Source organism: Nocardia kruczakiae NBRC 101016, from assembly GCF_001612965.1.
Classification (GTDB): domain Bacteria; phylum Actinomycetota; class Actinomycetes; order Mycobacteriales; family Mycobacteriaceae; genus Nocardia; species Nocardia kruczakiae.
The window spans coordinates 173015-215107 of sequence record NZ_BDBL01000007.1; the positions used below are offsets into that span (position 1 = coordinate 173015).

Annotated in this window: 40 protein-coding genes (1 of these 40 running past the window's edge); 21 read left to right on the forward strand and 19 right to left on the reverse strand. The window is 68.6% G+C overall.

Going from position 1 to position 42093, the window contains the following annotated elements:
- Positions 1-1168, reverse strand: the 5' portion of a protein-coding gene (locus tag NK1_RS07890; RefSeq protein ID WP_063007869.1) for an acyl-CoA synthetase. Its footprint begins 365 nt before the window's first position; the window shows 1168 of its 1533 coding nt (coding positions 1-1168); the start codon lies at positions 1166-1168; the stop codon falls past the left edge of the window.
- 384 nt (positions 1169-1552) lie between these two features.
- Between NK1_RS07890 and NK1_RS07895 the strand changes: the two genes are divergently transcribed.
- A complete protein-coding gene (locus NK1_RS07895) occupies positions 1553-2581 on the forward strand; it encodes a hypothetical protein (RefSeq protein WP_157104131.1) in 1029 nt (342 codons plus the stop codon).
- 349 nt (positions 2582-2930) lie between these two features.
- Here NK1_RS07895 and infA read toward each other — a convergent pair whose 3' ends face one another.
- From infA to NK1_RS07910, 3 genes are all read right to left on the reverse strand, one after another.
- Complete coding sequence (gene infA / locus NK1_RS07900) at positions 2931-3155, reverse strand: translation initiation factor IF-1 (RefSeq protein WP_223273528.1); 225 nt, start codon at positions 3153-3155, stop codon at positions 2931-2933.
- Positions 3146-3898 carry a GNAT family N-acetyltransferase gene (locus NK1_RS07905; protein WP_063007871.1) on the reverse strand — a complete coding sequence of 251 codons (753 nt, stop codon included), beginning with the start codon at positions 3896-3898 and terminating at the stop codon, positions 3146-3148. Before NK1_RS07905 ends, infA begins: the two co-directional genes overlap by 10 nt.
- A gap of 225 nt (positions 3899-4123) precedes the next feature.
- Entirely contained in the window at positions 4124-5242 is a 1119-nt protein-coding gene (locus tag NK1_RS07910) for a Fic family protein (RefSeq protein ID WP_063007872.1), read from the reverse strand.
- A 108-nt stretch (positions 5243-5350) separates the two neighbouring features.
- Here NK1_RS07910 and argC point away from each other — a divergent pair, with 108 nt between their 5' ends.
- From argC to NK1_RS07940, 6 genes are read left to right on the forward strand one after another with little or no spacing between them, the layout of a single operon-like run.
- Positions 5351-6448 (forward strand): N-acetyl-gamma-glutamyl-phosphate reductase, encoded by a 1098-nt coding sequence (gene argC, locus NK1_RS07915; protein WP_063007873.1) that lies wholly within the window; start codon positions 5351-5353, stop codon positions 6446-6448.
- Positions 6445-7662 (forward strand): bifunctional glutamate N-acetyltransferase/amino-acid acetyltransferase ArgJ, encoded by a 1218-nt coding sequence (gene argJ / locus NK1_RS07920; RefSeq protein ID WP_063007874.1) that lies wholly within the window; start codon positions 6445-6447, stop codon positions 7660-7662. The genes argC and argJ overlap by 4 nt, the downstream gene beginning before the upstream one ends.
- A complete protein-coding gene (argB, locus tag NK1_RS07925; RefSeq protein ID WP_084460676.1) occupies positions 7659-8594 on the forward strand; it encodes an acetylglutamate kinase in 936 nt (311 codons plus the stop codon). The genes argJ and argB overlap by 4 nt, the downstream gene beginning before the upstream one ends.
- Complete coding sequence (locus tag NK1_RS07930; RefSeq protein WP_063007875.1) at positions 8591-9793, forward strand: acetylornithine transaminase; 1203 nt, start codon at positions 8591-8593, stop codon at positions 9791-9793. Before argB ends, NK1_RS07930 begins: the two co-directional genes overlap by 4 nt.
- 2 nt (positions 9794-9795) lie before the next feature.
- The gene (gene argF, locus NK1_RS07935; protein WP_063007876.1) at positions 9796-10734 is read left to right on the forward strand and encodes an ornithine carbamoyltransferase; all 939 of its coding nucleotides are present in this window, start codon (positions 9796-9798) and stop codon (positions 10732-10734) included.
- Between the two features lie 59 nt (positions 10735-10793).
- A complete protein-coding gene (locus NK1_RS07940; protein ID WP_030518235.1) occupies positions 10794-11267 on the forward strand; it encodes an arginine repressor in 474 nt (157 codons plus the stop codon).
- 306 nt (positions 11268-11573) lie between these two features.
- Here the strand turns inward: NK1_RS07940 and NK1_RS07945 are convergent, their stop codons facing one another.
- Positions 11574-12236 (reverse strand): TetR/AcrR family transcriptional regulator, encoded by a 663-nt coding sequence (locus tag NK1_RS07945; protein ID WP_063905933.1) that lies wholly within the window; start codon positions 12234-12236, stop codon positions 11574-11576.
- A 77-nt stretch (positions 12237-12313) separates the two neighbouring features.
- On the opposite strand from NK1_RS07945, the gene NK1_RS07950 reads away from it, so the two are divergent.
- The gene (locus NK1_RS07950; protein WP_063007932.1) at positions 12314-12868 is read left to right on the forward strand and encodes a TIGR03086 family metal-binding protein; all 555 of its coding nucleotides are present in this window, start codon (positions 12314-12316) and stop codon (positions 12866-12868) included.
- A gap of 10 nt (positions 12869-12878) precedes the next feature.
- Here NK1_RS07950 and NK1_RS07955 read toward each other — a convergent pair whose 3' ends face one another.
- Both NK1_RS07955 and NK1_RS07960 read right to left on the reverse strand, forming a co-directional pair.
- On the reverse strand, positions 12879-13685 hold the full coding sequence (locus tag NK1_RS07955) for an SAM-dependent methyltransferase (protein WP_063007877.1): 807 nt from the start codon (positions 13683-13685) through the stop codon (positions 12879-12881).
- 176 nt (positions 13686-13861) lie between these two features.
- The gene (locus NK1_RS07960) at positions 13862-14731 is read right to left on the reverse strand and encodes an NmrA family NAD(P)-binding protein (RefSeq protein WP_063007878.1); all 870 of its coding nucleotides are present in this window, start codon (positions 14729-14731) and stop codon (positions 13862-13864) included.
- Positions 14732-14803: 72 nt separating this feature from the next.
- Between NK1_RS07960 and NK1_RS07965 the strand changes: the two genes are divergently transcribed.
- Complete coding sequence (locus NK1_RS07965; RefSeq protein WP_063007879.1) at positions 14804-15418, forward strand: TetR/AcrR family transcriptional regulator; 615 nt, start codon at positions 14804-14806, stop codon at positions 15416-15418.
- A gap of 47 nt (positions 15419-15465) precedes the next feature.
- Positions 15466-16263 carry a maleylpyruvate isomerase family mycothiol-dependent enzyme gene (locus NK1_RS07970; RefSeq protein WP_063007880.1) on the forward strand — a complete coding sequence of 266 codons (798 nt, stop codon included), beginning with the start codon at positions 15466-15468 and terminating at the stop codon, positions 16261-16263.
- Positions 16264-16314: 51 nt separating this feature from the next.
- Here NK1_RS07970 and NK1_RS34270 read toward each other — a convergent pair whose 3' ends face one another.
- Positions 16315-16473, reverse strand: a complete 159-nt coding sequence (locus NK1_RS34270) for a hypothetical protein (RefSeq protein ID WP_157104132.1) — start codon at positions 16471-16473, stop codon at positions 16315-16317.
- A 225-nt stretch (positions 16474-16698) separates the two neighbouring features.
- On the opposite strand from NK1_RS34270, the gene NK1_RS07975 reads away from it, so the two are divergent.
- From NK1_RS07975 to NK1_RS08000, 6 genes are all read left to right on the forward strand, one after another.
- On the forward strand, positions 16699-17901 hold the full coding sequence (locus NK1_RS07975) for an argininosuccinate synthase (RefSeq protein ID WP_030518242.1): 1203 nt from the start codon (positions 16699-16701) through the stop codon (positions 17899-17901).
- A 204-nt stretch (positions 17902-18105) separates the two neighbouring features.
- Complete coding sequence (locus tag NK1_RS07980; protein ID WP_063007881.1) at positions 18106-19098, forward strand: class I SAM-dependent methyltransferase; 993 nt, start codon at positions 18106-18108, stop codon at positions 19096-19098.
- Complete coding sequence (gene argH / locus NK1_RS07985) at positions 19095-20510, forward strand: argininosuccinate lyase (RefSeq protein WP_063007882.1); 1416 nt, start codon at positions 19095-19097, stop codon at positions 20508-20510. Before NK1_RS07980 ends, argH begins: the two co-directional genes overlap by 4 nt.
- A 64-nt stretch (positions 20511-20574) precedes the next feature.
- Positions 20575-20898, forward strand: coding sequence for a DMT family transporter (locus tag NK1_RS07990; RefSeq protein ID WP_036500715.1), 324 nt, complete (start codon positions 20575-20577; stop codon positions 20896-20898).
- 213 nt (positions 20899-21111) lie between these two features.
- On the forward strand, positions 21112-21594 hold the full coding sequence (locus tag NK1_RS07995; RefSeq protein ID WP_063007883.1) for an RrF2 family transcriptional regulator: 483 nt from the start codon (positions 21112-21114) through the stop codon (positions 21592-21594).
- Between the two features lie 217 nt (positions 21595-21811).
- Positions 21812-23047, forward strand: coding sequence for a globin domain-containing protein (locus tag NK1_RS08000; protein WP_063007884.1), 1236 nt, complete (start codon positions 21812-21814; stop codon positions 23045-23047).
- Positions 23048-23053: 6 nt separating this feature from the next.
- Here the strand turns inward: NK1_RS08000 and idi are convergent, their stop codons facing one another.
- From idi to NK1_RS08020, 4 genes are read right to left on the reverse strand one after another with little or no spacing between them, the layout of a single operon-like run.
- Positions 23054-23617 carry an isopentenyl-diphosphate Delta-isomerase gene (idi, locus tag NK1_RS08005; protein WP_245660389.1) on the reverse strand — a complete coding sequence of 188 codons (564 nt, stop codon included), beginning with the start codon at positions 23615-23617 and terminating at the stop codon, positions 23054-23056.
- Positions 23614-24486 carry a geranyl diphosphate 2-C-methyltransferase gene (locus tag NK1_RS08010; protein ID WP_063007885.1) on the reverse strand — a complete coding sequence of 291 codons (873 nt, stop codon included), beginning with the start codon at positions 24484-24486 and terminating at the stop codon, positions 23614-23616. The genes idi and NK1_RS08010 overlap by 4 nt, the downstream gene beginning before the upstream one ends.
- Positions 24487-24538: 52 nt before the next feature.
- Positions 24539-25846 carry a family 2 encapsulin nanocompartment cargo protein terpene cyclase gene (locus NK1_RS08015; RefSeq protein ID WP_063007886.1) on the reverse strand — a complete coding sequence of 436 codons (1308 nt, stop codon included), beginning with the start codon at positions 25844-25846 and terminating at the stop codon, positions 24539-24541.
- 14 nt (positions 25847-25860) lie between these two features.
- Positions 25861-27267: a family 2B encapsulin nanocompartment shell protein gene (locus tag NK1_RS08020; protein WP_063007887.1), complete on the reverse strand. Its 1407-nt coding sequence runs from the start codon at positions 27265-27267 to the stop codon at positions 25861-25863.
- A gap of 389 nt (positions 27268-27656) precedes the next feature.
- Between NK1_RS08020 and NK1_RS08025 the strand changes: the two genes are divergently transcribed.
- Complete coding sequence (locus NK1_RS08025) at positions 27657-30608, forward strand: AMP-binding protein (protein WP_084460678.1); 2952 nt, start codon at positions 27657-27659, stop codon at positions 30606-30608.
- 99 nt (positions 30609-30707) lie between these two features.
- Here the strand turns inward: NK1_RS08025 and rffA are convergent, their stop codons facing one another.
- Both rffA and NK1_RS08035 read right to left on the reverse strand, forming a co-directional pair.
- Positions 30708-31844, reverse strand: a complete 1137-nt coding sequence (gene rffA, locus NK1_RS08030; protein WP_063007889.1) for a dTDP-4-amino-4,6-dideoxygalactose transaminase — start codon at positions 31842-31844, stop codon at positions 30708-30710.
- The gene (locus tag NK1_RS08035; protein ID WP_063007934.1) at positions 31834-32856 is read right to left on the reverse strand and encodes a glycosyltransferase; all 1023 of its coding nucleotides are present in this window, start codon (positions 32854-32856) and stop codon (positions 31834-31836) included. Before NK1_RS08035 ends, rffA begins: the two co-directional genes overlap by 11 nt.
- Positions 32857-33252: 396 nt before the next feature.
- Here NK1_RS08035 and NK1_RS08040 point away from each other — a divergent pair, with 396 nt between their 5' ends.
- Genes NK1_RS08040 through NK1_RS08050 form a run of 3 tightly spaced genes read left to right on the forward strand, consistent with a single transcriptional unit; the run spans position 33253 to position 36192 of the window.
- Positions 33253-35475, forward strand: coding sequence for a hypothetical protein (locus NK1_RS08040; RefSeq protein WP_063007935.1), 2223 nt, complete (start codon positions 33253-33255; stop codon positions 35473-35475).
- Positions 35472-35960, forward strand: a complete 489-nt coding sequence (locus NK1_RS08045; protein WP_245660390.1) for a GtrA family protein — start codon at positions 35472-35474, stop codon at positions 35958-35960. Before NK1_RS08040 ends, NK1_RS08045 begins: the two co-directional genes overlap by 4 nt.
- Before the next feature lie 10 nt (positions 35961-35970).
- Positions 35971-36192: a Trm112 family protein gene (locus NK1_RS08050; RefSeq protein WP_063007890.1), complete on the forward strand. Its 222-nt coding sequence runs from the start codon at positions 35971-35973 to the stop codon at positions 36190-36192.
- A 25-nt stretch (positions 36193-36217) separates the two neighbouring features.
- Here NK1_RS08050 and NK1_RS08055 read toward each other — a convergent pair whose 3' ends face one another.
- From NK1_RS08055 to NK1_RS08065, 3 genes are read right to left on the reverse strand one after another with little or no spacing between them, the layout of a single operon-like run.
- Positions 36218-36841, reverse strand: a complete 624-nt coding sequence (locus NK1_RS08055; protein ID WP_245660391.1) for a TetR/AcrR family transcriptional regulator — start codon at positions 36839-36841, stop codon at positions 36218-36220.
- Between the two features lie 17 nt (positions 36842-36858).
- Positions 36859-37644 carry an ABC transporter permease gene (locus NK1_RS08060; protein ID WP_063007892.1) on the reverse strand — a complete coding sequence of 262 codons (786 nt, stop codon included), beginning with the start codon at positions 37642-37644 and terminating at the stop codon, positions 36859-36861.
- Positions 37641-38372, reverse strand: a complete 732-nt coding sequence (locus NK1_RS08065; RefSeq protein ID WP_063007893.1) for an ABC transporter ATP-binding protein — start codon at positions 38370-38372, stop codon at positions 37641-37643. The genes NK1_RS08060 and NK1_RS08065 overlap by 4 nt, the downstream gene beginning before the upstream one ends.
- A gap of 315 nt (positions 38373-38687) precedes the next feature.
- Here NK1_RS08065 and NK1_RS08070 point away from each other — a divergent pair, with 315 nt between their 5' ends.
- The gene (locus NK1_RS08070) at positions 38688-40910 is read left to right on the forward strand and encodes a winged helix-turn-helix domain-containing protein (RefSeq protein WP_063007894.1); all 2223 of its coding nucleotides are present in this window, start codon (positions 38688-38690) and stop codon (positions 40908-40910) included.
- 9 nt (positions 40911-40919) lie between these two features.
- On the opposite strand, the gene NK1_RS08075 is transcribed toward NK1_RS08070, so the two are convergent.
- Both NK1_RS08075 and NK1_RS08080 read right to left on the reverse strand, forming a co-directional pair.
- Entirely contained in the window at positions 40920-41480 is a 561-nt protein-coding gene (locus tag NK1_RS08075) for a hypothetical protein (RefSeq protein ID WP_063007895.1), read from the reverse strand.
- On the reverse strand, positions 41477-42093 hold a 617-nt coding region (locus tag NK1_RS08080), incomplete at its 5' end, for a PEP-utilizing enzyme (protein WP_245660392.1). The genes NK1_RS08080 and NK1_RS08075, both read right to left, overlap by 4 nt.

Sequence of the window (42093 nt, forward strand, 5' to 3'; positions counted from 1 at the left end):
CGCCGGTGGTGGTCCAGGTCGGGTGATCCGGGTGAATCGCCTTCGCGGTCTTCTCCGGATCGTTGTGGTAGTCGAACGGGACTTCCTCGCGTTCGAAGTAGATGGTGCCGATCTCGCCCGCGGGCAACTCGCGCCCGTCGTCGTCGCAGATGCGCACCGCGCCCAGGCCCGCCGGCCCGACCGAGCCGGGTTTGCGCAACCACTGCTCGCTGTCGATGAAGGTGGCGCCGTTGCCTTCGGTCGAGGCGTAGTACTCGTACAGCACCGGGCCCCACCAGTCGATCATCGCCTGCTTCACCTCCACCGGACACGGCGCGGCGGCGTGGACGGCGACCCGCATACTCGAGACGTCGTAACGGGCACGCACGCTCTCGTCGAGTTTCAGCATGCGCACGAACATCGTCGGCACCCACTGGCTGTGGGTGACGCGATAACGTTCGATCGCGGCGAGGGCCTGTTCGGCGTCGAAGCGCTCCAGCACCACCACGGTTCCGCCGAGGGCGTGCACCACACCGCCGAACCGCAACGGCGCGGCGTGATACAGCGGAGCCGGCGACAGGTACACGGTGTCGGTGTCGAATCCGTAGAGCGGGCCGAACACCGCGGTGTAGGTGTCGCCCGGCGGATCGCCGACCTGACGATCGGGCAACGGGTGTTTGATGCCCTTCGGGCGGCCGGTGGTGCCCGACGAATAGAGCATGTCGGCGCCGCGCGGCTGATCCGGCAGCGGCTCCGCCGAGGATGCGGCCAGCGCCTTGTCGTACGAGTCGTATCCGGGAACAGGGCCGCCGAAGGCGAGCCGGATCGCGACCTCGGGTGTCTGCTCGACGACCCGCTGGGCCACATCCGCCAGCTCCGCCGACACGATGAGCGCCCGCGCACCGCAGTCGTTGACGATATAGCTGATCTCGTCCGCGGACAGGTGCCGGTTGACGGCCGTGATGTAAAGGCCGGATCGCAACGCCGCCCAGTAGACCTCGTACACCTCGAGCGTATTGCCCGACAGCAGCGCGACGTGATCGCCCTTGCGCAGGCCCGCGTCGTAGAGGTGACGCGCGAGGCGAACCGAGTTGTCCTCGAGTTCGCGGTAGGTCAGCGCCGCACCGCTCTCGGCCAGCACGACCGCCGGTTTATCAGGGAAACGATCGACATGCGCACCGGGGTACATCCTGCTCCTCCACAACACCGCCGACGGCCCGCACACGACCGCCGGTCGAGAGGGACCTGCCTCGCCGCCGCGACACCGGCCCCGCCGAGACACCGTCCCGACGAGCGCGACGATAGCGGAAAGTGAACGACGATTCGTGAGTTATCGCCAAACTTCCGTCCAGGTTCGCGGAGTGTGGACGGGTGGCCGGTAGCCCGTCGGGAGGGTGGGTCGGAGTAGCTGACAGCTGGTCCGGCGGGTGTGCGTTGATCGGCAGCCGGGCGTCCCTTCCGCGGCGGAACGACGGTGGCCCCGAGAAACCGGCGCGTTCATCGTCGAACCCGCGCGGACCTCGGTACTCGCTTAGGCTGAGCCACAAGCGATGTCGACAAGGAGTCCCGACCGATGGCGAACCCGTACCAGCCCGGATATCCCGCACCGCAACCACCGGGCTGGGGTATTCCGCCGAATTACCCTGGCGCTGCGTCGTTCTCGCGTCGTGAAGCTGCGGGTAACCGCGCTGTCGCCGATGTCGTGGCGGGCATCGCGTCGGCGGTCGCGGCCATTCTCGGTGCGGCGCAGTCGATATGGGGATTGATATCCGCGCACGGTTACGGCTTCTGGGAATACGGAAACGGTGTGCACGTCATCGTGTTCTGGGTGTGCTCGCTGACCGCCCTGGTCGGCGGCATTCTGCTGGCCTCCACCGGCTCGCGTCACCGACGAGTCCGCGTCATCGCGTCGCTGGGTTCGGGTGCCGTGTTCATCGCGACCGCGCAGGAGGTCCTCACCGTCTGCTTCGTCCATTACATGCGCCTGTCCGACAGCGGAAACTGGTTGGTCATCCCCACAGCCGTCGCGATCCTCACGGCTGTGGGAGCTCTGATCGTCGGGACGCCGGACACCCCGCCGGCACGTGTCCCCGGTTACCCCGGCGTGGAGCTCCATCCGGGCGCGACGGCTCATCCCGGCACGCATATGTCACCGCCGACTCCCGCGCCGCAGCCCTGGTCAGCGCATCCCGGCGCAGCAACACCTGGCTATCCTGTCGCGTCCACTCCCACGCCTCATGGCTGGCCGTCGTATCCGGGCGCGGCTGCTCCCGGCTATCCGGGTGCCCTCACGCCGGCCTATCCGGGAGCGCCGGACTACCCGCTCGCTCCGTCGGGCGCCCAGGGAGATCCGAACGTCGCTGCCGGTCCGCACCCGAGCGCCGGTCCGTACGCAGCCGGTACGCCGTGGCCCCAAGCCGGGACGCCATCGGCCCAAGCTCACCAGGCCGCCGCACCGGCCGCGGGCGCGGGGGCGGGTCCGCAACCGGGTTACGCATCCGCACCGGAGCAGCCCGGCGGCACCGAATCATCCTCCGACCCCACGGTCCATGCCGGCCCGAGTGGCGCGCCGCCTTCGGAACCGCGTCTGCCTCAACAGTGAGCGGGGCCGCGCATGTGGCGGAGACGACGGCCGTCCCGTGCGAAGCACCGAACGGCCGGCGGATGTTCGGTGCGGACCGAACGGCTGGTGGGTGTCCGGGCCGAGTCGCACTCCACGCACATGGCTCGAGGGGTCGGAATGCCCCGCGGGTCTCGACCCGGCGTAACCGCGCGCGATAGTCGGCGGTGACGGTGAACTAATCGTGCAAACCTCATGGATTTCTGCGGTTTTCCGCCATTGCCGCGGAGGTTTGCACGAAAAGTTCAGCCCTGGACGGCCGACCTTTGCGCAACGGCGCGTGGGCTCGTTGCGCAGAGCGCCGAGTTGAACTTCGCCGCTCTACGCGGCACTAACTCCGATAGCGGAACAGGATTCGCCCCCTGGTCAGGTCGTAGGGGCTCAACTCCACCAGAACCCGGTCGTCCGGGAGGATCTTGATGTAGTTCATCCGGACCTTTCCGGACAGGTGGGCCAGGACCTGGTGGCCGTTGGGCAGTTCCACCGTGAATGTCGCATTGCGCAGGCATTCCACGACGTGCCCCTGAACTTCGATCGCTCCCTTCTTCATCGCCACACCAACTCCAGCGTGCTGTTCGACCGCTCGGCGCCGATGCCTTCGAACAGGGCGGTGGCCGCCGTGTTGGATTCGTCGATTTCGGCCGCCGCCCACGTCTTCCCGGCACGGTGCAGCGTGCTCAGCGCCCGGCCCAGCAGGGCGCGGGCGATGCCGCGCCGGCGTGCGTCGGCACGGACCGCGACCAGTCCGATACGCGGCAGCCGAGTCGGTTGTGCCACCCGGCACAACCCGACGTACCGGCCTGCCTGCGCCGCCACCACGTAGTTCGCCGGATCGATCGGTGGGGATATCACCTCGGCCGGCATGGTGTGCCAACCGGCGGTGGACTCGACTTCGGCGCGTACGGTGCGGTCCAGTTCGCGCAGCGAATGGGCTTCGGCCGCACCGAAATTCAGGATCTCGATGTCCGGCGGCGGTGCCGAATCGAGTCCTGTGATCACCGGATCGGTGGGTACCCGGTATTCCCATTCGCGCCGCCGGGTCGCGAGACCCGCCCGGCGCCATCGCGTGGTCAGTTCGAGATCGGCCTCGTCGACCAGCGTGTACAGCGGTTTCGGCAGTTCGGCCAGCATGGCGCCGGCGAGGCGATCGAAGGCCTCGTCCTGCCAGGAGTCGATGCTGAGAAACAGTCGCCCATCGGGCCGCGGTGACGCCTCACCACTACCGACCATCCGGTCGCCGGTCAGCGCATGCCACTGCCGGTCCGCGATGCGCGTCACCATGAGTTCGGAGGAATGCATTGTCGTCCCCTCTCGGGATCGCTCGGACGAGCACTCCCGATGACGACGTGCGTCACACGTCCGATCGTGAGAACGGGGAGCGCCCAAGGAATGCCGTGAAAATGGGACTCACCCCCTCGCGTGATCAGGTCGGACCGCAAGAGGCTATCAACTCGGCTATCCGCCGCCAACCCATTTTCCGAGCACCCCGCCCGGGTTCCGGAACGGCGCCTCCCGGCCCGTCCCCTACGGCCGCACGAGCTCGTAAGACGTACTGCGGCCGCCGGATTCCGATCTGCGCAATACACCGAGCTCCACCAGTTCGGTGATATCCCGCAACGCGGTATCCGGTGAGGTCTTGGTGATGATTGCCCACTTGCGAGTGTTGAGTTTCCCGTCGAAGCCGTCGAGCAGCCGGTTCAGCATGGCGATCTGACGGACGTTCATCGTCGTCTGACCCCAGTTCCTCCAGAACTGTGCCTTCGCCAGGACGGAGTCGACAGTCTCGGCGGCGCCGGTGATCGCGCGATCCAAGGCGCCGAGGAACCACAGCAGCCACTCGGTCACGTCGAGCGAACCCTTCTGAGTTCTTTCCAGCATCGCGTAATAGTCCTTGCGGTCTCGCTGGATCTGGGCCGACAAGCTGTAGAAACGCCGGGAACTGTGGTCGGCTCGCGCCAGCCAGAGATCGCCGATCGCCCTCGCTATCCGTCCGTTGCCGTCGTCGAAGGGATGGATCGTCACGAACCACAGATGCGCGAGCCCTGCCTTGATCAGTGCCGGCTCGGTCGCATCGCGGTTGACCCACGCCAGGAACCGCTCCATCTCGACGGGAAGACGGTCGGCCGGTGGCGCTTCGAAATGCACACGCCGCCTCCCGAAAGGGCCGGAGATCACCTGCATAGGCCCGGCATCGTCGGTGCGCCACCCTCCGATCCTCACCTTGGAGATGCCGGAATATCCGGTGGGGAAAAGCCCGGCATGCCAGCCGAACAATCGTTCGGCTGTGACCGGGTTCGTATTGTGGACCGTGGCGTCGAGAACCATTTCGACCACACCGTCCACATGCCGGTCTGCCGGAACGACTGCGCCGATATCGACGCCCAGATGACGGGCGATCGACGACCGGACGGAGGCCGCGTCGAGCAGTTCACCTTCGATTTCGCTGGTCTTGACCACGTCGGAGGTGAGGGCGGCCAGGTTGGCCTGATCCTGGACCGCTTCGTCGCTGTCGGCGAGCCGTCCGAGAAGATAGCCCTGCTGGTGCGCAACCTGGGCGAGGGGCCCCGCGAGGCGTGCGACATCGTAGGTCAGCATCGGCCAGTCGCCTCGCTGCCAGATGTATCGCCGCTGCGGAGAGGTCATGCGGCGATCCTATACGTTATTCGCCGCAAAATCTGCGGTGAATAGAGGTACATGCGGTTCCCGCACCCCGCTCGTGAATGAGCTTGCATGATCGTGCATAATCATCACATGGCGGATACCTCGAGTGGGCCCGTGGTGCGGGTCGCGGTAGCTGGTGCGAGCGGATACGCGGGCGGTGAGGTCCTGCGTGTGCTGCTGGGGCATCCGGAGTACCGAGCCGGGCGCCTCGAGATCGGGGCGCTGACCGCGGGATCCAATGCCGGGACCAAGCTGGCGCAGTCGCAGCCGCATCTGCTGCCGCTGGCCGATCGGGTGCTCGAGGCGACCACCCCGGAGGTGCTGGCCGGGCACGACGTGGTGTTCCTCGGGCTGCCGCACGGGCAGTCCGCGGCCATCGCGCAGCAGCTGCCGGAGTCCACGGTGATCATCGACTGCGGCGCCGACTTCCGGCTCACCGATCCGGAGGACTGGGAGACCTACTACGGATCGCCGCATGCCGGCAGCTGGCCCTACGGTCTGCCCGAGCTGCCCGGCGCCCGCGAACAGCTGCGCGGGGCTACCCGGATCGCGGTGCCGGGCTGCTATCCGACGGTGTCGAGTCTGGCCCTGGCACCGGCGGTCGGGGCAGGCATCGTCGAACCGGATGTGACCGTGGTCGCGGTCAGTGGCACCTCGGGCGCGGGCCGCAAACTCGACGTGGGTTTGCTGGGTTCGGAGGTGATGGGCTCGGTCCGCGCCTACAACATCGCCGGCGCGCACCGGCACACCCCGGAGATCGCGCAGAACCTGAAGGCAGCGGCCGCGGCGACGGGCGCCGAGATCGGCGATGTCACAGTCTCTTTCACGCCGGTGCTGGCCCCGATGCCGCGTGGCATCCTGGCCACCTGCACCGCGCGCCTGCGCCCCGACGCCGCGGGTGCGGTGGCCGACCTGGCCGCCGCCCGCGCGGTCTACGACAAGGCCTACGGCGACGAACCGTTCATTCACCTGTTGCCCGAAGGTGTTCTGCCGCAGACCGGTTCGGTGGTCGGCTCCAACGCCATCACCCTGCAGGTCGCCGTCGACACCGCCGCACGCACGCTGGTGGTGATCGGCGCGATCGACAATCTGACCAAGGGCACCGCGGGCGCCGCGGTGCAATCGATGAATCTCGCTCTCGGTCTCGACGAGACCGCCGGACTTTCCACCGTAGGAGTGGCACCGTGACCGACACCGATATCGCCGGCGGCAAACTGGTCCGCACCCAAGGTGTGACCGCACCGCTCGGATACCGGGCCGCCGGCATCGCAGCCGGCATCAAGGCCAACGGAAAGCTCGATCTGGCACTGGTTTTCAACGAGGGGCCCGACTATGCCGCGGCGGGCGTCTTCACCCGCAACAAGGTGAAGGCCGCGCCGGTGCTGTGGTCGCAGCAGGTGCTCACCAGCGGGCGTCTGCGCGCGGTGATCCTGAACTCCGGCGGCGCCAACGCCTGCACCGGGCCGGGCGGATTCCAGGACACCCATGCCACCGCCGAGGAACTGGCGAAAGCGTTGAGCAACTGGGGAACCGAAACCGGGGCGGGCGAAATCGCGGTCTGCTCGACCGGTTTGATCGGTGACCGGCTGCCGATGGACAAACTGCTGCCCGGGGTGACCGAGATCGTGCACGAGATGGCGGGCGGCCTGTCCGGCGGCACCGATGCCGCGCACGCCATCATGACCACCGACACCGTGCCCAAACAGGCCGCGTTCCACCACGCCGACAAATGGAACGTCGGGGCGATGGCCAAGGGGGCGGGCATGCTCGCCCCGTCCCTGGCCACCATGCTCGTGGTGGTCACCACCGACGCCGCCGCCACCCCGCAGCAGCTGGATACCGCGCTGCGCAATGCGACCCGATTGACTTTCGACCGGCTCGACGTCGACGGCTCCTGCTCGACCAACGACACCGTGCTGCTGCTGGCCAACGGCGCCAGCGGCGTCACCCCGAGCCAGGAGGAACTCGACGCCGCGGTGCTGGCGGTCTGCGACGACCTCGCCGCACAGCTGATGGCCGATGCCGAAGGCGTCACCAAACGCGTCGAGATCACCGTCACCGGGGCGATGAGCGAGGACGAGGCGCTGATCGCGGCCCGCGCGGTCGCCCGCGACTCGCTGGTCAAGACCGCGTTCTTCGGCTCCGACCCGAACTGGGGCCGGGTGCTGGCCGCCGTCGGCATCGCCCCGATCGAATTGGATCCCGATCGGGTCACCGTGTCGTTCAACGGAAATCCGGTGTGCGTCAACGGAACCGGCGCTCCCGGCGCGCGCGAGGTGGATCTGTCCGGCCCCGATATCGCGGTGCTGGTGGAACTGGGCCTCGGCGAGGGCACCGCCACCGTGCGCACCACCGACCTCTCGCACGGCTATGTCGAAGAGAATTCGGCCTACAGCTCATGACCACCGAAGCGACACCGGAGATTCCGGTGACCACTCAGGATCTGTCGGCGCTGGACAAGGCCCATGTGCTGGCCGGCGCGCTGCCGTGGCTGCAGAAGTTCCGCGACAAGATCGTGGTCGTCAAATACGGCGGCAACGCCATGATCGACGACACCCTCAAACACGCCTTCGCCGCCGATATGGCGTTCCTGCGCACCGTCGGTGTGCACCCGGTCGTGGTGCACGGGGGTGGCCCGCAGATCAGCGCCATGCTGAAGAAACTGGGGTTGCAGGGCGAATTCCGCGGCGGCTTCCGCGTCACCACCCCCGAGGTGATGGATGTGGTGCGGATGGTGCTGTTCGGTCAGGTCGGCCGCGAACTGGTCGGGCTGATCAACGCGCACGGCCCGTATGCGGTCGGCATCTCCGGTGAGGACGCGCGGCTGTTCACCGCCACCCGCCGCACCGTCACCGTCGACGGCGAGCAGACCGATATCGGCCTGGTCGGCGACGTCACCGCCGTCAATCCGGACGCGGTGCTGGATCTCGTTCGCGCCGGGCGCATTCCGGTGGTGTCGACCATCGCGCCCGATGCCGACGGCGTGGTGCACAACATCAACGCCGACACCGCCGCCGCGGCGCTGGCCCAGGGCATCGGTGCGGAAAAACTCGTGGTGCTCACCGATGTCGAAGGCCTGTACACGAATTGGCCCGACCGCTCGTCGCTGACCACCCATATCGACACCGCCGCCTTGGCCGCACTGCTGCCGAGCCTGGACGCGGGCATGGTGCCGAAGATGGAGGCCTGCCTGCGCGCCGTCGAGGCCGGTGTCCCGACCGCACACGTCATCGACGGCCGGGTGCCGCATGCGGTACTGCTGGAACTGTTCACCGGGGAAGGTATCGGAACGATGGTGACCCCACCCGAGACGGCAGGAACGACGAACTCATGAGCGACAACGTCACGAGCACGGAGCAATTGCAGCAGCGGTGGTCGTCCGCGCTGATGAACAACTACGGCACCCCGAAGGTGGCGCTGGTGCGCGGCTCGGGCGCGGTCGTGTACGACGCCGAGGGCAATCGGTACGTCGACTTCCTCGGCGGTATCGCGGTCAACAGCCTGGGCCACGCCCATCCGGCGATTCTGGAGGCCGTCACCCAGCAGCTCGGCACCCTGGGCCACGTCTCGAATCTGTATGTCAGCGAACCGGTTCTGGAACTGGCCGAGACGTTGCTCGCACATTTCGGTGACGGACACGGCCGGGCGTTCTTCTGCAATTCGGGTACCGAGGCCAACGAGGCGGCGTTCAAGATCGCGCGCCTCACCGGACGGCACAAGATCGTCGCCTGCGACGAGGCCTTCCACGGCCGCACCATGGGCGCGCTCGCGCTGACCGGGCAGCCATCGAAGCGGGCGCCGTTCGAGCCGATGCCCCCCGGTGTCGTGCACGTGCCCTACGGCGACGCCGCGGCGCTGGCCGCCGCGGTGGATTCCGATACCGCCGCGGTCTTCCTCGAGCCGATCATGGGGGAGAGCGGCGTGGTCGTGCCGCCGCTGGACTATCTGGCCGAGGCGCGGCGGATCACCTCCGAGCACGGCGCGCTGCTGATCCTCGACGAGGTGCAGACCGGAATCTGCCGCACCGGACCGTTTTTCGCGCATCACGCCGCGGGCATCGTGCCCGATGTGATGACGCTGGCCAAGGGGCTCGGCGGCGGCCTGCCCATCGGCGCGGTGCTGGCGCAGGGCCCGGCGGCGGAGCTGCTCACTCCCGGCCTGCACGGCACCACCTTCGGCGGGAATCCGGTCAGCGCCGCGGCGGCGCTGGCGGTGCTGCGGACCATCGACGAGCAGGGACTGGCCGCCCATGTCGAATCGGTCGGCAAGACGCTGATCGACGGTATCGAGGACCTCGGCCACCCGCTGATCGACCATGTGCGCGGCGCGGGGCTGCTCATCGGAATTCAACTGACCCAGGATGTTTCGGCGAAAGTCGAGGCGGCCGCGCGCGCCGCCGGCTATCTGATCAATCCGCCGAAGCCGAATGTGATCCGGTTGGCCCCGCCGCTGATCCTGGCCGAGGCACAGGCGCAGGGTTTCCTCGCCGATCTGCCCGGCATCCTCGACGCGGCTTCCCAGGAGAGTGAGTGACCATGGTGCGGCATTTCCTGCGTGACGACGACGTCACGCCCGCCGAACAGGCCGAAATCCTCGCGCTGGCAGCGGAATTGAAGGCGGCGCCGATCTCCCGGCGGCCGCTGGAGGGCCCGCGCGGCGTGGGTGTGATCTTCGAGAAGAACTCCACCCGCACCCGATTCTCCTTCGAGATGGGTATCGCGCAACTGGGCGGGCACGCGGTGGTCGTCGACGGCCGCGACACCCAGCTGGGCCGTGAGGAGACCCTCGCCGATACGGGCCGGGTGCTCTCGCGTTATGTCGACGCCGTCGTCTGGCGGACCTTCGAACAGCACCGGCTCGACGAGATGGCCTCGGCGGCAACGGTTCCGGTGGTGAACGCGCTGTCGAACGAATTCCATCCGTGTCAGGTGCTGGCGGATCTGCTGACGTTGCGGGAGCACAAGGGCGAGCTGGCCGGTCGCAAACTCACCTACTTCGGCGACGGTGCGAACAATATGGCGCATTCGCTGCTGCTGGGTGGCGTCACCGCCGGGCTGGACGTCACCATCGCCGCGCCCGAGGGTTTCCGGCCCTACGACTGGGTGCTCGAGGCCGCCCGCAAGCGGGCCGCCGACACCGGCGCCACGATCACCCTGACCGACGATCCCGTCGCGGCGGCCACCGGCGCCGATGCCCTGGTCACCGACACCTGGACCTCGATGGGGCAGGAGAACGACGGCCTCGACCGGGTCGGCCCGTTCCGCCCGTTCCAGCTGAACGCCGAACTGCTCACCCATGCCGCATCGGATGTGGTTGTGCTGCATTGTCTTCCGGCGCATCGCGGCGAGGAGATCACCGACGAGGTGCTCGACGGACCGCACAGTGTGGTGTGGGACGAGGCCGAGAATCGCTTGCACGCGCAGAAGGCGCTGCTGGTGTGGTTGCTGGAGCGACGATCGGGCGGTGCGGCGTGAGCACGGCGAGAGCGAACGGGTCGGCCGCCGGATCGGAGGGTCCGCGCACCGGCCCGGCCATCGCGCGCACCCGCGCCGGGCGGCAGCAGCGCATCGTGGAACTGTTGTCCGCCAACGCGGTTCGCAGCCAGACCGAGTTGGCGGCCCTGCTCGCCGACGAGGGTATCGAAACGACCCAGGCCACGCTGTCGCGCGATCTGGACGAGCTCGGCGCGGTGAAGCTGCGCGCGGCCGACGGTGGCGCCGGCATCTACGTCGTCCCCGAGGACGGCAGCCCGGTGCGCGGCGTCACCGGTGGTACGTCCCGGCTCTCGAAACTGCTCGGCGACCTGCTGGTCTCCACCGATCACAGCGGTAATCTCGCGGTCCTGCGCACGCCGCCGGGCGCGGCGCACTTCCTGGCGAGCGCGCTCGACCGCGCGGCGCTGCCCGAAGTGGTCGGCACCATCGCGGGCGACGACACCATCGCCGTGATCGCCCGCGAACCCATGACGGGTGCGGAGCTGGCCGCGAAGATCGAACACCTGGCGTAGAGGCCCGATTCCGCGCCGGATCGTTTCCGACGCGAAGGGGTTGGGCCTGCAACGGACTCGCCGGCCGGTCGTTTACCCGCGCGTGGCGAAGGACGCCGACGGGCCGGCAGTCCGGCCGCGACCGGCGCCGGGGCTCGACAGCCGTGATCGCGGGTCATGGGGTTCGCGTCCCGCAGACCGCTCGAGGTCGACCCCGCGCGTGTGATCGTCGTATTCGACGGCGCCGTCGGTCATTGGGGCGGAGCCCGCTCCCGGTCGGGTACGTCCCAGCTTCCCGGTCGGATATGTCCAGCTGAGGGGTGCGGATTACGTTCCGGGCCGACGTTGCGTCCGGCCGGCAGATCGGCCCGGCGAGGACGCCTCCGTCGGCTCGGTCAGTCCGAGGGCCGCTCGAAGTGCCGCCCTCCCGCGTTCGGCGGCGCGGGGATCCTCCAGCAGTTGTATTTCCTGGTTGACCGCCATCGTGATTCCGATGACGGTGGTGACCAGCTCGTCGGCCGGACGATGAGGCCCATCCGATTCCGCCTGGTACGCAAGGATTTCGGATTCCAGCGCTGCGCGGGCGCTTGTCACGTACGCGCGCAGACGCTCGCGCAGTGCTCCGGGGCGGCCGTCGAGTTCGGCGGAGGCCGCGGTGACGAAACAGCCTCCCGGAAACGGGCATTCGGCCAGATAGCCGATCCAGTTGTCGACCAGACGCGTCAGCCGTTCGGTGCCCGGCGGTAACCCGTCCAACGGGGCTGTCACCGCCGCTCGAAAGATCTTCCCGGCCTGCTCCACGGCGCTCAGCTGCAACTGCTCACGCGATCCGAAGGGCCCCACGACCCCGGCCTTGCTCATCTCCAGACTCTCGGCGAGCGATCCGATGGTCACCCCCTCCACGCCGATCAGCGAGGCCTGTTCGACCGCGGCCGAGATGATGCGCTCCCGGGTGTGCGCGGCGTCCGCGGCGGAACGGCGAGGTGACATGAGCCCAGCATAGCGTCCGATCGTTCGCTATAGTAATTTGGCGAACGCTCGTACGCTAAATGATGAAAGGTGTTGTCATGAGCGAACTTCTGCGGATGGACGCGATGGCTCTGGCTCTGATCGGCCACGACGTGGTCACACTCGACGATGCGGATCTCACCGCGCCGACGCCGTGCGCGGGGTGGAATGTCGCCGACCTGATCGCCCATATGAACGAGCGGCACGAGGCGGTCAATGTCTCCGTGCTCGGGACCTCGATCGACGGCGTGGACGATCCGCGTGAGGTGTTCGCGCAGATCACCGCCCGGTGGATCGCCGCGATGGAACGTTGCGGCGAGGTGGTCGTGTTGCCGCGGTCCGGCCCGCTGCCCATCGAACACGTGCTCGGCGTCCATCTGGTGGACATGCTCACCCACCGCTGGGATCTCACCCGGGCCCTGCACCGTCCCTGCCCGGTGCCGGCGCGACTGCTGACCGTGGCCCTGCCCATCGCGCGCTCGATCACCGCGCCCGGCAGTCCGCTCAACGGCCCGGGCGGCGCCTATCGCCCCCGGCTGGCCGAGGACGAATCCCGCCCGCCGCTGGACAATATCGTCGCCCTCCTGGGCCGTGATCCGGACTGGCGCGGATGAGCGTGCGGCACTACGGCTTTCGGGCGACCGCGCCCCAGCAGTTGACCTGCTTGTCGAGCCAGGACGGGGGTTCGATGCCGGGGCGCCAGCGGTTGACGGCGACCACGCCCGGATCGAGCAGTTCGAGACCGTCGAAGAAGGCGGCGAATTCGTCGCGGGTGCGGGCCTGCGCGTAGACGGCGCTGCGGCGATACATCTCGAGCGCCCGGTCCATCCCCTCCGGATCCAGATCGGCGGTGATGTGTGACGCGATGACGAACGAGCCGGGCGCGAGATTGTCGAGCAGGGTCTTCAGCACGCCGGCCGGATTCTGTTCGGCGGACAGGAAATGCAGCACCGCGACCAGACTCAACGCCACCGGACTGGCCAGATCGAGGGTCTCGTGCAATTCCGGGGCGGACAGGATCGCCTCGGGATCGGTGAGGTCGGCCTGAATGAAGGTGGTGCGGCCCTCGGGCGATCCCGCGAGCAGGGCGCGCGCGTGAGCCAGCACCACCGGGTCGTGGTCGACGTACACCACGCGGGCCTCCGGCGCCCGCTCCTGTGCCACTTGATGCAGATTGGGTTCGGTCGGAATTCCCGTGCCGATGTCGAGGAACTGTTTCACTCCGGCGTCGGCGAGGACGCCGACCGCGCGATGCATGAACTGCCGGTTGTGCCGGGCCGCGATCCGTACCGTCGGAAAGCCCTCCATGACCTGCTCGAGGGCGCGGCGGTCGACTTCGTAGTTGTCCTTGCCGCCCAATGCGTAGTCGTAGATGCGGGCACTGCTGGGCGCCTCGGCATCGGAGGTCGCACTGGTGTCGGATGCGGTCATCACAGTCCTGTCGGCGCGGGATCGTCTCGATCGGATGGTATTCGAAACCAAGCGCTCGTGCACGGATTCCGTGCCGACCGGAACGTGTTGGCGATCAATGGGTTTGGCGGATCCGGAGACGCCGGCAGTTCGCCGATTCCGCCGGCATTCCCGACCTGCGGCCCGAATCGGACGAATCAGCCGGCGACCGCCGGGGCGAGCACCTCCTCGCACCACTGCCGGAAACCGGTGGGGGAGTAGGACTCCGATGTGCGCGGCGTGTCGTAGAGCCCGTCCTCGACCGCGGCCGACATATCCACCAGGCCCTGCGCCCAGGCCGGGCTCATCCCGTGTGCCGTCAGCGATGCCGCGTAGTCGGCCGCCGGGACCTGCTGGTAGCCGATCGTGCGGCCGAGCACCTCGGACATGATGCGCGCCATCTCGTTGTGCGACAGATCTTCCGGGCCGCGGATCTCCACGCTGTCCTGTCCGGTCCAGGACTCGTCGAGCAGCAGTCGCGCCGCGACGGCCGCGATATCCCGGGTGGCGCACGTGGGTGCGCGCAGATCGCCGGAGATGGTGCCGAAGAAGGTGCCGAGGTTCCGGATCGGATCGATCTGCCGGAGCATATTGTCCATGAATCCGGGCGGGCACAGCGACCGATAATGCACCCCGCTGCTCTCGATCAGCGCGTCCATGGCGAAGATCGCCGAAATCTGGCCCGCCTTACGGCCGTTGGCCCGGCCGAGGCTCGATACGGCGACGATCCGGCCGACGCTGTCGAGCGCCTCGCACAGCGGCGTCACGAATTCCAGGACGTGCCCGGGCACGCTGGGCGCGGCCGGATTCGGCGGAACCAGCCAGAAGACGGTATCGGCGCCCTTCAGCGCGGCGGCGACGACCTCGCGATCGGAGGTCGAACCCTGCACCACCTCGACCCGCTCGCGGATGTGCGGGGCCAGGCGCGCCGGGTCGCGGGCGATCACCCGGATGGGCTGGTCGCTGCCGGCGACGAGATCGAGGACCTGGTGGCCGATACTGCCTGTGGGTGTGGTGACGACGATCATGAGCTACTCCTGAACGAGTGCGGCGTAAGTAAACTACACCGTACCGTTTACTTTGACGGAAGGGAAGACCGCATGGCGAGGCGTGGCGATCGACTGCACGAACACATCCTGTGGACGGCCAAGAACGTCTTCCTCGAGGTCGGGTTCGAGCGGACGTCGATGGATGTACTGGCCGCGCGCGCCGAAACGTCGAAGCGAACCCTGTACGCGCACTTCGAGAACAAGGACGCGCTGTTCCTCGCCGTCGTCGACTTCGTGCGGGGTCTGCATCTGAACCGGCTGGGGACTCCCGAGGACTACGGTGACGACCGTCTGGACGCGGTGACCCGATATTGCGTCGGATTCCTGTGGTCGGTGGTGTGGGTCCAGTCGGTGCGGACCTGCCGGCTGGTGATCGCCGAGGCGGAGCGGGTGCCGGCTGCCGCCGCCGACTTCTACGACGCCATCTTCGCGACCACGCGGCGCAACCTCACCGCATTCGTCGCGGCGCAGTGGCAGTGGCCCGAATCCGACGCGCTGGCCGCGGTGGACGACATCTTTTCTCGCGCAATCCATCCGCGTTTCACCGCCGTCCTGTTCGGCATCGAGGAAGCATCGGGCGAGTGGCCCGAACGGCGGCCGGGTCCCGCCGATCCCGATTACGAGCGGATTCGCCGGATCGTCACCGGCGTTCTCGGCGAGGCCTGACGCGTCGAGAACGCGAACCTGTCGGTGCCCGTTCCTAGGGTGTGCGCATGGCGCTGACCTTCGAGCGATATTGCGATGAGATCGTGGCCCAGACCGAGTTGCTGCGTGCCGCGCTCGCGGACGCCGACACCGCGGTTCCCGTACCGAGTTGCCCGGGCTGGACCGTGGGGCAGCTGGGGCGTCACCTCGGCGGTGCGCAGCGGTGGGCGCGGGCGGCGGTCGCCGCGCGGGTGCGAGAACCGTTGCCGGAGGACGACTTCGCGTTCCGGGATCTGTCCGGATATCTGGACGAGGACCCCGAGGAACTTCGCGGCTGGCTCGCCGAGGGCGCCGCGGATCTGTCCGCCGAACTTCGCCGGGCCGGGCCCGGCCTCGAGCTCTGGACTCCGGTGCCGGTCGTGCCGACCACCGACTTCTACGCTCGCCGTTTCACCCACGAAACGCTGATCCATCGGGCGGACGCCACGCTCGCCCTCGGTGGGGACTATCACGCCGCGCTGGATGTGGCCGCGGACGCCATCGACGAATGGCTGGAACTGGCCTCGCTGCCGGTGATGTTCGACTACAAACCCGAATCCCGGGAACTGCTCGGCCCCGGCCGCACCCTGCACTTCCATGCCACCGACACGCCCGAGGACCTCCATGCCGAATGGATCGTCGATCTCACCGGTGACGCCATCGGCTGGCGGCGGGCTCACGAGCGCGCCGCGGTCGCGGTTCGAGGACCCCTCACCGAACTCCTGCTGGTGATCTACCGTCGCCGGGCGGTCGAGAACGCCGAGATCGAGATTCTGGGCGATCGGGGACTGTTCGACTTCTGGCTCGAGCGGGTCAGCTTCGGATGAGTGCCGGGCTCGCACCACTCGGAACGCGAGCGCGGCACCACGTCCTCCGGCTCAGGCCAGTGGGTACTGTCCGGGCGGGTAGCTCCCGCCGAGGCCGCCGCCCGGCGTGCCCGCGCCGATCAGGTCGGTGATGAGGGTGATCACCGATTGGCCGATTGCCAGCACATCGGATCCGATCGTGCCGAAATAACCCGCAAACGTGGAGAGCATGGGTCCGCCTTTCCCGGGGCATCCGAGGCCGTTCGCTATCAGGGTGACATATCGGTGATACCCGGTTTCGGCAATGCCCACCCCCGGTTATGAATGGGATTGCATCATCATGCATAATCATTTGCAGTTGATGTGAGCCGTCCGAGGGCGGGTAGCGGCGGCACATCGCACCGGTGACATCGCGCACCCACCTACGCATACGCACGAACCTGAGGAGCATCAGATATGGCCGATCGCGTCGTACTCGCCTATTCCGGCGGGTTGGACACCTCCGTTGCCATCAGCTGGATCGGCAAGGAGACCGGGGCCGAGGTGGTCGCCGTCGCGATCGATCTGGGCCAGGGCGGCGAGGATATGAACGTGGTGCGCCAGCGCGCACTGGACTGCGGCGCGGTCGAGGCCATCGTGGTCGACGCCCGCGACGAATTCGCCGACGAGTACTGCCTGCCGACCGTGCAGGCCAATGCCCTCTACATGGGCCGCTACCCGCTGGTGTCCGCGATCAGCCGCCCGCTGATCGTCAAGCACCTGGTCGAGGCCGCCGAATATCACGGCGCCACCACCGTCGCCCACGGCTGCACCGGTAAGGGCAACGACCAGGTCCGCTTCGAGGTCGGCATCGGCGCGCTCGCGCCCGATCTGAACGTCATCGCCCCGGTGCGCGACTACGCGTGGACCCGCGAGAAGGCCATCGCCTTCGCTGAGGAGAACGCGCTGCCGATCACGGTGAGCAAGAAGTCGCCGTTCTCGATCGACCAGAACCTGTGGGGCCGCGCGGTCGAGACCGGCTTCCTCGAGGATCTGTGGAACGCGCCGACCAAGGATGTCTACGACTACACCGTCGACCCGACCGTCAACTTCGAGGCGCCCGACGAACTGATCGTCACCTTCGACAAGGGTGTGCCGATCGCGATCGACGGCCGCCCGGTCAGCGTGCTCGAGGCCATCACCGAACTCAACAAGCGCGCCGGTCGCCAGGGCGTGGGCCGCCTCGACATGGTCGAGGACCGCCTCGTCGGCATCAAGAGCCGCGAGATCTACGAGGCGCCGGGCGCGATCGCGCTGATCACCGCGCACCAGGAACTCGAGGCCGTCACCGTCGAGCGCGAACTCGGCCGCTACAAGCGCCAGGTCGAGCAGCGCTGGGGCGAGCTGGTCTACGACGGCCTGTGGTTCTCCCCGCTCAAGCGGGCCCTGGACGCCTTCGTGCGCGACACCCAGCAGCACGTCTCCGGTGAGGTGCGGATGGTGCTGCACGGCGGCAACGTCGTCGTCAACGGCCGCCGCAGCGAGGAGTCGCTCTACGACTTCAACCTGGCCACCTACGACGAGGGCGACAGCTTCGACCAGTCGCTGGCCAAGGGCTTCGTCCAGATCCACGGCCTGTCCTCCAAGGTCGCCGCGCGCCGGGACCTGTCCAAGAAGTAGGCAGCGGAGAGCCCGGCCGGACATGCCGACCGGGCTCGCCTCCCGATGCCCGGCGGGATCGCGCAGCCGAGCCGAACATGACCGGTCAGGGCGCGAATGGGTTCCCAGGGACGCGGAGTAACCTGCGACCGGGCCGGTCGCGGAACCTCGTGCCGGTCTCGATGCGGATTCCGAGCGAAGCAGGCCGAACCGGAGGAGATATCCGTGCGCAGTGACGACGACAGCTGGGATATCACCGAGAGCGTCGGCGCGACCGCGATCGGCGTGGCCGCGATGCGCGCCGCCGAGACCCGGCGCCCGGATGCGCTGTTCCGCGACCCCTACGCCGCGCGTCTGGTCGAGGCCGCCGGTTCGGGCTGGAGCCACATCATGCGCGCTCAGATCGCGGCGGCATCGGGTGGTGCCGTTACCGCGGAAAGCGAGGGCACGGCAGACCCCGGCGATAATCGTTCCGGTGCGGACGGCCCCGGCGCAACCGAGGACAGACCCGTCTACAGTTCGCTGGCGGCGATGCTCATCGCTCGCACGGTCTATTTCGACGAGTACTTCGCTGCCGCCTCCGCTGCCGGTATCCGGCAGGTCGTGATTCTCGCCAGCGGACTCGACGCCCGCGCGTACCGGCTCGAATGGCCTTCCGGCACCGTGGTTTTCGAACTCGACCAGCCGAAGGTGCTGGAGTTCAAGAACTCCGTGCTCGCCGACGTGCGACCCGCCGCCGATCGGCGCGCGATCGGCGTGGATCTGCGTCAGGATTGGCCGAAGGAGTTGTGGGACAACGGTTTCGATCCCACCGCGCCGACCGCCTGGCTGGCGGAGGGACTGCTGCGCTACCTGCCCGGCGAGGCGCAGGACCGGCTGTTCGGCGATATCGCGGCGCTCAGCGCGCCCGGTAGCCGGATCGCCCTGAACATCGGGCGCGGCCGGCGCGAGGATTCGCCCGCGCTGCACGCGCTGCGCGAGCGCCGCAAGCGACTGCTCGCCGAGGCCGGGATCACGCTGAACCTCGAAGAACTCTGGTACCCCTGGGAGGGTCGCACCGACCCGCGCGAATGGTTCACCGCGCACGGCTGGGCCGTCACGGCCGGCGATCCGGTCACCCTCCTGACCGGCCACGGCCGTGCGCAGCCCGAGGCCGCACGCACCGAACTGAACCGCCACATCCTGATGACCGCCACACGAGGAGACGAGAACCGATGAGCCAAGCCACCAACGAGGGCGCGCTGTGGGGTGGGCGTTTCGCCTCCGGCCCCGCCGCCGCCATGGCGGCGCTGAGCAAATCGACCCATTTCGACTGGGCGCTGGCGCCCTACGATATTCGCGCGTCCAAGGCCCACGCCCGGGTGCTGCACAAGGCCGGACTGCTGTCGGAGGCCGATCTGGCGGGCATGCTGGACGGGCTCGACCGGCTCGCGGCCGATGTCGCCTCCGGCGCCTTCACCCCGGCCGAATCCGATGAAGACGTGCACGGCGCGCTCGAACGCGGTCTGATCGATCGGGTCGGCCCCGAACTCGGCGGCCGGTTGCGCGCGGGACGTTCGCGCAACGATCAGGTGGCCACCCTGTTCCGCATGTGGTTGCGAGATGCGGTGCGCCGCATCGCCTTCGGCGTGCTCGAGGTCGTCGACGCCCTGGTCGAGCAGGCCGCGGCACATCCGGATGCGGTGATGCCCGGCAAGACCCATCTGCAGGCGGCCCAGCCGGTGCTGCTGGCCCATCAGCTGCTCGCCCACGCGCACCCGCTGCTGCGCGATGTGGACCGGCTGCGCGATTTCGACAAGCGCGCGGCGATCTCGCCCTACGGTTCGGGCGCGCTCGCGGGCTCCTCGCTGGGCCTCGATCCCGAAGCGATCGCCGCCGATCTGGATTTCGATGCCGCCGCGGCCAATTCGATCGATGCGACCTCCGCGCGCGACTTCGCCGCCGAGGCCGCCTTCGTCCTGGCGATGATCGCGGTCGATCTGTCGCGCATGGCGGAGGAGATCATCATCTGGAGCACACCGGAATTCGGTTACATCACCCTCGCCGATGCCTGGTCCACCGGATCGTCGATCATGCCGCAGAAGAAGAACCCGGACGTGTCGGAGCTGACCCGCGGTAAGGCCGGTCGCCTGATCGGCAACCTCACCGGTCTGCTCGCGACGCTCAAGGCGCAACCGCTGGCCTACAACCGGGATCTGCAGGAGGACAAGGAGCCGCTGTTCGATTCGGTGGCACAGCTGGAACTGCTGCTGCCCGCCATCGCCGGTCTGGTCTCCACCCTGACCTTCCACACCGAGCGGATGGCCGAATTGGCGCCCGCTGGATACACCCTGGCCACCGATATCGCGGAATGGCTGGTGCGCCAAGGCGTTCCGTTCCGCGTGGCGCACGAGGCGGCCGGTGCGTGCGTGCGCGCCGCCGAAGCGCGGGGCGTCGGCCTGGACGAGTTGACCGATGCCGAGTTCGCCGCCGTGGATCCGGCCTTGACGCCGCAGGTGCGCGAGGTGCTGACGGTGCAGGGGTCCATCGCCTCCCGTAATTCCCGCGGTGGTACCGCCGGTGTGCGGGTCGCCGAACAGCTGGGCGAGGTCCGCACCACCGCGGCCGAAGCCCGCACCTGGTTGAGCTGATCCAGCGGCCCGTGCGTCCGGACCGTGCGGGCCGTTCAACCTGCGCGCCCGATATCGTGCGCGCATGATGTTCCTCTTTCTCGGATTGGCCATCGTGACCGAGGTGTCGGCGACGGTGTCGCTGAAGCTGTCCGAGGGATTCACCAAGCTGGTGCCCTCGATCGTCGTGGTGGTCGGCTATGTGGCGGCGTTCCTGTTCCTGTCGCAGGCCCTGAAGCGGGGGATGTCGGTGGGCGTCGCCTACGGCGTGTGGTCGGCGATCGGGGTGGCGCTGGTCGCCACGATCGGCGCGCTGTTTCTCGACGAGCCGCTCTCGGCCGTGCAGATCGGCGGCATCGGGCTCCTGATCGCCGGGGTGCTGGCGCTGGAGCTGGGCGGCGCGCACTGACGCGGGTGGCTCAATCCTGGACGCGCACAGCGTATTCCGCGTGCTCGAGCGCGTCGAGAACATCGTCGCGATGTGCCAGACGGTCGCCGCGAATCCGGGAAGCCGGGCGCGGCGGCGGGTGTGAGCCGGCCCGCAAAATCGGCACGAGGCGGGGTAATTGACCCCACACCGCTGAATGCGCTTTCGGAAGGCGGAATTAAGTAGCCTGGGAGAATGCAGTTGTCGCGCTTCACCGATCTGGGGCTGCGGGCGATGATGCGGCTCGCGGTGAGCAGCGGCGCCGAGGAGCGCGTGACCGCGAAGCTGATCGCCCGGCAGGTCAACGCCTCCGAACACTATGTCGCCAAGGCCGTCACCAAACTCTCCGAACTGGGGCTGGTGGCATCGCAGCGGGGCCGCGCCGGCGGCATCTTCCTCACCGACGCCGGCCGCACCGCCACCGTCGGGCAGATCGTGCGCGGCCTCGAAGGCGCGGCGGAGGTGGTCGACTGCGTGGGCGACCATCCCTGTCCGATCGCGGGGGCGTGCCGCCTGCGGCGAATCCTGGCCGAGGCGCAGGAGTCGTTCTATCGCGAACTCGACCGCTATACCCTCAGCGATCTGGTCGATCGGCGGACGCAGCAATTACTGCATCTGTCGGCGTCGCCGGCATTGCCGTTCGGCGGTTTCGCGGCCGATATCCCCGCCGTCTCCTGAGTCTCGTACCTCTTCGTACTACGCTGTGCGCCAACGCCTTCGGTGTCACAGCGCATGTCGGTGTATCGGGACAAAAATGTGGCGCGGACAACATAATCCGCAACCGGAGCCGTAATTGAACACACGGCCTCGGAATTGGATTCGAAACACCGGAAATGGCTACCGTGGAATTCGTCCGGTGATTCACCGGAATTGTTGCTCGAAGAGGAGTTTCACCATGACGACCGCGTCGACATCGGCCCTGGACACCATCGCCGAACTGGAACCACACCACGCCGAGATCGTGCGGGCGACCCTGCCGGTCATCGGGGCGCGGATCGACGACATCACCGCCGAGTTCTATCGCCGCCTCTTCGCCGCACACCCCGATCTGCTGCGCAACATGTTCAATCGCGGCAATCAGGCCCAGGGGGAGCAGCAGCGCGCGCTGGCCGCCTCGATCGCCACATTCGCCACCCACCTCGTCGATCCGGCCCTGCCGCATCCGCGCCAACTGCTGGCCCGCATCGGCCACAAGCACGCCTCGCTCGGGGTGGTGCCCGAGCAGTATCCGGTCGTGCACGAGCATCTGTTCGCGGCGATCGTGCACGTGCTGGGCGAGGCCGTCACTCCCGAGGTGGCCGCCGCCTGGGACCGGGTCTACTGGCTGATGGCCGACACCCTGATGGGATTCGAGAACGAGTTGTACTCCGGCGCGGGAGTCGAACCGGGCGCGGTCTTCCGCGAGGTCCGGGTGGTGCAGCGCATCGAGGATCCCGCCGACACGGTCACCTTCGTCGTGGAATCCGCCGACGCGGACGCGCCGCTGCCCGAATTCGTTCCGGGACAATATGTGTCGGTCGGCGCCGACCTGCCCGACGGCGCTCGCCAGCTGCGTCAGTACAGCCTCGTCAACGCGCCCGGTGCCGGCAGGCTGGCCTTCGCGGTGCGTCGTGTCACCGCCGTCGGTGACCGGCCCGAGGGGGAGGTGTCGTCGTGGTTGCACACCGACGTCGAGGTGGGCGACCGGTTGCAGATCACCCTGCCGTTCGGCGATCTGACCATCGACACCGCCGCGCGGACACCGCTGGTGCTCATCTCGGCCGGCATCGGGGTCACCCCGATGGTCGGAATCCTGGAATATCTCGCGGCCACCGGATCGCCACGCCGGGTGCTGGCGTTGCACGCCGACCGGGCCGAGTCCACACACCCGCTGCGCGGCCGCCAGGCCGATCTGGTCGCGGGTCTGACCGATGCCGAGCTGCACGTCTGGTACGAGGAGCCCAGCGCCGGCGCGCATGCGGGCCTGCTGTCGCTGACCGGCATCGAGCTGCCCGCGGACGCCGAGATCTACCTGTGCGGCGGCACCGGCTTCCTGCAGGCGGCACGGGCCCAGCTGAAGGCCGCCGGTGTGGCCGACGAGCAGGTCCACTTCGAGCTGTTCGCCCCCAACGACTGGTTGCTGGATCTGTGAGCCGGCTCAGCGTCCCGCGCGCGCGGTGGCCAGCACGCCGTGCAGCCACGGCGTGAAATCCGCTGGGGCGGAAGCGATATCGGCGTCGATCCGATCGGGATCCGCCCAGCGCAGTGCGGCTACTTCCGCCGGGTCGGGATGGTCGGGAACGCCGGTGAACTCACCGATCAGGACGTGATCCCATTCGTCCTCGACCCGCCCGGTCGCCGGATCGTCGGCCCGGTAGCGATAGACCCCGACCTCACGCAGATCCGCGCCGATCCGCAGTTCCTCGCCCAGCCGGACAGCGGCGGCCTCGGCGAGGGACTGGCCCGGCCCCGGGTGTCCGCAACAGGTGTTGGACCAGCGCAGCGGGAACCGGGTCTTGACCGCGGCCCGCTGCTGCAACAGCACCCGCCCGTCCGGCCCGAACAGCAGCACCGAGAATGCGCGGTGCAGCCGTCCGGGCGCGGTGTGGGCGTCGGACACCGGGCAGATTCCGGTCGCGCGGCCCTGCTCGTCGACCAGTTCGACGGGCAGGGACTCGCGGTCGACCGTGCTGTCGGTGGAGGTGGTGTGGGTGCCGGTCACCGCCCTACCTTATCGGCGGCTATGACCAGGTACTGGAAACTGCCCTCGCGATAGGACGTGAGGAACGGTTCCTCCACCCCCGTCGCCAGCTCGCACCGGGTACGAAGTTCCCAGTACGGGATGGTCGCGGAGGTCAGATCGGTGACCGCGATCGGGACGAGGCCGTTGGCCGTCATCGCCCGGAAGTACTCGCCGCGCGGATGGATCATGCACCCGTAGTGGGCGTCGATCCAGCTCACCGCGGCCGACCGGCCACCGGTGACGTCGTTGGAGCAGCCGGTGACGCAGACGTAGCGCCCGCCCGGTTCCAGCAACCGGGCGACCTCCGCGAACAGATCCGGCAGGTCGACGTACATATCGGTTTCGTTGGTCCACATGCCGCGCATCGAACCGGCCTCGAATCCGGTGTCGAGCATATTTCGGTAGTGGAACCGGACCCGATCGTCGACGCCCCGCTCGCGGGCCTGATCGTTGGCGAAGCCGACCTGATATTCGGAGATGGTCACCCCGTCGACCCGGCAGCCGAAACGCTCGTGGGCCATGAAGCTGGTGCCGCCGCGGCCGGAGCCGGCATCCAGCAGCCGGTCGCCGGGCCCGATATCGCCGAGGTAGTCGAGCAGCAGATCGGCCTGGGCGGTCTCGAGCCGGTGCAATTCGGCGACGATGCGTTCGCCGCGCGTCTCCTCCGGTCCCTCCAGCACCGACCAGTCGGGCTCACCGATGCCGTAGTGATGGTGGTACAGCCCGTCCACCGCGCCGAGCTCGGTATTGACGCGATCGTCGTTGGGATTGTCGTTCCAGTAGGCGGCGACGGCCCGCTGGTAACTCGTGTGCAGAACACCGTCGGTTGCGGGCTGGAGCACGGTCATCGCAGATCATCCTCTCGATCGGTGGGTACTGCCGGTGGAACCGGAATCGGACTCAGGCGTCGCGGTAGCGGCGGCTGTCGGCGTGCCAGGCGCGATTGCCGCCCAGCCATGCCCACAGTCCGGCGAGGAAGCGGCGTTGCTGCGGTGAACCGGTCGCCGCCAGTGCCGTCGCCTCGGCTTCGAAACGATGGACCAGTTCGTCGTGGATCGCGGCGGTGCGCTGCACGGCCTCGCGGCGGGTGCAGCCCTCCTCGGCGGCCAGTACCGTCGGCAGGTTGAATTCCCTTCCGCCGGAAAGGTCTTCGCGAGCCATCGAGTAGAGGTCGTTGACCATCTGGGCGGCGAGCGCGGCGGTGGTGACCGCGCGCCGCATGCGGGGATCGCAGTAGCCGGCCGCGTCGAGTTCGTAGCCGCCGAGCGCATCGATCGGCGCCATACACGGCAGGAAACTGTGCGGTTGCCGGTTGGTGAGGTATTCCCACACCGGTGGCATCCGGCCCGCCGCGCGCCACCCCGCCTCGGCGCCCAGCGCGATGAACCAGCCGCCGATCTCGGTGCGCAACCGGGTGAGCTGAGCGTCGCTGGAGTACCGCGCCAGATGGTCGAACGAGGTGCGGAAGGCCCGCAGGATGGGGTCGGCCCGCAGCGCTCGCTCCAGCCGTGCCTGGTATGCCACCGGAAGCTGGACGGGATCTATTGCGGCCATGGCCAATTCGAGCCGCGGTCCCAGTTCGGCGGCGGCATCGGACGGGGTGCCGTCGGGGGCGTGGTCGTCGGCGTCCTCCTCGCAGTAGTAGTCGTCCACCGACCACTCCGAGACGGCGGCCTTGGCCGCCGCGAGCAGTCGATCGGCGTCGTCGCAGTCGGGGTGGGCGAGCATGATGAGGCGGCCGAATCCGGCCTTCGCGAGCTCGTCCAGCCGGCCCTCGTAGAGCCCGATATCGGTGGCCCACTGCAGGATTCCCGCATCGACGGCCGACGCGAGCGCGGGATCGTCACGAAGGGGTGGCGGACAGTACAGCGGCGGGATATCCGTTCGAGCGGGCAGCTCCTCGCCCGATCCGCCGGATGCGGTCGGCCCGGCGCTCGATGGCCGTGCACCGGGCGCTGCGGCATCCGTGCTCGGGCGAGGTAACCGAAGCCCCGAGGTGCCCAGGCCCGTGGGACCGAGCAGGCCGGCCGGAACCGCGCCGGTGATCATCGTATGCACCGTCGCGCCGCCCGGCGGAGACATCGGCGCGGAGCCCGGAATCGCCATGCGGGCCGGGGGAGCGTGATCGAAACTGCCGAGCAGGGCCGCGATCATTCCGGCCAGATCGTCACCGGCCGGTGGCGCCGCGGCACGGGAGAGTACCGACATCTGCGCTCACCCCGTCAATCGCTCTGCCGGGCGACGGCCACATTGTCGAGAATGCCCAGCGCGTCCGGAACGAGCACCGCCGCCGAGTAATAGCAGCTGACCAGATACGAGATGATCGATTGATCGTCGATTCCCTTGAATCGCACGTTCAGGCTGGGTTCGTATTCGTCCGGAATTCCGGTCTGATGTAGTCCGATCACCCCCTGATCCTTTTCCCCCACGCGCATCGCCAGAATGGACGTGGTCTGCTTCTCGCTGACCGGTATCTTTCCGCACGGCAGTATCGGTACTCCCCGCCACGCGGGGACCCGGCGGCCCTGGATGTCGACCGGGTCCGGGTACAGGCCGAGTTTGTTGCATTCCCGGCCGAAGGCCGCGATCGCCTTCGGATGGGCGAGAAAGAACTTGGTACCGCGGCGCATGCTCAGCAGTTCGTCGAGATCGTCCGGCGTCGGCGGGCCCGATTCGGTGTAGATGCGCTGTTTCAGATCGCAATTGTTCAGCAGTCCGAAATCGGGGCTGTTGACCAGATCGTATTCGCGGCGCTCGTACAATGCCTCGATGGTCAACCGCAATTGCTGTTCGATCTGATTGTGTGGATCGTTGAACAGGTCGGCCACCCGGGTGTGCACGCGCAGCACGCTCTGCGCGGCGCTGAGTTCGTATTCGCGCGGCGAACTGTCGTAATCGACGAAGGTGCCGTCGAGCAGCGGTTCGCCGATATGCCCGGAAGTGATCTCGATATTCGCCTCACCGTATTTGTTCTGCGGTCGCACCGGTGACTGCGCCACCCGGGACAGGTGTTCGCCGAGGAGCGGCGCCTGGTCCACCAGGCGGTCGAATGCCGTGCGCGGCAACGTGAGCAGCGTGACCGGCGTGACCGTCTTCACCGTCACGGGCCAGATGGCATCACGGTCGGTGAGCAGGGAGTCGCCGAAGTAGTCACCGTCGCCGAGCATGCCGAGTTTGGTGGATTCGCCGTATTCGCCGGTGCCGATCTTGCTGAGTTTGCCGTGCACGATCAGCATCAGCTGATCGACCGGATTGCCGAATTCGGCGAGCACCGTCCCGGGCTCGAGGTCGCGCTGAATGAATTGCCCGGCCATCGCCGCGAGGATCTCCTCGTCGTCGAGGTCGCGCAACGCCGGCAATTCCTGTAGTTCCAGCGGGATGACATGGGCGTGCGAGCCGTCGATGACGAATTCCACCTCGCCGTTGCCCACGGTGTGGGTGAGGCGGCGGTTGACCCGGTAGATACCGCCCTCGACCTGGGTCCACGGCAGCATGCGGGTCAGCCAGCGCGAGGATATGCCCTGCATCTGGGGTTCGGATTTGGTGGTGTGGGCCAGTTGATGGGCGGCGGCGGTGGACAGGGATTTGCGGTCGTGGTTGTCGGTCTGGGCGGGAAGTTCGAGAGTCATCTGCGGTCCTCACCTGGGGATTGGCGATGGATGCGGACAGCGCCGAACACTGACTTCGGCACGCGAACACGCGGACACGAAACCGATCGGCACCGGTTTCCGCCACCGGAGGAGAAGGGGAGTCGGGACTGGCCTGGCGAACTAGACATCTGATCGAATAGTCATGCGCTACAACGGCGTTCCGTGAACCATGGTAGGGCACGGCCGGTGCTGCGCGACCATATTCGCGAAAACTCTGTGCCGGCCGCCGCACACGCACCCCGTCCGTGCGCAACCTGTGATCGCGGATGGGACCGATCACAACGGGGCCGCAGTAGGCTGTCGATGTGGCAGGCTCGACCCGCACGCAGGGGGCGTGAAGGCGTGAGCGCAGGGCACAAGGGCTGGGAGTGGTTGTGAAATTCGATACGAGAACCCTGACGGGGCCGGCGCGGCGGTTGATGGCGACCGCGCAGAACGGTCTCGAGGTCATCCGTTTCGGCGGCCTCGCCCACGATGTGGAGTCCTCGCCTTTCGAGGTCACCGAGCGTAAGCGGATGTACCGGCTGCGCCACTACTTCCCCGACGATCCGGCCGCGGACCGGCCCGTCGCGCTGCTGGTGCCGCCGCTGATGGTCAATGCCGACATCTACGACGTCAACGCCGAGGGCGGCGCCGTCGGCATCCTGCATCGCGCCGGAATCGATTGCTGGGTGCTGGATTTCGGCTCACCGGCCACCGAGGAGGGCGGCTGGCAGCGCGATCTGGCCGACCATGTCCTCGCCCTGTCGAGCGCGATCGACACCGTCAACGAACTGACCGGCCGTGGCGTGCACCTGATGGGGTACTCGCAGGGTGGCATGTTCGCCTATCAGGCCACAGCGTTCCGCTACGGCAAGGGCGTGCAGAGCATCGTCACCTTCGGCAGCCCGGTCGACATCGTGGCGGGCCTGCCGTTCGGGCTGCCCTACGGGCTGGTGTCGGAGGTCGCCGATTTCGTCGCCGACCACGTCCTGACCCGGCTGCCGATCACCGATGCCATGGTGCGCGTCGGCTTCCAGTTGCTCGATCCGGTGAAGACGGCGAAGGCCCGGATCGACTTCCTGCGCCAGCTGCACGACCGAGAGGCGTTGCTGCCCAAGGAACGTCAGCGCCGCTTCCTCGAACACGACGGCTGGGTGGGCTATTCCGGACCGGCGGCCGCCGATCTGCTCAAGCAGTTCGTCGCACACAACCGGATGATGTCCGGCGGCTTCGTCATTCGTGATCAGCCGATCTCGCTGGCCGAGGTGAAATGCCCCATCCTCGCCTTCGTCGGTGAGGTCGACGACATCGGCCAGCCGGCGGCGGTGCGCGGTATCGTGCGCGCGGCGCCCAATGCCGAGGTCTACGAGGCCACCCTGGTCGCCGGGCATTTCGGCCTCGTGGCGGGCAGTACCGCCACCAACCAGACCTGGCCGCTGGTGCGCGACTGGGTGAACTGGCTGGGCGGGCACGCCGAACTGCCCGAACAGATCGCGCCCATGCACGAGCACATCGCCGCCGACCGCCAGTCCACCGCCGCCACCCGCGTCGTGCACACCGCGGCCACCCTGGCCGAAGCCGGCGCCGGAATCGGCGCGGCGTTCGGCAGTCTGGCCGGAAACGCCCTGCGCGGATCGAAGGAGCTGACGGGTGAGGCTGCCCGGGCGCTGCCCCGGCTGACCCGGCTCGGCATGATTCAGCCGCACACCCGGATCTCGCTGGGCCGCCTGCTCGCCGAACAACAGCGCAGCGCGCCGATGCGTGAGCTGTTCCTCTTCGACGACCGGGTGCACACCCACGCCGCGGTCGGCGCCCGCATCGACAATGTGGTGCGCGGGCTGATCTCGGCGGGCGTACGCCCCGGCACCCGCGTCGGGGTGCTGATGGAAACCCGGCCGAGTGCGCTGGCCTCGGTCGCGGCGCTCTCGCGGATCGGGGCGGTGGCGGTGCTGCTGGCCCCCGGCGGCGATACCGCGCGGGCGGTCGAATCGACCGGAACCACGGTGATCGTGGCCGATCCCGAGAATCTGCGGGCTGCGGCCGCCGCCGGAACCCGGGTCCTGGTGCTCGGTGGCGGCAATGCCCGCACGCTCGACATCCCGGACGGCGCCGATGTGGTCGACCTGGAGCAGGTCGACCCGGCGGCGGTGGCGTTGCCGGGCTGGTTCCGCCCCGATCCCGGGGTGGCGCGCGAGCTGGCGTTCATCCTGGTCACCGGTACGGGCGACAAACTCGACCTGAAATACATCACCAACCATCGGTGGGCGCTGTCGGCCTTCGGCACCGCCACGGCGGCCGACCTCGACCGCCGCGATACGGTGTATTGCCTTGCGCCGCTGCACCATTCGTCGGGACTGCTGGTGAGTCTGGGCGGCGCGGTGGCCGGCGGCAGCCGGATCGCGCTGGCCCGGTCGCTGGATCCGCCCAGCTTCGCCGCGGAGGTGCACCGCTACGGGGTCACCGTCGTCACCTACACCTGGACCATGCTGCGCGACATCCTCGACGCCGACACCTTCCCCGCCGGCCATTCGCATCCGATCCGGCTGTTCATCGGCTCCGGTATGCCGGCCGGTCTGTGGCGGCGCACCACGGAACGGTTCGCCCCCGCGCGGGTGCTGGAGTTCTACGCCTCCATCGAGGGCGATGTGGTGCTCGCGAATGTGGCGGGGGTGAAGATCGGCTGCAAGGGCCGCCCGGTGCCGGGCACGGCGAAGGTGGAACTGATCTCCTACGATCCGATCGCCGAGCAGATCGTCACCGACACAAGGGGTTTCGCGCGCCGCGCCGCCGACAACGAGGTGGGCCTGCTGATCGGGCGGGCGGCCGACACCGTCGACATCTCCCGCGGCGGCCTGCGCGGGGTCTTCAGCGCCGGTGACGCCTGGATGCCGACGGAGAATCTGTTCCGCCGCGACAGCGACGGCGACTACTGGCTGATGGACCGCCGCGACACCGTCATCGCGACCGCGCGCGGGCCGGTCTACACCCAGCCGATCGTGGACGCGCTCAACGACATCGCGGCCGTCGACATGGAGGTCGCGTTCGGCCGCCGTACCCCGAGCACCACGCTCGCGGTCGCGGTGGTGAGCGTGCGCGCGGGCCACCGCCTGGAACCCGCCGACGTCACCGAGGGCCTGCGCGCCCTCGACCCCGCCCAGCGACCCGATGTCGTGCAGGTGGTGGACGAGATTCCGCGCAGCTCCAGCTTCCGTCCCGCCACCCACGCGGCGCGGTCGGCACTTCGCCTCGAACCGAACGAGAACACCTGGTACTACAACCGGGATTCGGAAGCCTACGAGGTGCTCACCCCCGAGGTAGCGGCCGCTCTGCTGGGTTAGGGGCTAGGAGGTTGCGGCGGAACCGGGCGTATGCGGCGCCCGTTTCGGCCCGTCTACAGCCGGTCCGGCACGTTCTTCGCGGGTGTGGTCTCCGCGAGCTCACACGGTGAAAGCCGTGACCGTTTCGATCACCCGCGCGACCTGCTGATCGCTCAGATCCGGCCACAGCGGCAGGCGCAGCAGGGTCGCCGAGAAGTCGTCGGTGCGCGGGCAGGGCACCGTGGTGCGGCCGAGTTTCTGCCCGGCCGGGCTGGAGTGCAGCGGCACGTAGTGGAACGGGGCCGAAATGCCTTGTTCGCGAAGGTATCCGATCAATGCGTCGCGGGCGTCCTCGGTCGGGGTGCGCAGGTAGTACAGATGCGCGGTGTGCTCGCGATCCTCGGGGACCTGCATCAGCCGCACGTCGTTGCGCGCGGCCCACTCCGGCAGAGCGGCGGCGTAGGCGTTCCACACCCGCACGCGCCCGGCCTGGATCCGGTCGAATTCGGCCAGCTGCGCATCGAGCACCGCGGCATTCAACTCACTGGGAAGATAACTCGATCCGATGTCCTGCCAGGAGTACTTGTCGACCGCCCCGCGCAGGAACCGGGCCCGGTCGGTGCCCTTCTCGCGGATGATCTCGGCGCGCCCCATGAGGATCTCGTCGGTGAGCAGGATGGCCCCGCCCTCACCGCAGTGCACGTTCTTGGTGTCGTGGAAGCTGAGCGCGCCCACGGTGCCGATCGTGCCCAGCGACCGTCCGCGCCACCGGCCGCCGAGGCCGTGCGCGGTGTCCTCGACGACGGCCAGGCCGTGCGCCTCGGAGATCTCGAGCAGCCGGTCCATATCGGCGCCGACGCCGCCGTAGTGGATGACCACGATCGCCTTGGTGCGTTCGGTGACCGCGGCGGCCACCGACTCCGGATCGAGGTTGCCGCGCTCGTCGATATCGGCGAAGACACAGGTGGCCCCACGCATCGCGACCGCGGTGGCGGTGGAGGTGAAGGCGAAACTGGGGACGATCACCTCGTCGTCGGGACCCAGTTCGAGCAGCAGCCCGGCCATCTCCAGCGCGTGGGTGCACGAGGTGGTCAGCAGGGCATGCGCAGCGCCGGTGATGGCGCGCAATTTCGCCGTCGCGGCCGCGGTGAACGGCCCGTCACCGTGACTGTGGTCCGACGCCAGGACGGCGGCCAGATTCGTCAGCTCGGCCTGGGCGCGGTAGGGACGGCTGAAGAGGATGCGGTCAGTGCTCACCCGGATTGTGTCCCCCGATTGCTGCGGCCGTGGTCGGAACCCGCGCCTCGACGTGCGGACGCGGTGTCGGGGAATCTACCGTCAGATACAGCGGTTTGCCCACCAGCACGTGCAACGCCACACCCAGATACTCCGCGATCAGGCCGAGTGAGAACAGGATCGCACCGGAGACCAGCAGCAGCACCACGATGATCGAGGCCCAGCCCTCGGGGTCGTGACCGTTGCCGAACAGGGCGTTCCAGATCACCACCGCGGCCATCACGGCACCACCGGCGGCCAGGGTCACGCCCAGCATGCTCACCAGGCGCAGGCCGCGAGTTCCGCTGCACAGCACCATCTTCCAGAACAGTGAGAACAACCGGCGGTAGTTGTATCCGGACTCTTCGCGGCCCTCCGCGCGCAGCACCACCGGCGCCTGCGCGGTGTTGTCCACCACCCAGGTCAGCGCCACGTCCAGATACACCCCGTTGGAGGCGACCTCGGCCAGCTGACGGCCGATATCGCCGCGGATCAGCCGGTAACTTTCGAAGCGGGTGGAATCGGGGAAGGCGAAGACCGTCGCCAGCACCACCTTGGCGCCGCGCGAGGTGAGGTTGCGCAGCAGCCCGTGCGGGCGGGTGTTGGTCGGCTTCGAATAGACCAGATCCGCGCGCTGGGCGAGCGCGGTGTCGAGGAAGGCGCCGACGAATCCCGGATCGTGTTGTCCGTCTTCGTCCATCGTGACGATCCACTCGCCACGGGCGGCGGCCATCCCGGCGATGGTGGCCGCGTCCTGACCGAAGTTGCGGCTCAGCCAGATGACCCGCACCTGCGGGTATTCGGCGGCCAGCCGCTGCAGCACGACGTCGGAACGGTCGGGGCCGTGGTCGTGGACCAGCACGATCTCCTCGACCGCGAAACGGTTGCCCTCCGGCGTCGCCGAGGACTGCGACAAATCGTGCAGTTCGGCGACCAATCCAGCGATGGTCTGCTCCCCGCGATACACCGGGATCACCACCGAGACCGCATGCACCCGCTCGCCGCCGCCGGTGACCGGGAGGTGAACATCCGGTGTCGGAGCCTGCCCGGCGGCAGGGGAATGTGCGGTTGCGGACGGAATCGGCATCAGCTGGTTCGACTTTCGATGACGGTGCGCACCGGAACTCCTCACCTGTATCCAGAGCCCGAATCGGGGTGAACTCTAACACGCTGCTGGTCACCGGCTTCGGCTCCGCGAGCGGGCGGCGGTTGCGGGTGCGGTGCCCGCGAGCGCGCGGGCGGGTAGGGTCTGTCAATCGTGGTGGAAAGTGCAGTGTCGACGACGGCGCTCGCGGAGCCCGGGGAGGATCGGCGCGATGTCGCCGTCGATGATGGGCGGCCCGCCGCTCCCCGGCCCGAGCAGAGTGCCGCGGGGCATCCGCGGCGGATCGTGTTCCGATGGGGAGCGATCACCGCACTCGGGGTTGTTGCCGGCTATATCGCGGTGCTGCTGGCCAACGCGCGGCACTTCTACACCGACGACACCGAATCCCAGTACACCCCGCTGTGGGTGATGCTCGGCCGGCATCTGCGCGAGGGCCATCTGCCGCTGATGGTGCCCGAACAGTGGATGACCGGGAACTACACCATGGAAGAGGCGGGCCTGTTCAATCCGCCGCAGCTGCTGATCGATCTGATCGCGCCCTCGGTGGACAATCTCGCGCTGCTGGCGACGGTCGTCAAACTGATCTTCTCGATCATCGCCGCACTCGGCGTGTACCGGGTCTGCCTGGTCTACGGCAGCCGCGCGTCGTGGGCCGCCGTGGCGGGCATCGCCTTTCCGCTCTCGGGCTGGTTCCTGTTCTTCGACGAGGCCAGCTGGGTCACCTCGCTGACCGGCACCGCCTGGATGCTGCACGCCTGGGCCAGTGCCGTGCGGTATGCCCGCGGCCCGGCCGGTGACCGGTCGCGCTACGGCGGCACCCGCGGTTACGGGCCGATTCCGTTGTTCGTCTTCCTGTATCTGGCGATTTCGGTCGAATACGTCTTTCCGGCCGTCGAGGCGGCGCTGATGCTGGTGGCCGTCGCGGTGGGAGAGCTTGTCGTGCAGCGCGCCTGGCGGCCGGTGCTGCGGGTGGCGGTGGTCGCGGCCGCGGCCGGTATGGCCGGTTTGATGACGTATCTGCCGAGCATGCTGTCCGCGACGGTGAGCTGGCGGGGCAACTCCCAGATCAACAACGACCGGTTCCTGACGGTGCCGTGGTCGGAATCGCTGAACGCCAGCCTGCCGTCGGCGATGCCGGCGTTCACCTCGTGGTGGGGATATGTGCAGCCGCTGCCGGTCACCTATATCGCGTGGTTCCTGATTCCGGCGCTGGCCTTCGTCGACTGGAATCGCGCGCGCCGGGTCTGGCGGGAACTGATCTCGGTGGCGCTGTTCGCGATCATGTTCCTGATGTGGACGGCCGGGCCGGGGACGGTCGGCCCGCTGCGCTGGCCGGCGCGGGTGCTGCCGATGGTGGCGGTCGGCCTGCTGATCCTGGTCTGCGTACTGCTGGGCCGGTTCGGCACGGTGCGCGACTGGCGCCCGCGCGCGGTGGCGGCGGCGGTGCTGATCGGATTGCTCTGGGTGCGAACGTTTTCCGCCGACCCGCACCACATCTGGTGGCATGTGCTCTCCGCGCTCGCGGTCGCGGCGGTGGGCGCCGGCGTGGTGTGGTTGTGGGCGCAGCGCGGAAGCGGGGCGGCCGCGCTGGCGACTGCCATCGCCATGCTCCCCATCGCCTACCTGCAGGTGTCTCTGGTGCAGCCGACGCCGATGGGCTGGAATCTGCCCGTGCACCGCTCCGAGGCGGAGGCGGCGTTCCCGGCCTTCGACGGCGTCACCATCCAGCTCGGCGACCGCGGGCTGCTGCAGCCGCAGGACAAGAGCCTGCGGGGTGCCTACGGATCGCTGGCGTTCGGCAACTTCGCCAAGGACGTGCATCGCAACTACGTCAACGGCTACACACCCAACGGGCACTACTGGTTCGGCGAGATGCTGTGCATGCGCTGGGATTCCAGCGTCTGTCCGGACTCGTTCCGGCGGCTGTTCACCCCCGAGCCGTCCACCGGGGTCGCCCCGGTCGACCTGATGAAACTCGACCGGGTGGTCCTGCAGCGCGCCATGTACCCGGAGCTGGGCAATCAGCCCGCCCCGCCGGGCTGGAAGTGGGTCGACCATCCGGGCCACGAACGCTACATCTGGGTGCTCGAGCGTGAGCAGGGCCTGGTTTCCACCCAGAACGGCCGCATCTCCGACGCACACGACGTGCAGGCGAGTTCGCTGTCGGAGACGGACCGCACCAGCCGGATACGTGTGAGCTCACCCGACGGCGGGCGTGTGGTCCTCGCGCGGCTGAACTGGCCCGGCTATCGCGCCACCCTCGACGGACATGAGCTGCCGATTCGTGAGGTCGCGAAATCGATTGTCGCCGTAGATATTCCGGCGGGAACCCGCGATGTCACGCTGGAGGTCTCCTGGGAACCGCCGGGCTGGCGTATCGGTGTCGCCGCCGCGGCCGGCGGCCTGGTGCTGTTGGCGGTGATGCAGTGGCTCTACCTGCGTTCCCGGCGGCGTCCTGGCGAATCCGGCGAACCGGTGAAGCAGGAAGCCGCGGACGTGGTGTCGTGAGCGTCGGTGCGGACGGAGCGGCGGCGCGGGTGGCGGGGGAGCCGGACGCCCCGCCGCCGGGTCTGCTGCTGCGACTGATCCGCCGCCAGGAGATCGCCTTCGCCGCGGTCGGCGCGGCCAACACGCTGCTGGGCATGGTGCTGACGGTGATGTGGCTGAAGCTGCTGCCCGGCGGCTGGCCGCCCGCGGTGGCGGTGGCGCTGGCCTACGCGATCAGCATCGTGTTCGCCTTCTTCGCCCATCGCACCCTGGTCTTCCGGGTGCGCGGTCACCTGCTCGCCGACTTCCTGCGATTCGTCGCCGTGAACTCCGGCGGGCTGATACTGAACATGGCCGGCGTGCAGCTGGCGGTCGGGGTGTTCGACCTGCCGGAGACTCCCGCGACGGTCGTGGTGATGGGTCTGGTGGCGGTGCTCAGCTTCTTCGGGCATCGGCACATCTCGTTCCGGCGGGCGGCGCGGCCCGCGGATCAGACGGGCGGGTAGGTTGTCGGATATGGCGGAGCAAACCCTGGACCCGACGTTGTTGAGCCTGCTGGCATGTCCGGAGGACAAGGGGCCGTTGTCGCTGGTCCGCGACGCGGACGGCAACAGCGTGCTCTACAACCCGCGCCTGCGCCGTGCCTACCCGGTCGACAACGGTATCCCGGTGCTGCTGGTCGACGAGGCCCGTGCGGTCGGCGACGCCGAGCACGAGGCCTTCACCGCCCAGGACTGAGTCCCGCCGCCCGGCGGTGCGCAGGCTAGCCGCCGGTGACGGGCAATTCGCCCGTCAGATAACGCTGGATCGTCGGCCCGACCGTCGCGGCCAGCTCGTCCAGCGGCATCGATGCCACGGGTTCGACCTGCAGAATCATGCGCGCGACGAGCAGTCCGACCATCTGCGACACGGCGAGGACCACTCGCGTGGTGCCGGTGCCCGGCGGCGAATCCACTTTCTCCCGAACGTCTTTCAGCGCGACCTCGAGCAGGAAGCTGCGCGCCAGTGCGGCGTCCCCGCCCGCGAGGATGCCCCGGAAGGCCGCGACCGCGTGCTCTCCCACCGAGGAATCCCACGCGCCGACCACGGTCCGGACCACGGTCTCGCCCAGCCGGTCGAGTTCGGCGGCCCGGATCGGCGCGCGGATCATCTCCGGATCGATCGGCAGATTCAATGTGGCGGAGAACAATTGCTGTTTGGTGCCGAAGTAGTGATGCACCAGCGCGGGATCGACTCCCGCCGCGCCCGCGATCGAGCGGATCGACGCCTTGTCGAATCCGACCTCGGCGAAGCGGGTGCGCGCCGCGTCCAGAATCGCCTCCCGCGTACCCGATTCGCCGGCTCGCCGCCCGCTGCGCCCGCTCACCCGATCGGTCACGTCGCTCACGTCGTGCGCCCGACCGCTCATGCCGTGCGACGGCGGAGGGTGGCGGCGCCCAAAGTCAGTGCGACAGCGGCGAATGCGGCGACGATGCCCAGGTCTCGCCACATCGCGGCGGTCGCGCCCGGGTTCCGGGAGACCTCCTGCAGCGCGTCGACCGCATAGCTGAGCGGCAGCACGTCGCTGATGATCTCCAGCCAGCGCGGCAGTTGATCGCGCGGGACCAGCAGGCCGCAGAGGAAGAACTGCGGGCCCACCACCAGCGGCATGAACTGCACGGCCTGGAATTCGGTGCGCGCGAAGGCACTGGCCAGCAGCCCCAGCGCCACGCCCAGCACCGCGTCGACCACGGCGATCAGCAGCACCAGCCAGGCGCTGCCCGCGGCCTGTAATCCCAGCAACCAGAAGGAGACCAGACACGCCAGGCCCGCCTGCGCCGCCGCGGCGACGGAGAACGCGGTGCCGTATCCGCCCAGCAGATCCAGCTTCGACAGCGGTGTCGTCATCAGCCGCTCCAGCGTGCCCGAGGTCCGCTCGCGCTGCATGGCGATCGCGGTGATCAGGAACATCACGATGAAGGGCAGGATGCCCAGCATGCTGATCCCGACGCGGTCGAACAGCGACGGCACGCCGGGCATCGTCGGCGTCTCGTGATAGACGAAATACAGCAGTGCCATGAGCAAAGTCGGCACCAGCAGCAGCATGGCGACGGTGCGCCGGTCGGCGCGCAACTGACGCAGGATGCGCGCCGAGGTCGCGGTGTAGCAGCGCAGCGGCCGGCGTGACGGCGGGGCGAATGTCGTTGTCATCGCGGCTGTCCCATCGTGATGAGGGCGAGAAATGCGTTCTCCAAACTGGTTTCGCCGGTGTCGGCGCGCAGTTTGTCGGGGGTGAGCTGGGCCAGGAGGTGGCCGTCGCGCATGAGCAGTAGCTGGTCGCAGTGCTCGGCCTCGTCCATGACATGACTCGACACCACGAGTGTGCGGCCCTGCCCGGCGAGTTCGTGGAACTGCTTCCACAGTTCGGCCCGCAGCACCGGATCCAGCCCCACGGTCGGCTCGTCGAGGACCAGCAGTTCCGGATCGGCGACCAGCGCACACGCCAGCGACACCCGGGTCCGCTGCCCGCCGGAGAGCTGATTGCCCCGATGCCGGCCGTGCGGGGTCATGCCGACCTGGTCGATCGCCGCGTGCACCGCCTTCGTGTCGCGGCCGTAGAGCGCCGCGAAATAGGAGACGTTCTCCACCACGCTGAGGTCGTCGTAGATACTCGGCGCCTGCGTGACGTACCCGATGCGGGACCGCAAACCGCGGCTGCCGGCCTCCTCGCCGAGTACCCGCACGCTGCCGGCCTGGATCAGCTGGGTGCCGACGATGCTGCGCATCAGTGTGGTCTTCCCGCAGCCGGAGGGGCCGAGCAGACCGGTGATGCTGCCCGCCGGGACGGTCAGCGAAATATCGTGCAGCACTTCATGTCCCCCGCGCCGCACCCGCAGGTGCTCGACGGTGATCGCCGGGGACGAATCGGAGTTCGCCACGGTCCACCTCTCAGCTCGCACGACCGGCGAGATTATTCACCGAGCGTTGAATTCATTGTGTGTTGAATTCTGCCCCCGGTGTGGGCGCGGCGCAAGCCTCGCGGCGGACCGGATACGTCGATCACGGTCCGGGCAGATGATCGTGACCGGTTCGATACCGCTCGTGAGCGGGCTCGGGTTGGTATCGTTATCCGGGATCACGGCGTATTCGTCGACATTCGGGGAGTTGGATTCGCGCGACGAATGGTGCAGCGCGGCACGGCCTGATCGGTTCTCTCGGTCGCCATCGGGGCGCAGTGTGAAAGTGATTGGCGCATGAGGCACGAACACCCGCTTTCTCCTCCCGGCTCTGCCGCACCGTCCGGCCCCGCCTTCGTCGGGCGTGGCGACGACGTCGACACCCTGCGCAGGCTCCTCGGTGAACAGTCGGCCCGATTGCTGACCCTGATCGGCCGCGCCGGCGTCGGGAAGTCTCGATTGGCGCGAGAAGTGCTGTGGTACAGCGAATTTCGCGACCGGCTGATCGGATTCCTGGATGCCGCGCCCGGTACCGCGACGGTCGAGCCGCGGCAGGTGGCGTCCGCGTTCTCCGAGCTCGCGGGGGTGATCGGGGCCGAGGCGCGAATCGTCCTGCTGGACAATTGCGATCCCGTCGCGCGGGAACTGGCGCCCCACGTAGGACAGTTGCTCGATCGGTGTCCGCAGGTGCGGATCGTGGTGACCAGCCGTGAGGCGCTGCGCCTGCCGCAGGAGTACGTGGTCCTGGTGCGGCCGCTGGCGGTCGATACCGGTCTGCTGAACTACGACCCGGGATCCTCGCCGGCCTCGCGATTGCTGCTGGCGAGTATCGACAGCCACTACCGGCGGATGCATTCCCTGGCCGATCGCCTGGTGCTCGACGAGATCGTGCGGGAACTCGACGGTGTCCCATTGGCGCTGGAGCTGGCCGCCGCCGAGATCGCGCGGGTCGGCCCGGCGCGTGCGCTGCGGCGGATCAAGGCGGGGGTGGACCTGCAGTCCCCGGCGCTGGGGTCGGCTCCGACCCGGCACCGCACCATGCACGATGCGGTCGAGTGGACGATCGGGGACCTCGACGCGCACGTGGTCGACCTGCTGCTGCGGCTGTCACTGTTCGAAACGCCCTTCGACATCGAACTCGCCTACCGGGTGAGTGTGCTGGATCGCGGTCGCACCACGGCGGCACTCGATGTGCTGTTCGAGCGCGGGCTGATCCATCGCGTCGAATCCGGAACCGATGTCGGCAGTTGCCGGGTGGGCGCCACGGTGCGCAGCTACTGCCGCCGGGTCGATGCGGCCGATCCGGCGCGCGCGGCCCGGTTGCGCGCGGAGTTCGCCGAGCGCGTGCTCGACGCCGGGGCGCGCACGAACCGGCGGGCGGCTCCGGACAGTCTGCTCACGACGATCAACCAGTTGATCGCGGTGGGGCAGGCCGAACGCGCGATCGAAACGATCGCGCTCCTGGATCCGGTGTGGTCGCAGCACGGGCGGGTGCGTGAGCTGGAGACGGTGCTGTCCGGACTTCTGGCGCCGGGCGCCGAGCCGCTCGCCGGAGTGTCGGCCGCGCTGTGCCGGGAATTGCTGGGGCTGTGGGCATTACGCACCGACCGGTTGCATCGCGCGATGCGAATGCTGACCGCGGCGGGGCACGGCTACCGCGAGGCCGGCGACGAATTCCGGGCCGCCCGGACGGGAGTGCCGCTCGCCGCCGCGCTGTGCGCACTGGGTGACGCGGAATCGGCACGGGACTGCCTGCGGCTGTCGTCGCGATTCGCGGGCAGACTGAGCGAACGGTTCGCCGACTGGATGTGGATCACCGAAGCCCTGGCCGGCCTTCCGGCCGGCGCCGAGGGCTGGGACGAGGTGGCAGCCCGGATCCGGCGCTGCGCCGGATCGATTCGCCTGCCGGCGCTGAATTCGCTGGCGCGCAGTCAGATCGCGGGGCCGGCACCGGACCGATCGCTGGCGGTCTACCGGGAGGTGCTCGCGGACGAGGGGATCGCCGACGAAGTGGTGACGGCCGTGATCGCGATCGAAGGCTGTGCCCGGGTCTACGACCGGGCCGGGGCCGCCCACCACGAGCATTCGGCACGACTGTGGCTGGCGGCGCGGCGATTGCGCGCCCGGCACAGCATTCCGCAGCTCGATCCGGAAGATGTGCCCGGATCGGTTCATCGCCTTCGAACGATGCTGGGGCCGGAGCGGTTTCGGGAGATCGCCGCGCAGGTGAACCACTGGACGGTGGCCGATGCCGCCGCCTGTTCGCTGTCGGCTCCGGCCACCCTCGAACCGGCGGACTCCCGGCTGGATGTGCTGACCGCGCGCCAGCGCGAGATCGCCGAGTTGGTGGCGACCGGAATGACCAACCGCATGATCGCCAAGCGGCTGAACCTCTCGGAATGGACCGTGGTCAACCACATCCGCCAGATCATGCAGAAGCTGGATTGCCGCTCCCGCCTGCACGTCGCGCTGGTCGTGCAGGGCGACGATCACGCGGTGGCCGCCGACTCGCCGCAGTAGCCGGCACGGCTACCGGCAGTCGGCCACCAGTCGCAGATCACGATGGAGCAGATGCCACACCGTGTGGTAGCTGTCCCGCAACGGCGAGGCGACACTGTCGAGATCGCCGGACTCGATGAGCGCCACCACGGTCGCGAACCGTGCCGGGTAGTCGTCCCACAGCGGCAGGGCGTCGCCGATCGCGGTGAGTAGATCGGCGACCTCGCCGTGCAGGTCGAGCACACCGCGCGCGGTCACCGGACCGCGATCGCGCTGAAATGCCGTCACCGCGTTCTTGATTCGCGGATCGGCCTGTTCGAACCGATCGAGCAGGGCGGCGATGTGGTCCCGCCCGGCAGGCGACAGGTGACGGCAGACGGCGTTCAGCTCCACCTCGGCCGCGTGTTCGCCCGCCGGGGTGAGCGTGATCATGTCGCCGCGCGGGGTCGGGACCTGCTTGAACAGCGTCGAATCGGTCAGCGGTGCGTCCGCACCGAAATGGTCGGCGGCCAGCCACCCGGCGACGCGCAGGGTGTGCAGGACTCGGGTGCGCCGGGGTATCACCACGAGCGCATCGTCGGCGGTGGTCATCGTTGCGTCTCCGATCTGGGGGACAAGGTTTCTCGGATCGCCAGCAGGGTGCAGACGAAGCGCCGCTGCGCGGGTGATGTCACCACCACGTAGCGCAACGGGATGTCGGGCAGCTCGGCGAGCCACGGCCGGTCGGCGGGTCCGGCGCCGCAGACGAAGGCGATCGGCGAGCGAGCCCCCGCGCGGCAGGCGAGGTCGGGATCGGCGGTGACAACGAGACCGTCGCCCGCGCTGTCCGCCGCCGCGTTCGGCAACTCGTCCAGCGAGTCGACCACGGTCGTGCGCAGCGGTTCCCCGATCAGATCCGACGGCCACGGCGGCGCGTGCCCCTCGACCGCCGGAACCAGCCCGTGCCAGATCCGGCCCGTGGTCCCGCAGACCGTGACCAGTTCGCCGCCGGCCCGCGCCGGCCACTCCGGATCGACGAACCGGGCACCGACCACGGCCGGTTTTCCGAGTTCGCGCGCCACGACCGCCGCGTGCGAACCGGACCCGCCTTCCTGGGTCACCACGGCGGTCGCGTGCAGCATGCCCGCGAAGTCCTCGGGCTCGGTGGACGGCCGCAGCAGCACCGTCGGCGCACCGGCCGCGGCGAGCACGGCCGCGGTGTCGC

What these genes read in the sequence shown, in the direction of transcription:
- NK1_RS07895 (WP_157104131.1), top strand. Translation starts at nt 1,553, where the DNA reads ATGGCGAACCCGTACCAGCCCGGATATCCCGCACCGCAACCACCGGGC.
- NK1_RS07905 (WP_063007871.1), bottom strand. Translation starts at nt 3,898, where the DNA reads ATGCATTCCTCCGAACTCATGGTGACGCGCATCGCGGACCGGCAGTGG.
- NK1_RS07910 (WP_063007872.1), bottom strand. Translation starts at nt 5,242, where the DNA reads ATGACCTCTCCGCAGCGGCGATACATCTGGCAGCGAGGCGACTGGCCG.
- argC (WP_063007873.1), top strand. Translation starts at nt 5,351, where the DNA reads ATGGCGGATACCTCGAGTGGGCCCGTGGTGCGGGTCGCGGTAGCTGGT.
- argB (WP_084460676.1), top strand. Translation starts at nt 7,659, where the DNA reads ATGACCACCGAAGCGACACCGGAGATTCCGGTGACCACTCAGGATCTG.
- NK1_RS07930 (WP_063007875.1), top strand. Translation starts at nt 8,591, where the DNA reads ATGAGCGACAACGTCACGAGCACGGAGCAATTGCAGCAGCGGTGGTCG.
- argF (WP_063007876.1), top strand. Translation starts at nt 9,796, where the DNA reads ATGGTGCGGCATTTCCTGCGTGACGACGACGTCACGCCCGCCGAACAG.
- NK1_RS07945 (WP_063905933.1), bottom strand. Translation starts at nt 12,236, where the DNA reads ATGTCACCTCGCCGTTCCGCCGCGGACGCCGCGCACACCCGGGAGCGC.
- NK1_RS07950 (WP_063007932.1), top strand. Translation starts at nt 12,314, where the DNA reads ATGAGCGAACTTCTGCGGATGGACGCGATGGCTCTGGCTCTGATCGGC.
- NK1_RS07955 (WP_063007877.1), bottom strand. Translation starts at nt 13,685, where the DNA reads ATGACCGCATCCGACACCAGTGCGACCTCCGATGCCGAGGCGCCCAGC.
- NK1_RS07960 (WP_063007878.1), bottom strand. Translation starts at nt 14,731, where the DNA reads ATGATCGTCGTCACCACACCCACAGGCAGTATCGGCCACCAGGTCCTC.
- NK1_RS07965 (WP_063007879.1), top strand. Translation starts at nt 14,804, where the DNA reads ATGGCGAGGCGTGGCGATCGACTGCACGAACACATCCTGTGGACGGCC.
- NK1_RS07970 (WP_063007880.1), top strand. Translation starts at nt 15,466, where the DNA reads ATGGCGCTGACCTTCGAGCGATATTGCGATGAGATCGTGGCCCAGACC.
- NK1_RS34270 (WP_157104132.1), bottom strand. Translation starts at nt 16,473, where the DNA reads ATGCTCTCCACGTTTGCGGGTTATTTCGGCACGATCGGATCCGATGTG.
- NK1_RS07975 (WP_030518242.1), top strand. Translation starts at nt 16,699, where the DNA reads ATGGCCGATCGCGTCGTACTCGCCTATTCCGGCGGGTTGGACACCTCC.
- argH (WP_063007882.1), top strand. Translation starts at nt 19,095, where the DNA reads ATGAGCCAAGCCACCAACGAGGGCGCGCTGTGGGGTGGGCGTTTCGCC.
- NK1_RS07990 (WP_036500715.1), top strand. Translation starts at nt 20,575, where the DNA reads ATGATGTTCCTCTTTCTCGGATTGGCCATCGTGACCGAGGTGTCGGCG.
- NK1_RS07995 (WP_063007883.1), top strand. Translation starts at nt 21,112, where the DNA reads ATGCAGTTGTCGCGCTTCACCGATCTGGGGCTGCGGGCGATGATGCGG.
- NK1_RS08000 (WP_063007884.1), top strand. Translation starts at nt 21,812, where the DNA reads ATGACGACCGCGTCGACATCGGCCCTGGACACCATCGCCGAACTGGAA.
- NK1_RS08010 (WP_063007885.1), bottom strand. Translation starts at nt 24,486, where the DNA reads ATGACCGTGCTCCAGCCCGCAACCGACGGTGTTCTGCACACGAGTTAC.
- NK1_RS08015 (WP_063007886.1), bottom strand. Translation starts at nt 25,846, where the DNA reads ATGTCGGTACTCTCCCGTGCCGCGGCGCCACCGGCCGGTGACGATCTG.
- NK1_RS08020 (WP_063007887.1), bottom strand. Translation starts at nt 27,267, where the DNA reads ATGACTCTCGAACTTCCCGCCCAGACCGACAACCACGACCGCAAATCC.
- NK1_RS08050 (WP_063007890.1), top strand. Translation starts at nt 35,971, where the DNA reads ATGGCGGAGCAAACCCTGGACCCGACGTTGTTGAGCCTGCTGGCATGT.
- NK1_RS08060 (WP_063007892.1), bottom strand. Translation starts at nt 37,644, where the DNA reads ATGACAACGACATTCGCCCCGCCGTCACGCCGGCCGCTGCGCTGCTAC.
- NK1_RS08070 (WP_063007894.1), top strand. Translation starts at nt 38,688, where the DNA reads ATGAGGCACGAACACCCGCTTTCTCCTCCCGGCTCTGCCGCACCGTCC.
- NK1_RS08075 (WP_063007895.1), bottom strand. Translation starts at nt 41,480, where the DNA reads ATGACCACCGCCGACGATGCGCTCGTGGTGATACCCCGGCGCACCCGA.